This is a genomic window from Streptosporangium sp. NPDC006930 (assembly GCF_040635605.1).
In the GTDB taxonomy this organism is placed as follows: Bacteria; Actinomycetota; Actinomycetes; order Streptosporangiales; family Streptosporangiaceae; genus Streptosporangium.
The window spans coordinates 378,372-432,797 of record NZ_JBEYID010000001.1 but is presented as its reverse complement, the minus strand read 5'-3'; the positions used below and the strand labels follow the sequence as shown (position 1 = coordinate 432,797).

Here is a 54,426-nt window from a genome sequence, read left to right as displayed (position 1 = left end):
CCAGCCCGGCCTTGTCGTACCCCTGCGCGCGGAAGGCGTGCAGCGCGTGCGCGAGCAGCGCGCTCGCCACCCCCCGGCCCCGCCACTCGCGCAGGGTGCCGATGATCTGAATCCACGCCTCGCGGACCCCGGTCGCCTCGGTGTCGGCCTCGAAATAATGGGTGAGCAGCACACCCACGCTCTCCCCCGCCGCGTCCAGCGCGACGAAGGAGCTCTCCGGCCGGAACACCTTCACCCCGACCAGGGTGTTCCGCCAGGACTCCGCCGTGTGCTGGACACTCCCCCAGTGGTCGACGAACGAGCGGTTGCGCACCTGGAGGACCGCGTCCTCCAGGTCATCCCGGTAGGTGACGATCCGGAGCCCGTCCGGCGGCGAGACCTCCGGTAGCTCGGCCCCCAGGTCGCGGACCATCCCGTAGAACCACCGGGCCGGCTCCATCCCCGCCTTGGAGGCCAGCGCCCGCAGGCCCTCGTTGCGGCTGTCCACCTCGACATGGAGTTCGAGCGGCTGCCCGGGGAACCGCCGCTCGTGCAGCACCGGCGTGTTGCCGATCGCCCACTCCAGCAGGTGCCTGCCCAGCCCCCGGCGCCGATACTCCGGACGCACCCCGCCCCACATGCTCATCCGATGCACCGGCTGAGCCGTGGCCCGGCTCATGGTCATCCCGTACGCGACCAGCCGGCCGGACTCCCACGCCGCCAGCGTGCCCTCGACGGGATCGAGCAGCGGGTTGGCGAGCTCCTCGGCGAGGTCGTCCGCATCGACCCTCCCCCCGACCTGATCGACCTCGTCGATCGCCGCCAGCAACTCCGCCCACGCCTCAAGGTCGTCTTTGGTCAGCGGAACCCACTCGAAGGTCATGGCTACCGAGCGTAGAAGCAGGCCACTTTCTCCGGCCACCCGTTTTCCCGCCGCCTCCCCGCGGCCGAGTGGCACCCTCCCGTGCTCGGGATTCTCCGTACTCCGGGTGGATCGAGCATGGAGAACCTCCGCCCAGACGCCCGCGGTGACCCGTCTTCGAGCAACCGCGCCCACGGACAGCCGTCACCGGGGCCCGGCCGTATTCGAGCCGCCTCCGGGTAGGGTGCCGCTGTGGATCTGGACGTCATCCGGCGCGGCCTCGACGCGCTCCGCGAGTACGACACGGACCTCGACCTCTTCGGTGCCCGCGAGCACCGTTACCAGCTCAAGCCTCCGCTCGACCAGGCCACGCTGGAGTCTGTCGAGACGCGGATCGGGGTGCGCTTTCCCGCCGACTACCGCACGTTTCTGACCCGGCTCGGCAACGGCGGCGCCGGCCCGTACTACGGGGTGCACGGGGTGCGGCCGGACGACTCCTGGACGCGGCTCGGCCCGTTCCCTTTCACGGAGGAGTGGGAGCCGCCCACGGACGACGAGGGCTACGACGACGCCATGGAAGCCGCCTTCGAGGGACTGCTGCCGATCTCCGAGCACGGCTGCGGCTACCGCTCCCACCTCGTCGTCAACGGCCTCGCAGCGGGCCAGGTCTGGGGCGACTGGACATGCGTCGGCGAGGCGCTCGCCCCGCAGGCCGAGTCGTTCGGCGCGTGGTACCACGACTGGCTGGAGGCTTCGCTGCGCGAGGTGCTGAACGAGCGGATCGCGGCCACCGTGCGCGACGAAACCGGCTGGAGCGTGGACCGGCGGTTGCTCAGCCTTCTCCCGCCGCCGCTCGCCGACGGTGACGAGCGGCCGGAGGTGAAGGTCCCGCGGCTGGTCCGCCACGCCTACCTCGCCCTGTACGAACGCCGCGACGGCGACGCCCGCGACCTCCTCGCCCAGGCCCGCGCGGCCGGTGCCGAAGGAGACCACGAAGCGGTGCGCCTCGCACTCGCCGAGGCCGTACTCCTGCGCGAGGAAGGCAGGATCACCGACGCCCTGACCACCGTGGAACACGCGATCCCGCGAAACGGCTGGTGGTACGACAGGTCGTGGCTGCACCGCCTGCGCGTTGAGCTGCTTCTGACACAGAATCGGCTGGGCGACGCGCACACGGCGACCGAGGAGCACATCGCGCGCTGCCCCAACGACGACTTCGGCTACGTACGCCGCGCCCTCCTTCGGGTGCTGGCCGGTGACCCCTCGGCCGCCGAGGAGGTCCTGCGCGCCGACGCCCCGCTCGGGACAGGAGTCCGGTCGGCGGGCCACCCGCGTCCCGCCGACCGCACCCCCGTCGCCCTACGGCTCCGCGCCCGGCGCCTGGCCTGGGAGTGCCGCCGCTGGGAACACGCCACCGCCGCACCCCGCTTCGACGCGATCGCCACCGGCTGACCGGACTCCGACGGCAGTCCCCGGCCCTGCGATCCGTGGTGTCATCCTCGGCGGGTCATCCTCACCCTTCGAGGTAGATCTGCCCGAGGAAAGCCCCCCCGCTCGGCCCGCTTGGCCTCCGCGATCTGAAAAGCAACCGACTCCCCACGGAGCAGGAGATGTTCAGACTGGCGCAGCGGAACGAAGCCATCATGTAGTCGCCGTGTCCGCTCAAGAAGACCCTGGCCCTGACCCTGGAGCACAGCGGATACAAAAACCCCCAGCCAAGCGCTTGGTTCACATTCATTCGGCAGGTGCGTGGCCTTTTTTGAGAAGTAACCGGTGACCACGGTCAGAGATCAGGGTGATGGTTGGGGAAGACCGACACCCACGGTTGCGGGGGAAGATGGACGCCGGCTTTCTGGTGTGGCCTGTCGGCCGGAACAGGGCACTCGGACACGGACAATCTTGGTGGGCAGTGCGAACCCGACGGCCTTTCCGGGGTTCCGATGGCGCACATCCGGGTCAGATAGGCCTTCGTGCCCAGCCGCAAGAACGAACCCAAGGACTTCGCTGAGGAGATCTTCCAAACCCTGCTGAGCACCGATCATACCCAGCTGGGCGGGCCGATCTTACTGGTCTGGGATAGTTTGCCCGAGCACGTCAGTACCCCGATGCATGAACGGATCACCGCGCACGAGGACTGGCCGCGGGCCTCCTGGCTGCCACCGTACGCGCCCGATCTCAATCCGGCCGAGGGAATTTGGTCGGCACTACGCACCAAGCTGTTCAACTTCACCATCGGCGACATCGACCAGCGCCAGCCCGATCAGAAGTCGGCTCGAACCCATGCAGTACCGTTCCGCCCTGCTCAACGGGTTCATCGCCGCGACAGGTCTCACGCTCGACTCGCTGCAACCTCCGACTTTCACCCCAAGTAGACTTAAATCTCTCATTCTTGAGATTATAGGCAGACCGAAAATTCGAAGCGGATAGATTTATGTATAGGTTTCCTCACTCGCTTCTACGTCGTGAAGCCATGCCTTGTTCGTTTAGTATGGCCAGCCAGCGGAAGCGACAAAAAGGATGATCTATGTCGGCTGGCTGGTATCGCAGGCGAGGCGCACACGAGCCAAGTGTTGAGGATCACCTGAAAGCACTGCTTCCGTATCTGATCATCATTTTTGTGGGAGTTGCAATTGGCTGGCTCGCCGACTCCAAATACAGCGGGTGGAACTTTGATAATTGGGTCGACCTAGGGTACGGAACATTCGTGGCGCTCGGCCTGACATTCATAGGTAGAAGACAGCAGTCCATGCAAGAAGCTCTTGCCAATCTCCAGCTACGCGAGAAAATCGGCGTAGTTGAAGGTCACGCGCTACGTGCAGGATGGAACACGGAGCCATTATGGTGCATATATGTGGCGTCAGACGCCAGGGCTGCAATGCATCTGTTTCATCTAGCCAGCGATCGACAGCGTACCGACATGCTCAATGCCATTTCTTTGGCCTATGAAGCTATGACCTACTACAAGGCCTACCAAAGATTTTCCGGTGTCGACCATGACTGTGTCCTGGCCGGCACTGAAGCACTTCTGGAAGAAATGGACGGTCTAGTGAGCAGGAGGGCCACGGAGGGGCGCACGGCTTTCCGTAAGGTTTCCGAATTTCATACGCACCTTTTGACGAACTCTACAAGTTCAATCGGGCCGGAGAAGTTCTCTCACAACGAGACCGTCAAGGATGCCGGAGATTAGTCGTTGACACCAGAAGAGTTTGAGATTCTGTTCCGTCCGTCCATGCGCGTCCTCTTTGACTGGGGCAGGCTGAAGAATCTCCACCTCGGCATTCATGTTGAAGTAGTGCCGGATGCAGATAAAGCATCTGGCTGGTACGCACCCTGGTATACGGTCGAGGAGCAAGCCGAAGATTATGCGAGACGAGAGCCTCCCTTTCGCTTCGGTGACGCACTGAGGAAGCCTGAGACCGTGTCGAAAAGGCGGCTCTCCAAAGCTGCCGCTATTGCCGATGCTCACAGAAAACGACCTCAGGTGATGCTCGTAGCTGCCTATGATTTTGGTTCCGGGACAATCGTGCTTGATGGAAATCACCGTGTTCTGGCAGCCCTTTTGCACTTTCCCCAGAACCCGATCATGGCCGTAAAAATATCCGGAGGAATTGATCCTAAAATTCTTCCCGATCTGGCTAACGTCGACCTTCCTTAATCTTTAAACCGCGACGGCGACGCCCTCTGATCACCTCGTACGCCGTCGACTCACCACGTACTGAGGGTAAACGCCGGGGGTTACGGCGAGTCGAGCGTGAGACCTGTCGCGGCGATGAACCCGTTAAGTCGGAGTGTGACCCGTGCGGGCCCGGGTGCGGCCCTTGGGCGGTCTCGTCGGCGAATCCTGGAATTCAACTCGACCGCTTGGGGCGTCCCGGGCGGTGGCGACATACAGGCCACGTTCGGCCAGCTCCGCGGCAGCTCGGCCATGGCCGCGGTTGGCACCGGTGACGATAGCGACGCGTCGAGGTTCGGGCACGCTCACACTGTCAGAGTGGACAACCGCTGGTCGAGGTCACTTCGGCGGGTGTCCTTAGGGAGGCGGTCACGAACGGCGAGCAGCTTGCCGATGTTGCGTTGGGAAGGAGCCTGCTCGATCAGCGGTACCGCTTGGTGGAGCAGGTCGGCGGCCTGGTCGGCGTTGCCCAGGCCATTCTGGACCCGGGCACGCCTGATCAAGTAAGTGGCATAGTCTCTGCGCCGGGTCGGAGAGAATCCCGCTTGGGCCTTCTCCAGGTGGGAGTCAGCGAGTCGCAGGTTACCCAGGTCGAGGTGACACACGCTGACGTGGTCGTGGAAAGCCCCCTCATCGAACCACCCCACCCATGAGGGATCTTCGTCGCGCGTGCCGCGCTCGAACTGGGTGTCGGCGATTCCTATGAGGCGATGGGATTCGGTCGTGTCGCCCACGGTCGCATAAGCCGAGGCCAGACGTACGGCCAGCATGCTGGCGGTACGCGGCGTCACGTCCCCTGCGCTCGCGTAAGCGGTCCGGGCGATGGCCAGGAAATCGGCGAACTTCCCGAAGTCATAACACTGCAGCGCTATCGACTTGAGGATGTTCGCGCCCACCGCGCGATCGCCGGCCGCGTGCGCGGAATGGACGGCTGATACCCAGTAGCGCTGAGCCGCGGAGTGCAGGCCCGCGTCGAACGAGGCGAAACCGGCCAGGCGGCCGAGTTCGGCGGCCAGACCGTGAAGACGTTGGGCAACGGCCGGGGTGTAGGAGGACTTCTCCATCACCTCGACGACCATGCCGAGCTCGGCATCGAGGAGCTTGCGGGCGTGTTGGCCGCCGTAGTTGTCTCCCAGCAGGCGCAGGCGGGGCAGGCCCGCCTCGATCTGGGCCACGAATTCTCCGGTGATCCGGCCGCCGCGCAGCACGGACATGAGCTGGGTCGGTTCGACGTTGAGCCAGTCGGTCGCGAACGCCGTCAGGCTCATTCCGGTCAGTTGCATGAAGCCGCGTCGGTCCATCATCGCCTTCTCCAGCGCTTGGTTGAGAGCGAGCATGCTGCCCGCCTGGTCCCAGGAGAAGTCGACGCTGATGGGGTCGCCGACCGGCAACCAGTCGGGCCAGGGGTGCGTGATGAGCAGCTCCTCGCCGACACCGAGCTCGGCTGCCAGGGCGAGCTGCGTGTCACGATCGGGCGTAGTGCCCCAATGCTCCCAGCGCCACGCCTTCTCTCTTCTTCGCGCCATGTTGCCGACTCGCCTGGCAATTATGGTCACCAGATCCTGGTAGGTCCATCCGCGTTCGGCACGGATGTAACTCAAAGGATGAACGAAAACTCCGCCGGGCTGCGGGGGCACTCGTCCGGACATTCGCATCTCCTCCTTTCTTGGACTGTAAATCCGATTAATCCACCCGCACAGGCCGCGCCGGGCCTCCAATCGGCCGGACAACCTTGGACAACGAGAATCGCCTGTTCACGAGGTGGGTAACGAGGTTTTCTTGAGGCCATCGGGTCCGACCTGCCACCATCACGCTACTCTCCGCAATCGATCCATTACAAGCGGGCGAGCAGAAAAAGATATTCCGCGAACGCACCAATGAGAAGCGTCTCAACCCGCCTTAGCCGACCTACCGAAGCCGGTTCCCGTCCGCCGGTTAAACGTCTCCATTTCCCACCCGTTAGGAGCGACCATGCTCACACGTCCCAGGCCCCGGTAGGCACGACAAACTCCACAACCACTTCCGGAGGAAGGAAAGCGATGACCACACCACAGCGGCTGCTCGATCCCACGACATCGGTGGAGCAGGCCGGAGCGACCGTCGCGAGCGTCCGCGAGACGTTCCCGATGGTTCCGGGCGCAGGGGCAGATCCTCCCGAGCGGCGAGCAACCCTCCACAGCCGGGTCTCGGCCATGGATGCTGAGATTCGCCCGTGTTCCCGACCGCACACAGGCCACGCGGGTCTCCGAGACGTTCTACGACGACGAGCGACAGATCTCTCTTCAACTGGGTGGCGGCCTGCCGCCCTACATGGCCACGAACAAGCCGACCGTCGTCGACGGTGACCCGAGCAACCCGCCGAGCCTGGACGAAGGTCCGAAGGACTGATGCCGAACCCCATCCTGGTGCTGGCCGAACGGGGAGACTGGCCGACCGACCGCGTGGTGCACACCCTCACCGAGCGGGGTGCGGAGGTGTTCCGGATGGATACCGCGGAGTTCCCCCAGGACGTGGCGTTGGACGCGCGGATCGGCGCAACCCACTCCTGGGCGGGTTCGCTGGTCACCGCTCACCGTGATGCCGACCTCAGCCGCGTGCGCGCGGTTTATTACCGCACCCCCACGGCGTTCCGGTTCGACGCCGGGATGAGCGGGCCTGAGCGACGGTTCGCCGCCGCTCAGGCCCGCTCGGGCTTCGGCGGAGTTCTCACCGCTCTGGAGTGCCGACGGGTTTCCCATCCGGCCGCGATGTCCCGAGCGGAGTACAAACCCGTGCAACTCGCCATGGCCCGCCGAGCCGGCCTCCGCATACCGGAGACACTCATCACCAACCGACCTGACGTGGTACGTTCCTTCGCCGAGCACGTCGGCGGCCCGATCGTGACCAAGCCGGTCGCCTCGCCAATGCTGATCGAAGGCGACTGTCTCAAGACCGTCTACACCCGTCGCCTGACTCCCCCGATGCTGGAGGACCTGACGGGCATCAAGACCACCGCTCACCTGTTCCAGGCGTGGGTACCCAAATCCCATGAGGTACGACTGACCGTCGTCGGGGAGCGCCTGCTCGCCGCCGAGATCCACGCGGGCAGCGAAACCGCACATGAGGACTGGCGGGCCGACTACGGATCGCTTCGGTACAAGGTCACCGAAGTCCCGGCCGAGGTCCGCGCCGGTGTTCTCACGCTGATGAACCTGCTGGGGTTACGCTTCGGAGCGCTGGACTTCATCGTGGATCCGTACGGGCGGTACTGGTTCCTGGAGGTGAACCCGTGCGGCCAGTGGGATTGGATCCAGCACGCCACCGGCCTGCCGATCTCCGAAGCCATCGCCGACGAGCTCCAGGGAGTCTCCGCATGAACACTCAGCAGCCGCTCCCACCCGAGGTGCGACGCAGACTCGAGGCGATGGTCGCAGGGCTGAAGCAGAGCGGAGCATTGGTCTCCCCACGCTGGGTGGACGCGTTCACCCACGTTCCCCGGCACGTGTTCGTACCGCACCTGTTCACCCAGGAGATCGACGGACGGGGGATCACGGTGTGGTGCCCCCTGGACGGCGGCGACCGCGAGGCATGGCTGGATGCCGCCTACAGCGACACCACCCTGGTCACCGCCCTGGACGAGGACACCGTCGAGCCAACGGACAACGGCGGGATGACCGGGTTCGCCACCCCTTCCAGCACCGCGCCGTCCCTGATGGCGCGCATGCTCGAAGATCTCCGGGTGGAGGACGGGCAGCGGCTCCTGGAGGTGGGCACCGGCACCGGTTACAACGCCGCGCTGCTCAGCTACGTACTGGGCGACCAACGGGTGCACTCCGTTGACATCCACCCAGCCCTGGTCGAGGCCGCCCGAGAACGACTGGCGTCGGTCGGGTTCAAGCCCGCCCTCGTCTCCGGCGACGGACGCCACGGTTTCCCGGAGCACGCCCCGTACGACCGAATCATCGCGACCTGTTCGGTGACGGCCGTCCCGCGGGCCTGGCTGGAACAGACCCGTCCGGGCGGGGTGATCCTCACCGACGTCGCATCCGGCATCGAGGGCGGTCTCGTCCGTCTGAGCGTCGGCGAGGACCTGTGTGCCGAAGGCCGCTTCACCCCCACCACCGGCCGCTTCATGCCCTCCCGCCATGGCGAACGCACCTACGAGCAGCCGCGACGGCCCACGTACGCACCTGTCTCGGGGACCAGATACAGCATGGTGAACGCGGCGGTGTCCAGACCAACTACGCCTTCCGCCTACTCCTGGGAGGACTGCTTCCCGGCTTCGAACTGGTCCACCACCACAACGACGCCACCGGCGCACTCGCCCTCCAACTGCAGTGACCCGACGTATCTTGGGCCCGCGCCCCACTGTCCGAACACCTTGCAGAGGGCACCGTCACGTGGGGCGGCGCCCACGACATATGGCAGCGAGTGCAGGGGGTCTGACGATGGTGGACCGACCATGGCCAGCCGGACCACACCCGATTCGGAATCACCCCGACATTCACACCACCTGCATGTGGTGGCAGCCTCGCGACGAAGACGAGCGTGTTCCGATCGACACTCTGACCATCTGACAGCCACTTCGACCGAGCGCCGGGCCCTCGCAAGTGGGACTCGTCCTCACCGCGATCTACCACAAGGGATAGCGTTCGGTTCATGAGTGAGAGCCAGGCGGCCGTGTCACCAGCTGAGCAACCGGGATCTCTCTTCACCCTTGAGAGCACCAGGATCACGCTTCTGCGAGCATGCGCACGAGTCGGACTCGATCCATCGAACGCCCGGCTGATCCGACTCGGAGAGAACGCGGTCTACCGCCTGGCTTCACCCGTAATCGCACGCATCGGCCGAACGACAGCGTACGTAGATGACGCGCGAAAGGAAGTCGCGGTGGCCGGCTGGCTGGCCGTCGGAGATTTCCCCTCTGTCCGCGTGCTCCCTCTCGATCAGCCTCTTATCGTGGACGGGCGCGTCGTCACCTTCTGGGAGTCGATCTCTGAGACTGAGGACTATGCCTCACCTGCTGAGCTGGGCACCCTGCTCGCCAGGCTCCACACGATGAAGGCACCGACGGGACTTCGGCTCCCCTCGTTAGAACCCTTCGCACGGGCAGAACAACGAATCGCGGACAACAACTGGTTCAGCCCGGAAGACGCCTCGTTTCTGCACGAGCGACTGGCCCAGCTTCGTGAAGAGTACGCGGCGCTGAATTTCGAGCTTCCCCAAGGCGTGATTCATGGGGACGCGAACGTGGGCAACCTCATCCGCGACCGCACTGGCCGCCCGGTGCTGCTCGACCTGGACGGTTTCGCGCTGGGGCCTCGCGAGTGGGATCTCGTCCTCACCGCGATCTACTACGAGCGCTTCGGCTGGCACACCGCTCAGGAGTACGACGCCTACACCCAGGCCTACGGCTTCGACGTGATGCGCTGGCCCGGCTATCGGGTCCTGGGCGACATTCGGGAGTTCCTCATGGTCACCTGGCTCAGCCAGAAGGCAGATCAGGACGAACAGGCCGCCGCAGAGGTGCGCAAGCGGATCCGGACGTTGAGGACCGGTGCCGACCGAAGAGATTGGCAGCCCTGTTGAGCCGTCGTCATCTGCTGGCACAGAGAGAAATCCGCCGCCCGTCTCGTCCAAGTGGGGCTGGAAAGTTCAGGGACGTCGGAGTTCGCCGCGTGCGATGCCTTCGGTGAAGGCGTCGTACTCGGCGTCGGTGAACAGGTGCGGGGCCTTCTCCGGGTTCTTGGAGTCGCGCAGGGCCACGATGCCTCCGTCCAGGAAGGCGACCTGGACGCAGTTGGTGCCGCCGCTGCTGAGGCTGCTGGTCTGCCAGCGTGCGTTACGGAGCTGGGTCTCGATCCAGGCGGCGTTAAGGCTGTTCTTGTTCACGAGAGATCCTTAGCGATCGTGGTGAGCAGCGGTAGCGATGCCTTCGGCGACAGGGCATCGGACTTCAGTAGGTCACTGGCGGTGCGGTAGAGCTCGACGGTCTCGGGCTCGTTCAGGTGCAGGGAGGCACGCAGGGACTCGACACACACGAGGTCGCGGCCGGCGGGAAAGGACATGAGCATGAAAGGGCCGTCCATCCCCGCATGCGCTCCGGCGGAGAACGGCAGGACCTGGATCGTGATGGCGGGGTTGGTGCGAGCGAGGTGCATCAGGTGCTCGACCTGGGCTCGCATGCAGGATCGTCCGCCTACTTCCTGCCGCAGCAGCCCTTCGGGGAGTACCGTCCAGATCTTCAGTGGGGGTCGGCGCTCCAGCATGGTGCGCTGATGTTCCAGCCGTAGCGCTACGAAGTGGTCGATGTCTTCGGAGGTTTTCCAGACCCTGCTGCCTTCGGTCACCGCGCGGGCGTATTCCGGGGTCTGGAGCAGGCCGTGGACGGCGAGAGGGTTGAAGACGAACAGGCCGCTGGCGTTCTCCACCTGGGAGAGGTAGTCGCCAAGTGGGTCGTCGACCACGCCTCCGTAGCGCTGCCACCAGTCGGCTTCACCGGCCCGGCGTACGAGGTCGCGGAGTTCTTCCCGCAGGGCGAGGTCGGTGATGCCGAAGACCTCGAAGAAGTGGGGAAGCTGCTGGATCTTGAGCCCCTGTAGTCCGTTCTCGATCTTACTGACCGTTGAGAGGGACTGGTAGCCGAGGTGACCGGCCGCTTCCTCCTGGGTCCAGCCGAGGGCTTCACGGATGCGTCTGAGTTCCGCACCCAGGCGCCGACGTCGTGGGGTGGGTTCGACGGGCATGGCCACCTCCTTCCTCGTGGGGAGCGTAGTGCTCGAAACAGCTTGAGGAAACGCCATCCTCCTCAGAGGAAAGACTTTCTTCCAGGAATGACTTGCCTGGAGGGAGCTTCCACTGCATCATCAATGCGTGACAGCTGTGAGTGTTCGCACAGTCACAGAAAGACATGACCGCTGGCTCTGTCCGCACGCCTTCGTGGAGACATCCCGTATGCGCCACCGGTCCTGGAAGCACCGTCGATCTCAGGCTTTCCCACCGGGGCAAAACCAAGCGAACCCGCCGAGTACCTGTCGGCCTGCCCCCAGTCTCACCCGTTAGGAGCAACGATGCTCATCGAGCGCGTTCCGGACCCCGGCGAGTGCGGCAGACCTCACAACCGCTTCCGGATGACCGCCTGGTGCTTGCCCTCCGGCAACGCGCCCCGCCGCGCCCGGGAGCTGTTCCGCGACCAACTGGCCAAACAGCTCCCGGACCTCGACGTGCTCGACGACCTGGAGATCGTCGTCTCCGAACTCGTCACCAACGCCACCCGTTACGCCCCCGCCCCCTACGAACTACGCCTCCTGCACGACCACAACCTGCCCGTCCGCGCCGAAGTCGTCGACGCCGGAGCAGGAACCACCCTCATCGACCACCTCCTACGCCGCCCACCGACCATCCCCGAACACCTCGACGACCTCGAACCCGGCGGCCGAGGTCTGCGCATCGTCACCGAACTCACCCACGGCCACTGCGGCACCCAATGGACCCGGCTGTGCGGCACCGGCCAACTCGGCACCGCCGTCTGGTTCGACCTGCCCACCCGACCCCACCAACCCTGACTTCCAGACCTCCGGGCAGCCAGGATCGTCCCCCGATCCCCCTGACCCCGGAGCCGGCCCACGCCCACCACTCCCCCCTGCCGAGCGTGGGCCGTACCCAGAGGCCGGCGTCCACGGACCCGATCCCACCCCCGTCCGGGACGCCGGCCTTTCCACTCCCACCACGACGGAAAGCACCGGTTCTCATGGTCGTACCAGCAAACGACCCCGTCCGCTCCCGAGGCCGCCGCCGCCGCGGAGCGGACCCCGTATCCCACCTCCTCGATCCGGGACCTGCGGCGAGTAGGGACAATGCCACCGACCTGGCCCACGACCTGGAAGCTCGTCATCCCGGATGGGTCATACTCTGGCGCCGCTGGGCCCGCCGTTACTGGGCCTTCCCGACCTGGCTCCCCAATGCCCCCGGCCCCATCGAAGCCAGAAACGTCCAGGACCTACTGGCCCAGATGAATGACGTGCACGACCAAGGGAGCAAAGACCCCAGATAGAAAAGGCCGAAGGGACGGCACAACACTTTCCCGGGAGCACTGACGCCGACGTGGAAGCAGCCCCTCTCAGACCGATAAGTTGCGGAATGTTGCGCTATTTCGCGGAGGGCAACTCCTGGGCAACTGACGTGATGATGTGGCGCGCGACCTTCCCATGGACGGCGACGCTCGCGAGGTGACCGAACATGCGCAAGTACAACTTGACCTCGGAAGGGCGAGTCACTTCGATGTTCGCGGTCGGTGTCTCCAGGCACACCAGTTCGTCATCGAAGATCCAGAAGCCGGTGGAGGACACACAGGGCCGCTCGATCATCATGGGGATGATGCCGAGCGAGACCGTTGGCAACGACATGACGGTGAGCAGGCGGTCGAGTTGTCCGGCCTGCACTTCGGCCGTACCGAACCACGTCCGCAGGGACTGCTCCTCGATGAGCACGCTGAAGTGCTTGCCCGCCTGGTAGATGATCCGCTGACGCTCCATGCGGGCGGTCACGGAGGCTTCCAGGTCGTTCGGGGTTTCGAGAAACGAGATCCAGAACGAGAGCATCGCGGCTGCGTAGTCGGCCGTCTGAAACAGGCCGGGGATCACGTTGTGCTCATAGATCCGAAACAGCGAAGTCTGCTCGTACAGGGGAACATGCACCTGCATCAGGCGCTTCATCCCGGCATGCGTCTGACGCCGGAACTCCTGGTACATGGACTGGATCGACCGAAGGGTGGCGATCAGATCCGGGGTCTGGTCCTCGGTGTCGCAGATTCGACACCAGATCCGGAGCTCTTCCTCAGTGGGGGTCTTGCCGCCGTGCTCCAAGCGACTGACCTTGGTGTAGTGCCAGCCCGCTTCGGCCGCCAGGGCACGGCCAGTGAGGTTGGCGCTTGTACGAATCTCACGAAGGCGCCGCCCGAGAGCTTCGGCGGCCTGCCGGGCGGGGCTAAGTTGGCGTGTACTCACTGTGGGGGATCGCGAATTTCCAGACGGTCTCAAAAGCGCTCTTGCATAGTGCTATGTGGCCCGGATCGGTAGACGCCACCTTCGCTTCTCCCAGGCCGTTGCCAGCGTAGTGGAGGAACACCGTCAGGCGGTCGTCGAACAGGTAGAAGTCGTTGCCCGGTAGGGGGACCGACGAGACCAGACGTCGAGGAACCCAGCGGATGTCCTCGCCGGCTTCGACCATCGGATGAGCAATGCTGTACGACCAGCGCTGATAGTCACTTAAGGGCTCCGAGACGATACGTGCCCTTCGTATCGTCTTGCCGGTTTTCGCGTGTTCGCGCAGTGTGGAGCACCAGCCCTGCAGCCACTCCAGGTCATCGGGTTCTCCAGCCGCCCACTTGGCCATGTAGGGCAACTCCACCGCAGTGCCGTAGGCATCCCGCATCTCCAGGTGGACAGCGCTGTGCTCGAAGCCGACCAACAGCTCCTCGAACGCGTCGTCAGAGATATTCATGAGCCTGCCGGCGCGAAGAACTGAAGCATTCGATCGGGGATCTCACAGGCGACCTCCCCCTCGGGGATGTCCATCTGGGCGAGGGTTTCCGGGTCGGTGACAACCCAGCCCTGGACCACCCAGCTACCACGGTCGGTTCGGTAGACGGTTGGCGATCCGGTCGGGTTACTCTCGGGATCTTTACCTACGAACGTTAGACGCATGATCGGCTCCCCCACTCTCATAGTGCGGAATGTTGCGGACCTCTGAGGCGGTCGTGGCTCCCTCACGCAACATCTTCAACCTTCGTGGACCGGCTTGTCAGCCGATCCCTAACGTCGGAGCGAAACGATCCCATCACACGGAGGTGTGCTCATGGCACCCGACCTGTACGGAAGAACGGACCTGTCCACCGCAGAGTTCACCCGCATCCCTTGCGGCGGGTCGAACGACGACGACGGCGAGGGAGAGGCGTGCCCGGAGATGGCCGTCGTCGGTGACGGTGTCTTCGCCCTGCGCGACAGCAAGAACCCCGGAGCGGGGACTCTCTTGTTCGACGGTGCCGAGTTGGCTGCTTTGCGCGACGGAATCGGCAGCCTGATCTAGCACCACCACAATACGGCCTTGCCTGTGGTGCCACAGGCAAGGCCGTTAGTTGTATAGGGAGAGGACCAGTGCATCATTTTCACGGATATACATGGACAGGCCAGGCAGCGCCATACTTAAACGGCGAAGGCATCCGCAGACCGTTTCATCCGGAATTTCGATCTTCCCCCCTTCCGCCGATGAGATTGTGCGACTGGCTACTCAAACCGCGCAACCGCATCGTCATCTCGTTCGACCAGGCCAACGACGCCGCGACCTGGCTCGTTGACCAGTACGACATCGCTTGCCCCTCGTTCCATCTCCCCGATCAAGAGGCGAAGATCGGCCGAGCGCACCGACATCTGGGAGCGACGGAGGTACTCCCCGGTGGCACCGATATCCAGTGGGGATTCCATCTCAAAGGGGAGCGCTTTGTTTCGATAGGGGTTATCTGCTGCCCGAACAAGCACGCCCCCGACTACAAATGTCCGGCAGGTCAGTAGTAACTGACATTGGCGGGATCAACACGGGTTTAGCTTCCCGCCGCAGCCCGTGTCACGGAGACTATAGGCAAAGAAGAAACGGGAAGAGAAGGATTTCTTCTCGGTGGCCGAACGAGAGGCCGCAGATCACCGACAAGCATCGCCGCCGATCGATCGCCGACGTCACGTACATGGTCATTGGCTTTCAACGCAGCCTGGACCTCAACACACTGGGCATCACGGCACCTTCCTTACCCATGTCCGCCTACTGCGCGGTGACTTGAAAGCGGCGGTCGACACGGGCCAGGCCGCGCTCACCCGACTCGACGAGGTCCAGTCGATCCGCGCACTCACCTACCTACGCCGCCTGCGCCCAGCCTTCGCCCGTCGCAGCCGCTCCCCGGCAGTCGCTTCACTCCTCCCCCGCCTCGAAACCGCACTGGCCCAGACATGATTGCCACCCGTTTCCTCATCCGCCCCCGTCCTTACGACCACCCGGACGCCACCCGCCTGGTCCGCGCCCTCTTCGACGACCAGCAGGGGCGCTACGGCTACGCCGACCCCTTCGAAGCCGACCCCGCCTCCTACACCCCACCCCACGGCCTGTTCCTCGTCGGCTACCTCAACACCGTCCCGGTAACCTGCGGCGGCTACCGCACCTTCGACGAACACACCCGCACCATCGAGATCAAGAAGATGTACACCGTCCCACGCCTACGCGGCCTGGGCCTGGGCGAACGCATCCTGACCACCCTCGAAAACCACGCCGCACAGAGTGGGGCACAGCGCTCCATCCTGGAAACCGGCGTACGCAACACCGCAGCTCTCGCCCTCTACACCGGCATCGGCTACCAACCCGCCGCCCGCTACGTCAACGGCCGCGACCCGGCCATCAACCGGGCGTTCATCAAGGAACTCGCCAGTTCCACCCCCTCGGCCCAGCTTCCAGCGCGTTAAACGGTCGGCTGTTCCTTCATCCACTGCTGTGCAGGTCGGCCACTGGCGGGCGACACATTGCGTGACCTGCGTCTCCTGTCCGAGGCAACCAAGTCCTGCCAGTGACTCACAACTGATCCACAAGGTCGGCTGAGGATCATGGTTCGTGTCCGACGACAAAGGAGATTCACATGAACAAAAAGCGCACAGCCGCAATGATCATGGCCGCGTTCTTCGCAATCGGTGCCGCGCAGCTCATCGGCGCCGGTCCCGCAGCAGCTGCGACCCTTGACCACGGGAGTGTTTGGTCGATTTATCCCGACCTCGACCCCATCGACTGCGACACCCACCCGCACCACTGTCGCTGATCTGGCCGCTGGGGCTGTTTCATAGATTGATCTTCGTGTGACCTGCGGCTGAGATCCTCATCGTGCGGGTCGCGGGGATCTGACAGATGAGCAGTGGGCGGCGCTGAGGCCGCTGCTACCGGGTACGGTCGGGCGGGAACGTCCGACCGTATGGCCGAAGCGGCGACTCATCAATAGCGTGCGCTGGAGGATACGGACGGGTGCGCCGTAGCGGGACATGCCCGATGAGTACGGTCCATGGCAGACGGTCCACGGGTTGTTCCGGCGTTGGCGGTGTGCGGGCACCCGGGCGGCGATTCTCACAGCGTTGCAGGCTAGGGCTACAGACGGTCCACGTCCACAGAGACGGTGTCCTTCGCCTCCGAATAGGTCTGGAAGAGAAGGGCTGAGGGGCCGAGATCATTCCGGACAGCGGAAAAATTCATATGCTTGGCGCAGGATGGTCGGTAACCGGCCCCGTTGTTCCGGCTATGACGATTGCTGTCTTCCTACGGCTGTCCTGGGACGAAGCAGGCTCGCCGCGCGAATTCAACCTTTACCTGGTCGACGAGGACGGCGAATCGGTTACGACACCGTCCCCGGAAGGGGGCAGGCCGATTCAGTTCGGCGGAAGTGTCGGATTGGACAAGGCGGCGCAGGTGGAAGTCGATGAAATCCTACAGAAGACGGGCCTGCAGACCAGCTTCACAGTGAGCGTGCCGCCTCCCCCTTGAGTCCAGGTCAGCATTACAAATGGATCTTCACCGTGAACGATGAAGAGCTGTCCAGCATTCCTTTCAGCGTACGACCTCTTCCAGAGGACTGACATCGCCTCCCCCGTGGACCCCGATTTTGGCTCCACCACGCCCCCGCCCCATCGAAGCCGGAAACGTCCAGGACCTACTGGCCCAGATGAACGACGTGTACGACCAAGGGAGCAAAGGTCCCAGCCAGGAAGGGCCGAAGCGACGGCACCACGCTTTCCCCGGGAACGCTGGCGCTGACGTGGAAGTGGCCCCTCATCCAGGCCGATGAGCTTCTGGGATCCACTCCTCGGTGTCGCAAATCCGACACGAGATCCGGAGCTCTTCCTCGGTGGAGGTCTTGCCGCCGTGTTCCAAGCGGCTGACCTTGGTGTAATGCCAGCCCGCTTCGGCCGCCAGGGCACGGCCGGTGAGGTTGGCGCCCGTACGAATCTCACGAAGGCGCCATCCGAGAGCTTCGGCGGCCTGCCGGGCGGGGCTAAGTGAGCCCGTCCGGAAGTTCGTCGGGGGTCAGTGGTTGAGGTAGAGATCGCAGGCGCAGTCGAGGGCTTCTTGGGCGGTGCCGATGGGTAGCCCGGCCGGTACGCCCCTGCGACCCTGTTGAATTTCCAGGCGCATGACATGGCCGGAAGCCCCCCTGCGCTCGGGCTCCTGCACAGCTGTCGATGTACCGTCTAAAACGCATTGACCGGTAGCATGTAAACGTCTAAATTCATGTTCAACAGGATATTTCCGCGAGGCGACACGAAGAAGCTACCTTCATCATCCCGAACGATGGTGAACCAGTGAGGAGACCGCGTGCAAGAACGCTTCGGAAGCAAGTCGGCGATCGTCGCACTGACCGCTCTGACCCTGGCGGTGTTCATCTACGTGACCACCGAGTCGCTGCCCATCGGCCTGCTCCCCCTGATCGCCCAGGATCTCGGCACCAGCCCGTCAGCGGTCGGGCTCCTGGTCACCGGATACGGCCTGATCATCGTGCTGGTGTCCCTGCCGCTCACGCGACTGACTCGCCGGCTGCCCCGGCGGCGGCTGCTGTGCGTTTTGTTGGGCATCTTCGTCGTGGCGACCTGCCTGTCAGCCATGGCGGGGAACTACTGGCTGCTCATGGGCGCCCGGATGGTGACAGCGTTGAGCCAGGCACTGTTCTGGGCCATCGTGACGCCCGCCGCCGCCGGCCTCTTCCGGACCGAGGTGCGCGGCCGGGCCCTGTCCATCCTGTACGCCGGCGCCTCCAGCGCCGCGCTGACCGGCATCCCGGCCGGCACATGGCTCGGCCAGCAGACCAACTGGCGGGTGGCGTTCCTCGCGCTCAGCGGCCTGGCCCTGCTCGTCCTCGCCACGATCGCGGCCGTCCTGCCCGACACGCCCGCCGGGCAGGGCGCGGCGGACCGGGGCAGCGCGCCCGACCGCGGCCGGTACCTGTCGATCGTGGCCACCACGGCGGTCGCGGTCACCGGCGCGTTCACGGCGTTCACCTACATCAGCCCGTTCCTGAGCGACGTCAGTGGCTTCACCGAGTCATCGATCGGCCCGCTTCTGCTGGTACGCGGGATCGCGGGCCTGACCGGAGTGTTCATGGTGGGCTACCTCGTCGACCGCCATGGCTGGAGCACCATGACGGGGCTCATAGGCCTACAGACGTTGGCGCTCGCCGGGCAGTACGCGTTCGGCGCCTCCCCGGTCGGGGCCGTCATCGCGATATCCCTGTCCGGCTTCACTCTCGCAGGCCTGACCGCCGTACTGGGATCGCGGGTGCTCGTGTACGCGCCGGGCGAGTCGGTCATGGCGAGCGCCGCTACCTCCATGGCGTTCAATGTGGGCATTACCGCGGGCGCGTTCCTCGGCAGCGTGCTCCTGCCCGGTCCGGGCGTGCGCAGCACGGCACTGGCCGGGGCGCTGCTCAGCCTGGCGGCGTTCGCCATCGTTCTCGCCGAGCCGTTCCTGTCCAGCCGACGGAAGGGCGCACCGGCCATGGCCGCCGCCCCCCTGCCCGAGGGCGCCCGAGTCACGTGATCCAATACTCAACGCACCAAACCGTGCAACCTCCTTTTCTGTCTTGAGTGGTAGCATAAAGGGCATGACGCTCGACGTGGGACACCTTCCCCTGGTCGGCGGGCACCCCGCGCTCGATCTGGTCAACACGCTCGAACGAGGAGTACCGCTCGACGGCGGGCCGCCACACGACTATCTGTCCGACGCCCCCGCATTGCTGCGCTGGGCGGCCAGGGCAGGTTTGATCAGCGACGCGGAGCGCGATCGGGCCGACCAGGCGTGGCACGACGATCCCGCGTCGGCGCAGGCGGGGCTGGCCACCGTACGCGACATCCGGGAAGGGCTGCACCTCGTGGTGCTCGCAACGATCCGGCCCGCCGACGGCGGGTCGGTGGACAACGCGGGCGAGGGGGATCCGATCGCGGCCGGGGCCGCCCTGGTCGTGCTGCACGAGCGATGGGCCGGGGCAGCGGCCAGAGCCACGCTGGTGCTCGACAGAGGCGACCCGCCGCAGGTGCGGCTCACCTACGGCACGATACCCGCCATGCTGATACCCGACCGGGTCACCGAGGCCGCACTCGACGTCCTGCGGACGGCCGACCTGCCCCGGGTACGCCGCTGCCCCATACGCGACGGCGGCTGCGGATGGCTGTTCCTCGACCAGAGCCGCAACGGCTCCCGCCGCTGGTGCCGCATGGCCGACTGCGGCAACACGGCCAAGGCCCGGCGGCTCACCGAGCGCCGCCGCGCCGCCCGGGGCGGCACCCCGTAGGACTCGTACGCGATCAACGGTCGACGCCGCACCCAGACCGCGAGCAACACGCCGTTCGCGCCCGGCTGGAATGTTATCGGCGGCTTGGTGCGACCCTGCCCACCGATGATGGCGTCCCCGCCCTCGCCCTGCCGGGAAGAACCTCGGCTCAGCTCTGCTTGGCGATGTTCTGCCGGTGGTAGTCGAGGTGATCCTGGCTGATCTCGTGGTTCTGGACGACTCGGAGACGGCCGAGCGAGGCGCCGGACACCGTGTCCTTCGCCGTAAGGTCCGCCTGGATGGTGATCATCCCTCGGTCCAGCAGGACGTGGTGGTTGGGGCAGAGGCAGAGCAGGTTGCCGGGCTCGTCGGGGCCGTTGTGCGGCTTTCCGAGCGGGCGGATATGGGCACCCTCGGCGTAGAAGCCCCGGTGGAGGGCGAGCCGGTCGCCGCAGATCTGGCAGTGGAAGTCGTGCGCGCCCTTGATCTGCTCGGAGAGCAGGGAGTCGCGGATGATGCGCTCCACGATCATCTCGCGGCGGCTGGCCGGAGAGGACACCGCGTCGAGTCCGACCCGCGCGAGAAGCCTGTTGTGGTCGACGCCGTGGAAGTACGCGCTGAGCAGCCTCACGACGATCTGGGCACGAACGTCCTCCCGGTCGGTGACGATCTCGTACGCCCATGGCAGCAGGCCGCTGTCCGGCTCGTGCTCTTTCATCCACTGCTGCGCGTGCCGACCACTGGCAGCCGGTATGTCGGCGTGGCCCGGCAGGTCCCAGAGACCGTGGTGGTGAAGCCACAGCACGGGGAACTCCGGGTTGGGCCGGTCCTCTTCGAGACCGAACTCCTCGATGAGCCGCCCGAGTTCGCGGTAGGTGCTCTCCCACCGCCGCAGGCGTGGCTTGCCCTGGGCCGCGCGGCCGATCGCCCAGAGCAGGGTCAACGGCTGATGCCGTTTCCGCGCACCGGTCGCGGGAGAAACGGAGGGTTTGAGCGAGTCGACCTTCTGTAAGAGGTCTTCGACGGAGGGCACTTCGGCAGTCTGCCCCGGTTTCGTCACCTCAAAGCCCAGGCCGCCGAGCACCTTGGCAACGGTTGCGTTCCCACCGGAGAACTCCCCGGGATGCAGGGGCGTACCGCTGACTCCCCGGTACGCGACTCCGGCGATCGCCTTGGAGTCGTACCGCTTGCCGTCATACACGAGGAAGTAACCGAGGGCGGGCCGGTAGCCGTACTCCTTGAGAAAGGCGTCGCGGCCCAGCTTGTCGAATTCGTCGATGGCGTCGAGCACCATCTCCCGTCGAAGTTCGGAAAGCGCCACCCCACAAGCCTATGCGGACGTCGTCGGAACCGCTGCTGATTTCAGGCGAAACCGGACTTAAGGTCAGCCGCAGCGTTGACCGAAATCCTCTGCATCGACAGCGGTGACTTCCTGAAATTGACCGCACACCATGGGCGACAGAGTTCAGGCTTTACTTGTGACGGCTGAAGCAAAGGGCATGGATCACGGCGAGCGGACCCGTGCCAGGCGTACGGGACCGGTACGCATCTCCAGCAGGAACCAGGTGACCCTGCCTGCGGCGGTCCTGCGCACGCTCGGCCTTCATCCGGGAGACCTGGTGGACATCGCCGAAGAGGGTGGGCACATCGTCATCCGGCGACACCGCAGCCGCCTCGACGGGGTGACCGGTGTCATCCCGGGCTTCACCGAGTCCATGGATGTCGAGGCAAGCCGCGCGAGCTGGAGGTGACGGGTGCCGACAGGGCGTAGCGAGCGGTTGATCAGCGATGGGCCGTTGCGATGAGGCGTCGTAGTGAGGCGTGGGCGGGTGGGCCCCAGGTGGGCTTGCCGCCTGGGCGGCCGTGGACGCCGGCGTCTCCGATGAGGATGCCCGCCAGGGCGCGGCCCACCGCCCATCCGCGGGCGCGGCGCAGAGTCGCGGCGTCCGGGGTCGGCTGGTAGGCGGCGTGGAAGCGGTCGACCGCTTCGTCCGGCAGCAGGATCCAGGCGGCGGCGAGGTCACAGGCCGGGTCGCCCGCGCAGAGGTCACCGAAGTCGATCACGCCGCAGATGGTGCCGTCCTCGGTGAGGATGTTGGCCGGATGCAGGTCGCCGTGAAGCCATCGTGCCGGTCCGGCCCAGCCGGGCGCGGCGACGGCGTCTTCCCAGACCGCGCGGACGGCGTCCGGGTCGGGAATGAGCCCCAGCTCGGTGGCCGAGGCGAGCTGGGTGGAAACGCCCTCGGAGTGGTCGGCCAGCGGCCCTCCGCGGAACCGGCCGGCGGGCGCCTGTTCGGGGGCGGGTTGGTGAAGGGCGGTCAGGAAGGCGGCCAGGGCGGTGGCCGCCTCCGCGGCGCGTGCGACGGGAGCGCGGTCGGCCGGTGTGCCCGGCACCCAGGTGGTGACGATCCAGGGGCGCGGAAATCGTGCGGAGGGCTCGCCGAGGCGCTGCGGGACGGGAACCGGCAGCGGAAGGCGAGGGGCGAGAGCGGGCAGCCAGGTGTATTCCTTGCGCAGCAGCGCGTCCGCGGACCGCGTCGCCCAGGGCAACCGGACGGCAAGGTCGTCGCCGAGCCGCCAGAGCTGGTTGTCCCAGCCACGCGCGCCGAGCCGCACAGGGTGATCGGCCAGGTCGGGGTGCTGGTCGCGCAGCAGGTCCCGCACCAGTTCCGCGGTGATCTCGATCTCGGTGTGCGTCATGCGAGGCAACAGTAGCCGGACCCCGTTCGCAGGGTCAGGTCACTTCTGAGCTGCATGGAGGACAAGAAGAGCCGGTCAGAGGAACTCGAAGCTGTGTCTGCCCACATGCCCGTCCGGCAGCGAGCACGCGTCCTCGCTGATCGGCTCGGTGGCCAGACAGTTCGGAAGCACCTTGAGCTCCCCGTGGATGTCCTCGGTGCTCCAGGTCGCCCACCAGTCCGTGACCGACGAGCCCTGCGCCAGGGTGACGTGCCGGCCGCGATGTCCCGCCTCCAGAGAGCACCGCATGTAGGGCTCCACGATGAGTCCTGGGCACGGAAGGCTGGAGAGAAACTCCCCCTGGACCTGGGTCAACTCCACGATGGCCGTACAGAACGGCAAGGGCACCATGCGCTAACAGTAGGCACAGCTCAGCGGAGGTGTCCTCCCTTTTGGGCGATGACGCCGATGGCGTTGCCAAGACGGCCTTCACGCTGGTCATCGCCCGGACGGCGACTGATTGTCAGTGCTCTCTGGTTGGGTGAGCGGCACCGATACGAGAGGGGCGACAAGCGTGAAGACCGAGGAAGGTCTCTGGGGCCTGGTGGAGGCGGCCTGGGCGCCGCTGGGGGTGGAGGTCAATCAGGCGCGATGGGAGCTGACACATCGGACGCCTGCCCCCGATGAGGATCTTCACGGCAAGCCGCCGCTTGTCGTGGTCGAAGCCGCCCTGAAGGAGTTCCTGAGCAACCTCGGCTCTCTCAGCGAGGGGTTGTCGGCGGACGAGCTGACGGATCTCGATCGGGTGGTCGAGGCGAAGCTGTACGACATCGACCGCGCGGACATCCAGGCGGTCACCGACGGTTCCGATGACGGTTTCCTCTACGCGCGTGGCTTCATCGTCGCGATGGGCCGCGACTTCTACGCCGCGGTGGCCGAGGATCCGAAGAAGGCGGTGCTGGATGCCGACTGCGAGAGGATGTGTTACTTCTTCGCCCATCTGCACAACGAGCGCCATGGGACCTTCCCTGACACCGGATCGGGAATCTCCCGCGAGTCGTGTTCGAACCCGGCCGGCTGGCCTCGCTGACCGGGTTCGGCTCACCCCGCAGACCACTCCTTGCCAGGAGCCCTTTCGATCGAACTTCGGCCGGGTCCGATCAGGAGAGCCGCAGGTCGATCCAGGGGATGGTGTCTCCGGGCAGCAGGTATCGCTCGATCTCCACGAAGCCGTGTTCCAGCGCGAACCGCAGTCCGTCCTCGTTGGAGGACAGGACGACGGTCTCGATCACCTCGGCCCCCAGCTCACGGGCCCGATCGAGTCCACGCGCGTACAGTTCCTCGCCGAACCCCCGCCTGCGGTGAGCGGCGAGTACGCGGGCGATGACCGTGGCCGTCAGGGTCTCGCCCGTCGGCGGGCGCACCGTACTGCAGCCCACGAGCTCGTCATCGAGGTACGCGATCTCCAGATGGTGGCGCCGGGCGCGTTCCCGCACCTCCTCCAGGGAGAGAGGGTGGGTAGGAATGATCACGTTATGGACGTACTGCCAGCTCTTGAAGGCGGCGTCGCCGTCCGGCTGCTGAATGCGAAGATCGGACACCGCAGCAGGAGATCCCAGCGACGCCTCGGCCGTCAACTCCGTTGAGTGTGGCCGCATCGTGATCAGGAGGCCCTGCCACGTAGCACGGGGCGTGCGGCCCTCTGGGCGTCGTTTGTCGAGAAAGCCTGACACCCCGGCCGGGGTGTCAGGCTCGGTGACCGTCGGGCTCAGAGCTTGCGGATCGATACGGCGTTGTCGCCGACCCCGCCGCCTCGGACGTACACGCACAGGTAGGACTGCACGACGGCGGTGACCGTCCAGCCGGGCGGCGCCGACTGGACGCCGCAGATGATGAGTGTGCGGCCGGAGGGCAGCCCGTTGAGGTTGGTCAGGTTCTGCTGGTTGTTGAGTACGCCGTTGGGGGTTTTGCTGATTTCACAGCTGTTGGAGTAGGACAGCTCCGTGGCGTAGAACCCGGCCGGGGGCGGAGGCGTGATGCAGGTGGTCACCGTGCCGCCGGCGGGGGTGTCGCTGATGACCTTGACGGTTTTCGCGTTGTAGTAGATGGTGCCGGGCTGACCACACTGGTACCAGTCGAAGTAGGCCGTCGGCATCGAGCCTGTGGGGATGGGGGCGTTTGCGCAGACGTTCGAGCTGGGGCCGAGCATCTGTGTCGATGCTCCTGCCGAGGAGGGAGAGAGGCACATGACGGTGGCCACCGCGACGGCGATGGCGGTCAGCAGTCTTCTCATCGGCGCTCCTGACGAGTCGATGTCGGAGAACATTACAACTCATCATTACCAGAAACACGTCTTCAAGAAATGCGCATTGTTACTTAAATGCACAAATGGCATTCTTTGTCACATATATTGCTCATTTCATCAAAAAATGCGACACTTCCGTCGAAAATAGGGCATGCGTATCACCTGCTTAAGGGAGCAGCCTCAATGCTCACGCTCTGACGGCCGGCGGCGACGGGACGGCGCGGTTCCGAAACCCCGCCACCGGCGAGCGGCGAACCGCGTCGAGACTCCGCCGGCAGACTCGTTCCTATGAGAATCACGCTGGTCCAGGGGGACATCACCGCGCAGCGGGTCGACGCCGTCGTCAACGCCGCCAACTCCTCACTGCTGGGAGGTGGCGGGGTCGACGGGGCCATTCACCGGCGTGGCGGCCCCGCGATCCTCGCCGCCTGCCGCGAGTTGCGCGCCTCGCACTACGGCGAGGGACTGCCGACCGGCCAGGCCGTGGCCACCGTCGCGGGTGAGCTCCCGGCCCGCTGGGTCATCCACACCGTCGGTCCCGTCTTCTCCGCCACCGAGAACCGCTCGCACCTGCTCGCCTCCTGCTACCGCGAATCCCTGCGGGTCGCCGACGAGCTGGGTGCCACCAGTGTCGCCTTCCCCGCGATATCCACCGGCGTCTACCGCTGGCCCATCGACGACGCCGCCCGCATCGCGATCGGCACCGTACGTGCCGCACCGACCGGGGTCACCGACCTGCGGCTCGTACTGTTCACCTCCGACGCCTACGGCGTCTTCGAAAGGACACTTGAGAGCGAGGGCTCCTGAGGGGGCATGAGCGTCGAACGGTCCGGCTCGACCGATCGACCCGCATGCCGTACACCTCGACCGCCTCGCGCCCACCGGCTCAGACCGAGGTGTCCCGGTGGCGATACCGTACGAGAACGAAGACGCAGGCCAGCCCGATGGCCAGTTCCAACGCGGTCGCGAGCACCAGCCCGCTCGCCGGTATCCCGTCCAGGGTGATGCTCAGCAGGCGGGACAGGCCGTAGGAGAGGTAGATCCCGGCACCGGCGAGTGTGGCGGTGAAGGCCAGTCGTGCGACGAACGCGCCGAGCGCGATCAGTGCGCCGGCCGCGAGCAGCGCGCCGCCCGCGGCCCTGATCTCGCTGAGCAGGCCGGCGTCGCTCCCGAGTTCGATGCCGTTGGTGCCGTGGAAGGCCGCGGGCGCGAACAGGACGGCCGCGCCTATTCCGATCATCACCGCGCCGGACACGAGCAGGACGAGTCTCAGCGGCCTCGCGTGCCGCATCCTCGTCGCGCCCTCCGGCTGGTACGGCGGGCTCGTCATCTCCACGCCCCGGAGTCGGCGGCCGTACGGCAGAAGTCGGTAAAGGTGACGAGGGTACGGCGCATGGTCCGGATGCTCCCTTGGTTGCTGGTGAGTCCAGTCTTGTGCGACATACCTGGATCAACAATAGAAAAAGGTCCGCCTTATTTTGCCGTTCGTCCAGATTCGTGGACGGTCAATCAGGCATGATGAGGTCTGTGCCGAGCGTCCCCCGCCCGTTCCCCGCCCCCGCCGACCTGCTGGGCGAGAGCCTGCACCTGCTCCGGCTCACCGGCACCCTGTACTGCCGCGCCGAGCTCACCGCGCCGTGGGGGGTCGACGTGCCGACGCTCGACGGGTCGATGGCGTTGCTGGTCGTCACCGCGGGCCACTGTCTGCTGGAGGTCGACGGAGCCGAGCCGCGCCTGCTCCGGCAGGGCAGCCTCACCCTGATCCCGCACGGCACCCCGCACCGGTTGCGGAGCGATCCCGGAGCCGACGTCGAACCGCTCTTCGACATACCGGTCGAGCAGGTCAGCGAGTGCTACGAGATCATGCGCCACGGTGGTGGCGGGGACCTCACACACGCCACCTACGGCGTCGTACGCTTCGACCACGTGGCGGCCCAGCGTCTCGTCGCGCAGCTTCCCGAGGTGCTGCACATCGACGCCTGGGACGAGGACGCCGCCAACTGGCTCAACAGCACGCTCCAGCTCATCTCCCGCGAGGCTCTCACCCTGCGGCCGGGCGGGGAGACCGTCATCACCCGGCTCGCCGACATCCTCGTCGTCCAGGCGATCCGCTCCTGGCTCGACTCGGCGCCCGAGGCGAACCGGGGCTGGCTGGCCGCCCTGCGCGACGAGCAGGTGGGACAGGCGCTCGCGTTGCTCCACCGCGCGCCCGAACGGCAGTGGAGCGTCGCCTCGCTCGCACGGGAGGTCGGCATGTCGCGTTCGGCCTTCTCTGCGCGGTTCACCGACCTGGTCGGCGAGTCCGCCATGCGCTATCTCGCCCACTGGCGCATGCAACTGGCCCGCATGCACCTTCGGCGCACATCGGAGCCGCTCTCGGTGGTCGCCCGCCGCTTCGGCTACCAGTCCGAGGCGGCGTTCTGCCGGGCGTTCAAACGGGCCTTCGGTGTGCCACCGGGCAACGTCCGCCAGTCGGCGGACGAGGTGATCCTGACGGCGCGAGGGTGGGACGGCGCCTCGGCGCGTTGAGCCGCGTGGGTGGTGAAGGCGTTGGGAGTCCTAAGTCGGAAGCTCTGAGTCGGGAGTTCTAAGCTGTCCGATCGTGCGCTTCCTCCCGCTCCGTACCGGTTCTCCGCGACCTCTTCGACGCTTGCCCCTGTTGTCCGCCGTGTGTCTTGCCGTCCTGCCCGCCGGAGCCGCGCAGGCCGCCTCCCCTGAGCCCATACCGGTGACGAACGCCGCCTCCTCCCTGAAGCGTGCCGCCGCGCCCGGCTCCTCGTCTCCGAGGCAGGCCGCCGCACCCAAGCCCTCGTTGCTGAAGTCCGGCAGGTTGGCGGCCATCTCGTGCCCGGAGCCGCCGCTCATCGACAGGGGCATCCCGCGGCCGGGCGAGTATCTCACCGCGGTCACGAGATGTCTGAGAACCTCGTGGTCCGCGCACTTCGCCCGGGCCGGGCTGCGGTTCCGCACGCCCACGGTCCGCATCTACTCCGAGCCCGGGCGGCGCGTCTGCGGAATCCCCTGGCCCACGGGCGCGGACGCCTTCTACTGCACGGAGCGGGCCACGCTCGTGTTCCCGCTCACCGGCCTCTGGATCGAGGACAGGACCGACCTGTACCCCTTCAAGGTCGCGGCCCACGAGTACGGCCACCACCTGCAGAGCCTCACCGGCATCAGGAAGCATTTCGAAAGGCGCGTCCGCGCCGAGCGCACCCGTCATTTCGAGCTCCGCCGCCGCTACGAGCTCCAGGCCGACTGCCTGTCGGGGGTGTTCCTGGGCAGCGTACGAGACTCCCTGCCCCGTACCGAGCAGGACTGGAAGGCACTGTCGGAGACACTCCGCGCCAACGGCGACGAGGGCGAGTACCGCACCCACGGCAGCGGCGCCAACCGGGTCCGCTGGTTCGAACGCGGCTACCGGGCGGTCTCCCCCGCCGCCTGCGACACCTGGACCGCTGTGCCGTCCCGGGTGTCCTGACCCGCGAGCCTCGGCCGACGCGGCGCGGTGAGGGCTTCGGCTCCAGCCGGTTGCCCGTACCGGCCGGAGCCTCCGGGGTTCGGGCCGGCGCGGTGTCTGCCGACGGGGGCGACCGGCCGGTCGGCGTATCCGCCCTCGGGGCCGGAGCCGTTCCGGCCCAGGCGCTCCAGCAGCGGCGACACCAGTCGCACCACCTGCGGCGTGAACGCGAGCAGCACCGCCGTCACCACGCCTGCGGCGAGGATCACACCGGCGAGCACGTCGTGCGGGTAGTGGACCCCCACCATCACCCGGAGCAGCGCCGCCGCCGCGGCCAGCGGCAGGGTCACCGCGGCGAGGCGGGGACGGAGCAGGGCCAGTCCGACCGCGAGTCCGGCGGCGAGGGTGGCGTGATTGCTCGGAAACGACCAGTCCCCCACTTCGGGGCACTCCGCGATCGCCGCCGCGGCTCCCGGTACCACCCGGCAGGGGCGTTCCTCGACCACCATCAGCTTCACCGTCTCGCTGATCGCGTAGGCGGTGACGGTTCCCACGCCGATCATGACGGTTCCCGCGACGCCGCGTGCGTCCCCCCGGCGCAGGGCGGTCCACCACACTCCGACGAGGAGCAGGCCGAGGATGACGAGGGTGCCCTCGCTGGCGATCTCCATCGCCGTGCTCGCCCAGGTGGGCGCGTTCGCCATCGTCTCGGTCACCGATCGGTAGCCGGAGGCCGAGACGCCTTCGACGACCTTCGCCGGACCGCTCCCGTCCGTTCCCTCCGGCGAAAGCCAGGCGACGGCCCCGGCTCCCAGGGCCAGCGACGCGGTCGAGCCGAGCAGCCGGTTGCGGAGATTGTTCCCACCGTCAGTCTTCATAGCGGATGATCATAAGAAGGAACGCGGCATAACGCCTAAATGAACAACATTTAAAGTTGAGATGAAGGCCGGTGGTCACTCGCGGCCAGATGTCAGGAAAGCCCCCGCTCTCTGCGCGTTCCGCGATCGGCCGCCGTACGCCACCGACCCGTCCCGGCCTCGCCACGGCCTCACGCCGTCCCGCCACGGCCTCGCCTCCACCGGCGGGTCGAACCCGACCGAGACGCCGTAGCCGCGGCCGTCCGCCGGGTGACGGATCCCCGCTCCGCCGTACGACGGACGCGGCCGGCCCGTACCCCGCACGAAAATGGGGGGTGGGCGTCATGGGTAGCATGCTGTGCATGCCTGGCACGACAACCCGTCTCGCGAGGATCAGGCTGGTCATCGCGGACGACCAGGCCATGATCCGCACCGGGCTGCGGTTCGTCGTGGAGGCCGCGACGGACATCGAGGTCGTCGGGGAGGCGGGCGACGGAGTGGAAGCCCTCTCCGTGACCCGGCGGCTACGACCGGACGTGCTGCTGATGGACATCGCGATGCCCCGAATGGACGGCCTGAGCGCCGCCCGGCGACTGCTCGCGGACCCGCATCCGCCCAGGATCGTCATGCTGACCACCTTCGACACCGACGAGAACCTGTACGCCTCGCTCCGCGCCGGAGTGAACGGCTTCCTGCTCAAGTCCTCGCCCCCCGAGCAGCTCATCGAGGCGGTGCGGGTGGCGGCGGCCGGCGAGGCGCTCATCGACCCGGCGGCCGCCATGCGGGTCATCGCCTCGTTCGCCACGCACCACGAACCGGTCGCGCCGCCGGAGCTGGCCACGCTCACCCCGCGCGAACTGGAGGTACTGCGCCTGCTCTCCCGAGGACTGTCCAACCCTGAGATCGCACGGGAGTGCCAGGTCGGCGACGCGACCATCAGAACCCACGTCGCCCGGGTACTGCACAAACTCGGCCTGCGCGACCGGATCCAGGCGGTCGTGTTCGCCTACGAGGCCGGGATCGTGCGGCCAGGACAGCAGGACCGCTCGTGCTGAGGAGACTGCTCGGCGACTGGCGGCCGACCTGGCTGGATCTCCTTCTCTCCCTCGCCGTGGTGATCACCGGTCTCGTCGAGTCCTTCGGCCGTCAGGGCTCCCAGCCCGGCCAGATCAGCGATCCGGTGCCGCTGGCGGTGGGGGCGGTCGTCGCCGGGACACTGCTGCTGCTCCGGCGCAGGTTCCCCACGGCCCTGCTCATCGCGCTCGTCGCGATCGGTCTGGCCGTACGGGCGGTGGCGGGTGACGGCTACTACGCCGCCTGGCACTTCTACTCGACGCTCATCCTCGTGCACACCGTGGCGAGCGCCGCGGAGCTGCGGAGCCGCCGCGGGCTCGCGGGGCTGGCGTGCGTACTGGTGGCGTACGCCGGCCTGCAGACGTTCCAGCGCAACGACATCGCCGAGTTCATGATCAGCGCCGTCTTCATCGGGGTGGCGTACGGGAGCGGCATCCTGCTGCGTCGCCAGATCGACCGGACGTTGCGGCTGGCGGAACGCACCATCCGCCTTGAGGTGGAACGCGAGGAGCGGGCCCGGCAGGCGGTGGCGGAGGAACGGGCCCGGATCGCGAGGGAGCTCCACGACATCGTCTCGCACAACGTGAGCGTGATGACCCTGCACACGGGCGGGGTGCGGATGCGGCTCGGCGAGGAGCACCGGCGGGAGCGCGACATGCTGCTCGGGGTCGAGAAGGCGGGTCGCGAGGCGGTCGAGGAGCTCCGGCTCATGCTGGGAGTGCTCCGCGGGACCGGCGATCCGGACCCCGGCATCTCCCAGCCGAGCCTGGAGCGGCTCGACGAGCTGGTCACGCAGGTCAGGGCGGCCGGATTGGACGTCCGCCTCCGGGTCACCGGTGAGCCGCGCCCCCTGCCGCCGGGACTCGCGCTCTCCGCCTACCGGGTGATCCAGGAGGCTCTGACGAACGTGCTGAAGCACTCTCCCGGCGCCGCCGCCGAGGTCGTCGTCACCCACGGGCCGACCGGGCTGGATGTGGAGATCAGCGACGACGGCACGGGCGACGGCACTTCCCCGGCCGACGTACCCGGCTCGGACGGACGGCACTCGGACGGACAACGCTCGGACGGACGGCATTTGGAAGAGCGGCACTCGGAATGGCGGCCTTCAGAAGGGCGGCGCTCGGGTGGGCACGGGCTGATCGGTATGCGTGAGCGGACCGCGATGCACGACGGCGAGCTGTCCGCGGGTCCCCTGCCCGGCGGCGGTTACCGGGTGGTCGCCCGGTTCCCACTGGACACCTCGGTGGCGACCGGCTGAGCCGTTTCCTGCCGGGCCCACTCCGCGTCGCTCATCCGCAGCATCCGCAGCCCGATCGCGCCGGAACCGGCCAGGTAGAGCAGGCCCCCCACGACCGTGCCGATCGGGAAGACCGGGGCGCCGAGGATACCCGCGATGATCGCGAAAGGGGCCCACCACGGCCCGTGGCCGGCGTGGGCCAGGACCAGGCCGAGCAGGAACAACCCGAGCAGCCCGAGGAAGCCCGGGATCTGGAACCCGAAGACGGCCCCGGGGTCGGCGAACGCCTGTTCGGCGAGCTTCGCGCCCTCGGCGGGCGGCAGGGCGCGTTCGAGCCGGGAGTAGAAGAAGTCCCCGAGCATCAGCCCGGAGAAGTTCACCACGCCGAGCAGCGCGAGACCACCGGCGAGATGGCCGAAGACGACTCCCCGGTGCCGGATGAGGTGGATCATCCCGATAATTCCCGGGATCAGCAGCACCCAGCTCCAGTGCAGCAGCGAGGCACTGACCGAGACCTGCTCCGGATATCTGCCGTAGACGCCGGTGGTGTCACCCCCCTGCCGCAGGGCCGGGTCGACGATGACGCCCACGATGTAGAGGAGCGGCGCGACGATGAGACACACCCCTGCGGCCCATCTGCGGAAGCCGAGTGGATTGGAGAGCGATGGCATGAGATCTTCCCTTGCGTTCCGGCCCGCACCTGGACCGGCGGGCGAGGACGGGAACGCTAGGCAACGACGCGGCGCGTGTCGTCCTCCTCATGGTCTATCGCCGCTCCGCCGTCCGGCGGACCGCCGTAATCGATTTGACTCTCCAGTTACTGGAGGGTTGATGCTGCTGTGGTGAACGACCGCGACCAACTGCTCACCATCGGACAGCTCGCCGATCGCACGGGCCTGTCGGTGCGCACGATCCGCTTCTGGTCCGACATCGACGTCATCCCGCCGACGCGCCGGTCGGCGGGTGGTTTTCGTCTGTACGACATGGAGGCGGTGGCCCGGCTTGACCTGGTGCGAACGCTGCGCGAGTTGGGGCTGGACCTCGACACCGTTCAGAAGGTGCTGACCAGGCAGTGCACGGTGGCCGATGTCGCGCGGGCGCACATGCGGGCGGTGGACACCCAGATCCGCTCCCTGCGGTTGCGCCGGGCGGTGCTGCGGTCGATCGCCGAACAGGAGAGCACGACCGAGGAGATGATACGCATGCACAGGTTGATCCGCCTGTCCGCTCAGGAGCGGCAGCGAATGATCGATGACTTCGTCGACCGTACGTTCGACGGCATCGACCCGCAGGCGCCGGGGGCCCACATCGCGGCCTCGATGCGCCGGCTTCCCGCGGAGCTGCCGGACGATCCCACCCCGGAGCAGGCCGAGGCGTGGCTGGAGCTCGCCGAACTCCTGGGCGACGCCGGCTTCCAGGAGCGCGCACGGCAGATGGCGGTGGCCGGTGCCGCACCCGGCGCCACCTCCGGCGACGAAGGACCGCAGCCGTACGACCCCGCCCTCGTCCTTGAGCACGCGGGGAGAGCGGTGGCCGCCGGCATCGGTCCTGAATCTGCCGAGGGCAGGGCGATCCTGGGTCTGATCGTGGATCCGGGGCTGTCCGCCGCGGACCGCGCCCGGTTGGCCGACCAGGTGGAGACGTTCACCGACCGCCGGGTGGAGCGGTACTGGCAGCTCGTGGGTGTGCTGAACGGCAGGCCGCCGTTTCCGCCCAGGGTCCCCGACTTCGAATGGTTCATCGCCGCGTTGCGCGCGTCCTGATCCGCGACCGCCCTCGGAGACGGGCTCCGGGGGCGGCCGGCACCGTCCGGAGGTGAGAGTCCCCGGGTTCCGATCCCGGGCCGGTTCGCCTTCGTGGTCGTCAATACGGCTTCGCGGCGGACCGCCACGAGAGGAAGAACCTCGTCTTCATCGTTGACGACGTTTACCGCTCTCCCTTAACATCGTCTCTACCAAAGACGACGTTTTACGCATCCCGTGGACGTGGGGCTTCGCCTCGGGCGAGGCGGCGAGTGGTAGTAATGAGACCCGTAAAGGAGGCCGAACAGACAAGTTGGTGCGCCATGACCGAACACTTCCTCGGCGTTCTCGGCATCGGCGAGGCGCTGGGGGTGAGCCGACACGCGGTGCACAAATGGCGCTCCCGCTATCCGAGCGGTTCGAGCCACCCCTTTCCGGAGCCCGACGTCGAGGTCGACGGGGCTCCCGGCTGGCGGGCCGACCGGCTGGAGGAGATCACGCGGTGGCGTGACGGCCTGCCGGGCCGCGGCGCGGGCGGAGGCCGCCCCTCAGCGGCACGCCAGGAGTATCTGAGGGCGGCGACGGCACGCGGCCTGCATCGGGACGAGGCGATGCGCGCGCTCGTCACGTTCACCGAAGAGTTTCCCGAGATGACCGAGCCGGAGATCTGTGCCTGGCTCATCGAGAAATGGCGCCGGTAGCACTTTTCGGCGACACACCACAAACGAGACGAGAGGCGATGACGCATGCCCGAAATCGGTGGGAGCACCGCACCGGGATTCGAAGGGGTGCGCGAGGCGTTCGCGGCCAACCTGGCCGGTGGACAGGAGGTGGGCGCCGCGGTCGGCGTCTACCTGCACGGCAGGAAGGTCGTGGACCTGTGGGGCGGGATCGCCGATCCCGAGACCGGCCGCCCCTGGGAGCGCGACACCGTGCAGGTCGTGTTCTCCACCACCAAGGGCGTCACCGCCGCCTGCGCGCACCTGCTCGCCCAGCGGGGCGAACTGGACCTCGACGCACCCGTCGCCGCGTACTGGCCGGAGTTCGCGGCGAACGGCAAGGAGCGCGTCCCGGTCCGCTGGCTGCTCACCCACCAGGCGGGACTGCCCGTGATCGACCACCCGATCACCCCGGCCGAGGCGATCGCCTGGGATCCGATGGTGACCGCCCTGGCCGCCCAGCGTCCCTCCTGGGAGCCGGGCACCGCGCACGGCTACCACGCGCACACCTACGGCTGGCTGGTCGGAGAGGTCGTCCGCCGGGTGACCGGCCGCAGCCTCGGCACGTTCCTCGCCGAGGAGATCGCCGCACCGCTCGGCCTGGACCTGTGGATCGGGCTGCCGGAAACCGAGTCGCACCGGGTCAGCCGGATCGTCGCCGACCCGATCGATCTGGACGCGTTCACCCGGATCGACCTGGACGCCCTTCCCGTGCCCGCACGCGAGGTGATGGCGGCGTACGCGGACCCCACGTCGCTGACCAGGCGGGCGATGTCCGTCATCACGCCGCTGCCGGACCACGACGACCCCGCCGAGCAGGCCGCCGAGATGCCCTCGACCAACGGCATCTGCACGGCCCGCTCGCTCGCCCGTTTCTACGCCGCGCTCATCGGCGAGATCGACGGACATCGCGTCCTCACGCCCGACACCCTGGCCGCGGCGACCGCGGAACAGGTCGCCGGCATCGACCGGGTCCTGCGAGTGCCCGTCCGGATCGGCACCGGTTTCGGCCTGCCGACGCCGGACGCCTTCTGGTACAGCCCGACCGCCTTCGGGTTTCCCGGCTACGGGGGATCGCTCGGCTTCGCCGACCCGGCGAACGGCCTCGCCTTCGGTTACGTGATGAACCGTCTCCAGGAAGGCGTACCGGACCACAGAGCCGCCACCCTCCTCGGCGCGGTCCACGACGCACTCGAACTCCGGGCCCGGTAGGCCCCGCTAACCGTCCCGCGACGGCCCTCCGGCGGTGATCCGCAGGCGCCGAATCGGTTTCCTGGTCACGAAGCGGCTCGTCATGCCGTTCGGAGACCTCGCCCCGAAGCCCCAGGCGCCGATGAACAACAGCTCCCTTCGTACGGTTTCGGGGTTTGATACCGGTTCGCTCGGTGATCGCGGATCATCGCTAGATTGATCTCCGGTCAACCTCACCTCCCGACAGACCTGACACCAGGTCGTGCACCGGCATCAGCCGAAGGAAGGAAGATCCGCCATGCCCACCAGGACACTGCAGATTCCCACCCCGGACGGCCACGCCGACGCCGTGGCGGCCTTCCCCGACGGCGGCGAACGGCATCCGGGCGTGCTGATGTACACGGACATCTTCGGTGTGCGGCCCGTGCTGAGAGAGATGGCCCGCGAACTGGCCGAGCACGGGTACTACGTGCTCGTACCCAACCTCTACTACCGGCACGGGCCGGCACCGGTGGTCGAACTTCCGGAGCACATCACCAAGGAGGTCCGGCCCGCGCTCTTCGCCCAGCTGCTGCCCCTCGCCCAGGCGCACACCACCGAACGCGTCCTGGGCGACGCCGACGCCTACCTCGATTTCCTCACCACCCGGCCCGAGGTCGGCACCGGGCCGGTCGCCGTGGTCGGCTACTGCATGGGCGCCGTCCTGGCGATGCGCACCGCGGCGGCCCACCCCGGCCAGGTGGCCGCCTTCGCCGGATTCCACCCCAGCCCGCTGGTCACCGACGCGCCCGACAGCCCGCACCTCCTCGTTCCCGAACTCACCGCCCAGGTCCACCTCGGCCTCGCGGAAACCGACATGTCGCCCGAGGCCATCGGCGAGCTCAACCAGGCCATGGATGCCGCGGGGCTCACCTACACCACCGAGGTCTACCCCGGTGCCGTCCACGGCTTCACCATGTCCGACACCGATGCCTTCGACCCCGCCGCACTGCGGCGCCACTGGGACCGCCTGCTCCCCCTCCTCGGCCGCACCCTGGCCGACGGCTGAGACTCCGGCTCGGAGACCACACCTGACGTACGCCCGGAGTCCCTGGCCCGCACGCCGGCGGCCGGGACCCGGTGATCACGGTCATGAGGATTTCCTCAGGGGACGAGGATGATCTTGCCGCGGGTACGGCCGGACTCGGCGTCGCGGTGTACCGCGGCCAGGTCGGCGAGCGGGCGGGACTCGGAGATGTCGAGACGGACGACGCCCGCGTCGACAAGCTTGACCAGGGCGGCGAGGTCGCTCGTGTCGTTGCGGGCCACGAAGTGCTTCGCGGTCACCGGGGAGTCCGCGGGGAGCCTGAGCGGAACGGTCATGGACACGACGAGGCCGCCTGGCCGGACCAGCGGCACCAGTGGCCTCGCGCCGACCGCGACGATGTGGAGGGCCACGTCCACCGGTTCGTCCAGCGCTTCGGCGACGGGCGTGGCCGTGTAGTCGACGATCTGGTCCGCGCCGAGGCGGCGGACCGCCTCGGCGCTGCGTGGACCGGCCGTGGCGATGACGTACGCCCCGGTGTGCTTGGCGAGCTGGACCGCGAACCCTCCGACGCCGCCGCCCGCGCCGTTGACGAGCACCCGCTGCCCGGACGTGAGGTCCGCGTGCTCGAACACCGCCTGCCACGCGGTGAGACCCGCGATGGGGAGGGCGGCGGCGTGCGCGAGAGGGACACCGGCCGGCGGCTTGACCAGGGTGTCCGCGGCGGCGGTGACGTACTCGGCCGCGGCGCCTCCGCCGTCGAGCCGGCCGACGACCAGGTCGCCGACGGCGAGGGTGCGCACGCCGTCACCGACCTCGACGACCGTACCGGCGACGTCCCCGCCGAGCGTGTACGGCAGGTCGAGCGAGAAGACCGAGCGCAGGAGCCCTCGGCGCAGGCCGATGTCGGAGGGATTGAAGGAGGTCGCGGCGACGTCGATCAGCACCTCCCCCGGGCCGGGCACCGGCCTGGGGATGTCGTCGTGGCGGATGACGGAGGCGTCACCGTACTCGTGGATTCGCATGGCTTTCACGCGGTCGAAGCTACGGGCAGGCAGCGAGACGAACCATGCTTGTCGATCCCTTATTCATAATCGATCGTCTCCGCAGGGATATCCTCGCCGTATGGACGTGCTCAGCGACGTGATCGCGGTCATGCGGGCCGGACAGCCGCGCTCGGCGCGGGTGGCCTGGCACGCCCCGTGGGCGCAGCGGTTCGCCCCGATACCCGGGGCCATCGGTCTGCAGGTGATCCTTCAGGGACCGTGCTGGCTCATCGGGCCGGACGGCGACCCGGTGCAACTGGTCGCCGGGGATGTCGTGTTCCGGCCCCACGGGCGCGGGCACACGCTGGCCGACAGCCCGTCGACCTCGCCGGTCGCGCCCGACTGCGACCCGGGTGACCCCCGGTTCCTCCAGCGCTACGTCACCGACACCGTCGGCGCCCCCGAGGGCGCCGGCGCTCCGGCCGCCGTGACGCTCTGCGGCGGGTATCACCTCGACCCGGCCCGCACCCATCCGCTACTGAACGATCTTCCCGAACTCATCCACCTTCCCGCGCACCTCGGGCGACACCCCGAACTGCGCTCCACCGTCGACCTGCTCGCGCGCGAGGTGGAAGGCCCCCGCCTCGGTACGGACGCCATCGTGCCCGCGTTGCTCGACACGCTGCTGCTGCACATCCTGCGCGCCTGGCTCGACCGGCGGCCGGTCTCCGAGAGCACGGGCTGGGCTGCGGCGCTCAACGACCCGGCCACCACCGCCGCGCTGCAGGCCATGCACAGCGACCCTGCGCGACCGTGGACCGTCGCGACGCTCGCCGCCGAGGCGGGACTGTCCCGGGCGCCGTTCGCCCGCCGCTTCACCGCTTTGCTCGGCCGGCCGCCGCTGACCTACCTGACCTGGTGGCGGATGACCATCGCCGCCCGACTCCTGCGCGAATCCGACGCCCCGCTGCACTCCGTCGCGACCAGGGTCGGCTACACCTCGGAGTTCGCCTTCGCCAACGCGTTCAAACGCCGGTACGGCACCGCCCCCGGCAGATACCGCCGCAGTGGGTAGAACAACGTCATGGTGCCCCGAGACCACGAACTCCTGCAAGCCGCCCGACGCGTCGCCGTCGCGATGGGCTTCACCCCCGACGAGGTCATGCGACGCGTCGTTGAGCTGGGGCGCGGCGAGCGCCTCGGCTGTTCCAGCGGCGAACTCCTGCTGCTCGCCCTCGCCCAGCTCGCGCCCGAGCGGCCGATCTCTCAGAAAGCCGGGGGGCGCGCCTCGGCGGTCGAGACCGTCGAGGCACCACGCCTCGGCGTCGCCGCCGGCGGGTCCACCCCGACGTGGGAGGGAGACATCCGCTGATTTCCGCGCTCGGCCTCCCCGGAGGCCGACGGCGGCCCAGCGGAGATCATCCCTGAGCACGGGGCGCCCCCAGTCCGATCGCCTGAGACGGTTGCGATCGTCCCCCTCGGAAATACTGGAGCGATGTTCGAAGGCTTCGAGGAAAAATCGGTCCAGGTCGAGGAGGCGTCCATTCTCACCCGCTACGGCGGGGAGGGCCCGCCGGTGCTGTTGCTGCACGGTCACCCCCGGACCTCGGCGACCTGGCACCGCGTCGCGCCTCTACTCGTCGAGCGCGGTTTCACGGTTGTCTGTCCCGATCTGAGGGGATACGGTCGCTCGCGCGGTCCGGCCCCCACCCCCGACCACTCCGGGCACTCCAAGCGCACCGTCGCGAACGACATGGTGGCGGTGATGCGTTCTCTGGGACACGACCGGTTCGCTCTCGCCGGACACGACCGAGGGGGTGCCGTCGCGTTCCGCCTCGCCCTGAATCACCAGGACGCGGTGTCCCGGGTGGCGCTCCTGGACTGCCTGCCCATCAGCGAGCACCTGTCCCGTATCACCGTGAAGTTCGCGACGCAGTGGTGGCACTGGTTCTTCTTCGCGCAGCCGGGCACTCCGGAACGCGTCATCAACGCCGACCCCGACAGCTGGTACCACGGCGATCCGGAGAGCATGGGCCGGGAGAACTACGACGAGTTCCGTGAGGCCACCCGGAATCCCGACGTGGTGCGGGCCATGCTGGAGGACTACCGGGCCGGTCTCACCGTCGACCTGCGCGACGAGGAGGCCGACCGGGCCGCCGGCGTGCGGCTGCGGTGTCCCGCCCTGGCCCTGTGGTCGCTGCGCGACGACCTCGAAGACCTGTACGGCGATCCGCTGGAAATCTGGCGGGACTGGGCCGGCGACGTACGCGGCCATGGGATCGACTCCGGCCACCACATGGCGGAAGAGGCCCCGGACGCTCTCGCCGCCGCCCTCGGCGACTTCTTCCACGGCTGACCTCGAGGGACCGGTTTCCTGCGTGACCGTCCGGTGCGGGGTCGAGGGGTCATCGCCGTCAGGGCCCGGAGGTTCGCCCTGCTCTCGACGCGCACGCTCGAATCCTCGCTTTGATGGAATCGAAAATCTGTAGTGACCGAGGTAGACATCCGCGTCGAGTGAGGATAGAGTTCCTGACATCGCAAGGAACGGTTCCACGAGGGCAGAGCAGGACGTAGGCATCACGACGAACTGCCCGGACGAGCGTGGACATCGCAGGACGACGAAGAAAGACGGGCAGAGAAGGTCGGACGTGCCAGGACCGAGCAGTTGAAAGGGTCCCGGCCGTGGACACGCTGCCACCGCAGTGAAACGAGTACCAACGTCGGACGTGCCAGGACCGAGCAGTTGAAAGGGTCCCGGCCGTGGACGCGCAGCCGCCGCAGTGAAACGAGTACCAACGTCGGACGTGCTGGGACCGGCGGTAGATGAAGGGTTCCGGCCGTGGACGCGCAGCTGCGACAAGTGATGCATGAGCTCGAAGAGGACAGATAGCGAAAGGAGTGTTGAACGCCATCAGGATCGCCCGTTGCCGGTTGATGTTCGCCGCACGGGTACCGCAGTCCCACAGATTGGAAGGTGGTCTACGGTCACGCATACGCGATCCCCGCATCCCCGCCCCCTGCGGGCGGCCAATGCGGAAGAAACAGGTTGGCCCCAGGGCCGATAGATGGTGTTGAACCTCGTGGGTCCCGGCGCATCATGGCGCCGGGACCCCTGTTGGCGTTACAGGAAGGTTGTATGGATCAAACACCGATGGCGTCGGCCGTACGCGCGGAGCCCAGACTTCGCGACACCGCCGATAAGGCTGAAACGGCCGGTAAGGCCGACACCGCGGGCAGAGCCGACGAGCTCCCCGCCACACCGGGCGAGGTCTCCGCTCACCGGTTCGACGACGAGGACTACCCCGCCTACAGCATGGGCCGGGCCGCCGAGATGCTCGGCGTCACCCCGGCGTTCCTGCGCAGCCTGGGCACCGCCAGACTGATCGAGCCGCAGCGCTCCGAGGGCGGCCACCGCCGCTACTCCCGCTACCAGCTCCGCCTGGCCGGCCGCGCCCGCGAACTGGTCGACCAGGGCACCGCCCTGGAGGCCGCCTGCCGCATCATCATCCTGGAAGACCAACTCGCCGAGGCCCTGCGCATCAACACCGAACTCCGGCAGGCCCGTGACCGGCAACAGCCCGACAGCGCGGACCGCCGCTCGGCATGAGGCCGGCGATCCGCGGCACGGCAAGACGAGCCATGGGGCGACTCTCGGTCGCCCCGCCTCCGGCTAGAGGTCGATCTGGTAAAGGATGAAACCCCTGTTCACGGCGACCTTTTCGTAGAGCCGCCGGGCCTCGGTGTTGGTCTCCTTGGTCGACCAGTAGACCCGGCTGCAGTCGCGGGCGCTCGCCCACTCGGTCACCGCACCGATCAGCGCCCGCCCCGCCCCCTTGCCCCTGGCCTGCGGCGCGGTGAACAGGTCCTGGAGGTAGCACACGTCCAGCGCCGTGGTGCTCGAGTGGATGAGGAAGTGCGCGATGCCGACCAGCTCGTCGTCGAGCTTCGCGCCGAGGGCGTGCATACGAACGTCCTCCCGGAACTCGTCCCAGGCACGGTCGTACAGCTGGGGCGGGAGCGTGCGCTCGTAGAAGTCGTTGTAGCCACGGAAGAGGGTTTCCCAGCGGGGACGGTCAGCGGGGGTGAGCTTGCCGATCCTGAGCATGCGATGTCCTTCAGGCGAGGGTCGGGAGTTCAGACTCCGTATCCCCCGTGAGGACCGTCCCGAACGTTGACCGGCTGTCGCTTCCCGACAACCCGGGGAACCGTCCCGAACGTCGACCAGGTATACCTTCCCGACAGCACGGGGGAACCGTTCCGAACGTCGACCGGGTGTCGCTTCCCGACAACCGGCCACCGCTTCTCACTCCTCGCCCGACAACCTGCCACCGCGCTTTCCTCCCTACTCGGCCCCGTCCCCACCGAGATCCCACCGCACTTCCTCCCCCACCTGGCGGCGTGGTATCAATTAAATGACCATATACGGATATACGGTCAAACTTTCCCGAAATGACGGGGGCTATGAAACCGGAGACCAGAAGGGTGGGGCGACCTCCGCAGGACGCCTCCCAGCGGCTCGCGCGGGCGCACCGCATCCTGGACGCCACCGCCGACCTCGTCCTGCGCTGGGGGTACGACAAGACCACCGTCGAGGACATCGCCCGACGGGCCGCGGTCGCCAAGGGCACGATCTACCTGCACTGGAAGACGCGCGAGGAGTTGTTCGTCGCGCTGCTGCGCCGCGAGCGGGTCGAGATGATCACCGAGGTGCGACGGCGCGTCGGAGACGGCCCGGCCACCCTCCGCGACCTGCTCAGGCTGCTCGCCCTGGAACTCCTCGGCAGGCCCCTGATGCGCGCGAGCATCCTGGGTGACTCGGAGGTGCTGGGCAGGCTCACCCGCCAGAAGTGGGACGGCACGGCCGAGGCGGAACTGGGCGGCGGTTTTCAGACCTACCTCGGCACGCTGCTGAAACACGGCGCGCTGCGGAGCGACCTGTCGCCCGCCGAACACGTGACCACGTTCGTCTCCGTCCTGTACGGATTCCTGACCGTCTCGCCGATGATGCCCGCCGGGTACAGGCCGTCCGACGAGCGGCTGGCGGAGCTGGTCGCCGATGCCGGCGGCAACGCGATGGAGGCCACCGGCCCCGCCACCGTCTCCGCCACCGTCTCCGGCACCGTCTCCGGCACCGATCCCGCCTCCGCCGCCGTCACCCGAGCGGTGACACGGGCCACCCTGGAGTACGTCGACGCCGCCCTGGAGGCCGCGCAGCGGAAACTTCGCGTCTCCCTCGGCTTCGAGGAGACCGACCGGTTCGAGGAGCACGAGGAGAACAAGGAGAACGCGCGGTGAAGACCCTCCCCCTTGACGGCGAAGCGGCCGATCTCGCACTGGCGGGCGGCAAGGGAGCCTCGCTGGCCCGGATGGCCCGCGCGGGCCTCCCGGTCCCCGACGGCTTCCACGTCACCACGGACGCCTACCGCGACTTCGTCTCCCGCGACGGACTGAACGACCAGATCATGGAGGCCGTCTCGGGCATGTCCGCCGAACAGGCGTCGCGGCGGATCGCGGCCTTGTTCTCCGAGCGGGAGATCCCGGCGGAGACCGCCGCCGAGATCCGCGCGGCCTACGCGAGGCTCGGCGAGGACGTGCCGGTCGCCGTACGCTCGTCGGCCACCGCTGAGGACCTGCCCGACATGTCGTTCGCCGGACAGCAGGACACCTACCTCAACATCCGGGGTGACGGCCTGCTGGACGCGGTCCGACGCTGCTGGGCCTCGCTGTGGACGGCGCGCGCCATCGCCTACCGGGCCTCGAACGGCGTACCCCAGGACGACGTGGCGCTGGCGGTGGTGGTCCAGGAACTGGTGGCCGCCGACGCGGCGGGCATCCTGTTCACCGCGAACCCGGTCACCGGCGCGCGGGACCAGGTCGTGATCAACGCCTCGTGGGGACTGGGCGAGGCCGTCGTCGGGGGGCAGGTGACACCCGACACCGTCGTCGTCTCCAAGGACGGCGGCGAGATCGTCGAAGAGCGCGTCGGCGACAAGACCGTGATGACGGTCCGCACCCCCGGCGGCACCCGTGAGGAGGCCGTACCCGAGAACCTGCGCCACCGGCCCGTGCTCACCCCCGCCGAGGTCACCCGGCTCGCGCGGCTCGCGACGCGGATCGAGGAGTTGTACGGGACGCCCATGGACGTGGAGTGGGTCAGGCGCGAGGGGGTGTTCCTCGTCGTGCAGGCCCGCCCGATCACCCGGCTCAGGCAGCCCGTCGAGGAGTGGAACGACAGCCTGACCGGCGACTACCTGTGGACCGGCGCCAACCTCGGCGAAGCCATCCCCGACGTGATGACGCCGTGCACCTGGTCACTCGTCCAGATCTTCATAGGGGAGGCGATGTCGACGTCGAAGGTGCCCGGCTTCGGCCTGGTCGGCAACATCGGCGGACGCTTCTACATGAACCTGAGCGTCGCGTTCTCGGTGGCGCAAGCCCTGGGCATGCGGAGAAGGCTCGGCGCGATCGAGCAGGTCTTCGGCAGGCTCCCGCGCGACCTGGACGTACCGTTGCTGCCCGCCTCGCGCCTGCGGATCATCAGAGGCGTGCTGCCGCTCGCCTTCACCCTGCGCAGGCGGGTCGCGGTCAACACCAGGAAGATGCCAGGTTTCCTCGCCACGGCGCGACAGCGCTGCGAGGCGCTGCGCGAGCGGATCGCCGCCACCGCGACAACCTGCGAGCTGGCCGGGCTGTGGGAGGGGGAACTGCTTCCGTACTTCGTCGAGGCCTGCCAGATCCTGGAGGCCTCCGGACGGCAGGGCGGCGCCGCCCTGGTCATGACCCGCGACAGGCTGCGCACGCTGGTGGGTGAGATCGACGCCGAGGCCATGCTCACCGGCGCCAACGCCGACGGGGAGCTCGCCAGCCTCGGGACGATCGTCGGCCTGGAGAGGCTGGCCGCGCGGGAGATCGACAGGGAGACCTTCGCCCGCCTCTACGGGCACCGTGGCGCGCACGAGTTCGAGGTCTCCATCCCCCGGCCCGGCGAGGATCCGCGATGGATCGACGCGCAGCTCGCGGCCATCTCCGAGAGCAACGGGCACGCCGGTACGCTGCTCGACCACCAGCGGGAGGCGCGTGAGGCGGCCTGGAGGCGCTTCGGGGAGCGCCACCCCCGCGAGGTCGCGAAAACGCGCCTGCGGGTGGCGCGGTGGAACGCGATCGTCCGTGACCGGGAATCGGCCCGCTCGGAGGTGATCCGCGCCTTCTGGGCGTTGCGTACCTTCGTCCTGCGGGCCGGTGAGCTCACCGGCCGCGGTGACGACCTGTTCTTCCTGTCGATCCAGGAGATCCTCGCCGTCCTGCGCGGCGACGACACTCCGACCGCGAAGGTGGCGGTCCGGCGGGCGACGTACGAACGGTACGCGGCCCTGCCCGCCTACCCCACGCTGATCATCGGCCGTTTCGATCCGGAACGCTGGGCCGCCGATCCCGACCGGCGCGGCGACATCTTCGACGCCAGGGGCGGCGGCGCCCCGGTGAGCGACACCGTGACCGGCTTTCCCGGGGCGCCGGGCGTCGTCGAGGGCGTGGCCCGCGTCATCGCCGGTCCCGAGGACGGTGACAGGCTCGCACCCGGCGAGATCCTCGTGACGACGCTGACCAACATCGGCTGGACCCCGATGTTCCCCCGCGCCGCCGCCGTGGTGACCGACATGGGCGCTCCGTTGTCACACGCCTCGATCGTCGCCCGTGAGCTCGGCATCCCGGCCGTGGTCGGCACCGGCAACGCGACCATGCGCCTGCGCGACGGCGACCGGATCAGGGTCGACGGCGAGCGCGGCACCGTCGAACTCCTGGAGCGGTGATCCCCCGGAAACCGAACCCCCCTGCCCCCTCAGCACCGCCCGGCTTGACCACTTCGGCGCCCCGGCCTGTCGACCTTAGCGCCGCCCGACTTGGCCTCTCAGCACCCCTGACTTGACCTCTCAGCACCGCCCGGCCTGATCACTTCGGGGCCGGCTCCGGCGCGGGATCCGGCCGCCAGGGGCCGCCGTGGTCGAGCAGGCGTTCCAGCCTCTCCGCGTACGGCCGCCAGTCCAGCCCTCTGCCCGCGGCCCAGGTGTCGTCGTGGCAGGTCCGCAGGTGGCGCGGATCGGCGTCGCCGAGCACGGTCACCACGTCACCTCCGACACCCTGGGCGCGCATACGCGTGACCATCTCCAGCGCGCCCCACAGGTTCGTTCCGGTGGCGGCACCGACCGGGGATCCGATGTCCCTGCGAACGCGGCGGGCCGCGGCCACACTCGCGGCGTCCGGTACGGGAATGACCAGGTCGACGAGGTCGGGGACGAACCCCGGCTCCAGGCGCGGCCGGCCGATCCCCTCGATCCGGGAGGGCATGCCCGTGCCGTAGTCGGCGGCGCCGCTCGCCCAGCCGGGGAAGTAGGCGGAGTTCTCGGGATCGACCACGGCCAGCCGTCCCGGCAGGTCATGGGTGCGCAGGTGGCGGCCGACGGCCGCGGACGTGGCGCCGGTGCCGGCGCCGACCACGACCCAGCGCGGGCACTCCTCCACCTGCCCGAACAGCTCTTCGGCCAGGCTCCCTCCGCGCCAGTCGACGTCCGCCGCCGAGGTGTAGTGGTCCAGGTAGTGGCCGTCCACCCGCTCGGCCAGCTTCGCGGCCTCCGCGTAGATCGCGAGGGGCGGATCGACGTGCAGGCATCTCCCGCCCAGCCGTTCGACCCCCTCCCCGGACGACCTCTTCGGCATGACGGCGACATACGGCAGGCCGAGCAGCCGGGCGAAGTACGCCTGCGCGACGGCCATCGCGCCCCCGGTGGCCTCCACCACGGTGGTGCCCTCCACGATCAGGCCCGCGGTGATCGCCCGCGCGAAGAGTGCCCGCGCCAGCCGGTGCTTGAGATTGCCCGTCGGCTGCGCGGACTCGTCCTTCAGCCACAACCGCACCTCCCATCCGGCGGGCAGCGGGAACCGGTGCAGCGGTGTGGGAGGGGTCCGCTCCCTCTCGCCGTCCAGCTTCGCGATCGCCTCCACCGCCCACGTACCACCACTCATGACGGCAATCTAGTGCGATTCACCCGTCTGACGGTGACCGAAGATCCGCGGGGATCGGCCGGGTCAGCGGCCGAATGCGCGGCGCTCCGGCGGGGCGAGGGTGAAGGACCCGGTGAACCAGGCGGCGAGCAGCGCGCGGTCGATCAGTGTCAGGTCGGTGCCCGCCGCGTACTCCCTGGCGGGAGCCGTGAACGTCGCGGAGGTGACGAGCACGCCGCGGTGACCGGGGTAGGCGTGGAGCGCGCCGAGGAGGTCGCGGATCTGGGGTGAGCCGACCGAGGTGCCCCAGCGCTTGCACTGGATGACGAAGCGGTCGCCGCCGGGCGCGGTCGCGACGACGTCGACGCCGCCGTCACCGCTGCCGCCGATCCTGCGCACCCCGCGAAAACCCTCTCGCCGCAACAGAGCCTCGACGAGGGCCTCGAACCGGTCGCCGGTCATGCGGTCGACGCTTTCGAGGCGCGCGTTGACCTCCAGCCATTCCCGCTCCCGGGCCTCGATCACCCGATGACGCAGCAGGAGTGCCCCGGCCAGAGCCGCGATCAGCGCGATCGTACCGCCGATCACCAGCGGCCAGTTGGCGATGACGACGTCGACGAGCCACATCCCGACCACGACGAGGGCGATGGCCGCGACCGCCCACAGGAACGGGCCTCCGTCGTCCTTGCCTCGGCGCGATCTTCGCCCGCCGGGTGCCCGCCGTCGCACCGCCTTGGCGGGTGTCCGTCGCCGTGCCATCGCGCACCTCCGGGGGACGAGGTTGGAACGTTGCCGCTGACCCTGCCGACTCTGACAACGGGCACCGACATTTTTCAGGGTGACGTGCCTGAGGCGGCATGCCTCAGGGGGAACGTGCTTCGGGGTAGCCGGTGGGCGTGGAATCACGTCGGCCGTGCCGGATGCGCCCCACCCGTGGCGATGCCGCGTATCCCTCCCGTTCGGACTCGGGGTCTGGAAGGGCGTGAAGTGTCCGGGAACCTCACGGGTGCCGGGTAGGAGCGGGCGCATCCTCGTGGAGTGTCCCGCTCACGCCCCCGACAGCGGCGAGGCGCTCCGCGATGTCGGTGACGAGTGCCGCCTCCTCGTCCCCCGGACGGAGGTGATCCCCTGGAAGGGTACGCAGCTCGAATCCGGACGCCGCGACGCGGCTCCAGGCGCGCATCTCCCCGTGGCTCACGCACGGGTCGCCCGTCCCCAGGTAGCCGGTGATCGGAACGGTGACCGGCGGGGTGGACGCGGGCCGGTAGGCGTGCAGGAGGTCGTGGTCGGCCCGCAGCGCGATCATCGCCAGGTCCATCAGCTCCGGAAAGCGCAGGAGCGTCGGGTCCGCGGCGGCGGCCCACTCGGTGAGCTGACGGTCACCCACGGGGATCCTTCGCGCGTCGTCCGCGCACAGGTGCGGCGCCGCGTGCGCCGACACCAGCAGCGCCACCGGGGAGATCCGGTACTGTCCGGCGAGCCTGACCGCGACCTCGTACGCGACCACGGCGCCCATACCGTGCCCGAACAGGGCGAGCGGCCGGTCCGAGAGAGGGAGCAGTGCCCGGCATACCTGGTCGGCGAGAGGTTCCATGTGGTCGATCGGCCGCTCGTTGGCGCGGTTCTGCCTGCCGGGGTAACACACGGCGGAGAGCTCGATGTCGGCGGGCAGCCGGTCCTGCCACCCCTGGTAGGAGGTCGGGGCACCTCCGGCGTGGGGAAAACAGACGAGGCGCAGGCGAGGCTCGGCGAGCGGGCACTGCCTGCGCAACCACAGGCGGGAGTCCACCGAGTGCGTCATTTCGGGAACTTCCCACTCAGGGGCGCCTAGTTCGGGGGCATCCGAACCAGGGACGTCGAGATCGGGGCCGGGGACATCGGATCTCGACGTCCCAGAACCAGGGACATCGAGATCGGGCCCGAGGGCAACGGAACCCGAGACTCCGGAACCTGGAATATCGAGATCAGGAGCGCTGGGATCGGGCACTCCCGGACCTGGGAGACCTGGCCTTCGAGGACCGGGATCCGGGCCCCCTGGACCGGGGCCGGGAAGTCCCGGGCCGGGACCGGGGATTCCGGGGCCGGGACCTCCAGGACCAGGACCTCCGGGACCGGGGATTCCAGGACCGGGGACGGCCGGGTCGGGAAGGCCGGGACCGGGAGTGCCCGGCCTCGGGAAACCGCGTCTCGCCCTGCCGTCAACCGGTTCGAACCCGTGCATGCTTCCCCTTAGCGGTTATGGACGGCCGCTCGGCGGCTGCGGAACTGTTCGGTCAGCACCGCCACGTGCTCGCGCCGGTAGCCCTGCTCCATCGCCCTCAGCACGCGCTCGCGCATCACGCCGAGGTAGGACCGGTCGATCCCCGCCCGTTCCGCGATGCCCGCCAGGTTGTTGAGGACGTCCAGGTGCGAGGTGAGCGGAGCCTGCTCGAAGGTGTAGTCGCGGCGCGCGATGAGGCCGAGTCCGACGCAGATCGTGTTCCGGAAGGCGGGGTCGTAGAGCGGCACGGACTCCGCGAATTCGTGGAGGGGGACGCCGATGCTCTCCGCGATGGCCGAGCATTCGAGGAAGCCGCTGACGAACGCGTAGTGGAAGGCGCTGGAGACGACGTGGTAGGCCTTGGCGTAGGCGGGGTCGGCGCCCAGGCGCACCTGCTTGCCGGACAGCGCCTCGGTCACCCCCGCCAGCTCCTTGAAGTCCTCGGCCGCCCCGCTGTAGACGGTGAAGCAGTCTTCGGTGCCGATGGCGTCCGGGTAGTTGAGGATCGCGGCCTCCAGATATCTGCCTCCGGCGGCCTCCACCCGCTCGCGCAGGGGGGCGACGTCGTCGGGGACGCCTGCGGCGCTCTGGACGACGAGCCTGCCGGAGAGGTCGGCCCCGGCATCGTCGAGGACCGCGTGGGTGATCTCGTAGTTGAGAAGGCACAGCAGCACGATCGGGGAGGTCTCGATCGCCTCGGCCGCCGTCGCGTGAAGATGGACGTCCCTTCCCGCGAGTCTCGCCGAGCGTTCCGGCGTGCGGTTCCAGACCGAGACCACCAGGCCGGAGTCGACGCAGGCCCGTACGATCGCGGAGCCGGTCACTCCGGTCCCGACGACCGTCACATCCGTCATGGCGCCACTCCATCCTGGTGAAGGTCATGCCGACCCCACCGACCTCGACGATGTCCGCCCACTCGGCGAAGGTGTCGAACCGCCGCGCGGTGCCGGACGTAAAGCGAATTACGCCATTAGTCGCAAATCACCGGTCACATAAATTCGTCGGCCGAGCGAAACATTAGCAGCGGACGCCGGAACAGTCGATGACCTCGAATATCTGGTTCCCACCATGCAAGGTCAACATTTCCACGGATATCAACCTTGACATCCCACCCTTTCACCATAAAACCATCCTCCAGCAAAGGACATCAAAAACCACCCCCTCTCGGCCCCCTATTTTCAGGGTCCACGGGCATTCTGGCCACGCAAATCATATGTTTCAAAACAGAGAATCAACAAATATCGACATTCCTCCCAGATGAGAATTTATGCTCATCTGGGAGGTCGGTGACCCATGACCGGCAGGTGTCATGCGCCCCGTCCGGCCAGATCACCCGGTCCCGCCGCCGCCTCGAACACGGTCGCCCCTTCGCGGCCGTCTGGCGCCTGCTCGACCTTCTCGCTTCCGGAGGCACCTCCTTCTCGCAGCCAGGCCCCTCCTCGTCCGCGGCCAAGTGACAAGTAACTTTCTGTAGTTGCTCTTTGGTCGACGCCCACCTGCGAATCTGACGTTCTGACCTGCGATAACCGCCGTTATCAGGAGCCAGAGTCTCGAATGGCCGACGCATGACGCAGGATTCACCCGCCGACGTCGCCGGCCCGGTGGCGGCCGAGTACCGCGGCGATCGGCAGGGAGACGGCCAGGCCACTGAGCAAAAACGCGGCCAGTGCCCCCAGCACGGCCGGTGAATCGTCGAAGGCGAGACCGACGGCGGCCAGGGCCGGACCGACGTTGCGTACCGCTGTGACGCCTCCCATGGTGCTGCGGCGCTGCGGCGTGCCGGTGGCCAGCAGCGCGCCCGTGGCGAAGGCCGTGACGGCCAGGACGAATCCCGCCAGCAGGGTGCGTGAACCGGTCAGCGCGGCGATGTCTCGCCAGTTGCCCAGCAGCATGCCCGCCAGCACGATCAGGAACGACACGTTCGACACCGCCACCGCGGCCGGATGCCACGAGCGCGCCATGGCCGGCGTGTAGTGGCGCGTGATCAGCCCGACAGCGAACGGGATGAGCTGCAGGACGGCCACGGTCCGCACCAGGGCGGCGACGTCCAGGGAGACGCCCCCGCCGACGTTCGCCGCAGTGAGGACGGCGTTGACCGTCGGACCGAAGGTGAGGCTGCCGACGGCGGCCAGCAGCACCTGCATCGCCGCGCCCGCGACCACGTCTCCCTTTTGAATCATGCCCAGCTTCGCCCCGAACGGCCCGCCCGGGGAGGAGGCGATCAGTACCGTCGCGACGAAAGCCGCCGTGGGCAGGCTGAACAGGGTGGCGACACCCCAGCCCAGCAACGGGACGGCGATCAGGTTGGCCGTCAGTGCGAGTACCAGCAGCAGCGGGGCGGTCAGGATCGCGCGTAGCGCCGGCAGAGTGGTTCCCAGGCCTGCGGCGAACATAGTGGCCGCGATGAAGATCACGGTGATCGCGGTGAGCAGCAGATGCAACGTGTCCATGATGCTCCCGCCTCGATGGCTTTTGCGGATGACCTGCCCGAAGCGGTGCCGTCCGTCTGTTCGGCTGGTTCTTTGATCAGTCTTCGAGGTCGCCGAGCCAGCGCAGGGCGCTCAGCGAGGGCAGAAAGCAGTACTCGCCGCCACGCGTGACGACGAACCGTGGCAGATCCTGCAAACGTCGCCGCAGCGGCTTGCGGGGGATGGTGAAGTCGCCGGAGCCGATGACGGGGTCACGTGCGTCGCCCGCGCCGAAGAAGACGCCGTCGTTCATCCATTCGGACTGGACGAACTCGAACTGCCGTCCCAGGTGCGCGCCGATGAAGGCGAACATCAGGCCGCGGTCGGTCCCGTCGTCCTCTAGGACGCCATCGGGCAGCGGCGGACCGTAGACGGTGCCGCGCCGGATCATCCGGTGCAGCCGCGGCACGCCCGCCACCACCGCGTCGCGAGGGTTGCCCCGGCGGATGTGACTGCCGCCGGGGGTGATAAAGCCCGCCGGGTCGTCCTGCCGATAGAGGAAACTGTTGCGGTAGGGGTCGGCGTCGAGGGTGGGATCGTCGCGCTCCGGGCTGAGCGCCAGGGGCGCTCCGCTGCGCCAGCGACCCATGATCTTCGCCGCCAGCAGTTCCTCGTCCGCCGGATCGGCGGCGTTGTCCCGCAGGTAGCGGCGGAAGACGCCGACGCGCTGGTGGAGTTTACGGAAGGCCGCGTAGCTGCCGTTGCGTCCCAGCACCTCGGGCCGGAGGGTCTGGACGCCGCCCAGCTCGTCGGGGTAGCCGAGTATGAACTCTCCCGCCTTGAGCGGGACCTCCAGCGTATTGGAGCCCGGAATGCCGCTGCCCTCGACGGCCGGGTGGCTGATGCCGTCGCGGTAGCCGAACGGTTCGGTCTCGGTGGGCAGCGCGTGGCAGTCCTGGCACCAGATCGCGGTGATGCCGGGCAGCGCGTGGTAGGCGGGGCGGGCCCGGTCGATCGCCTCCTGCAGGCGGGCGCTGTCGGGGGCGAGGGCCACCAGCACCACGTGGACGTCGGGCGTGCCCAGTGGCTTCTCCCAGTTCTCCGGAGCGCTGTCGCCGATGTCGCCCAGCGCTTCGGCGCGGGCGGCCATGCCCTGGCGGAACTCCCAGGCGAAGGTCTCCAGCGACTGCCGCGGCACGCCCAGTGCCGCCAGGCCGTGATAGGTGAGCGCGACGCTGACCCAGGTCTCGCCCAGGGGGCTGACGGTGTCGGCGGCCGAGGTGACCACCGCGGCAAGGCGCCGTATCAGCTCCCGCCCGTGCGCGCGCTCGTCGATGCGGAACAGGACGTAGGTCGCGGCGTACGGGCTCGGCCGGGGGCTGAGCACCCCACGTTGGATGTCGTGCAGGTCGAGTTCGGGTGCGATGTGGGTCTGTGCGGTCACGGCCGCCACCTGCCTTCCCGGGCGTTACCTCGCCGCGACGATGTTCTTCCAGAAGGTGCGCAGGCTCTCATCGCCGCCGAACAGCGAGCTGAAGATCGTGGAGTCGGCCAGCAGCACGTCGCCGGCCCGCTGTCCGTCGGGAGGCATCCACAGGAACATGTTGAACTCGGTGTTGCCGGCTTCGGTGAACGGGTGCGGCGGCCTGGAGAGGTCGATCGGCTGCCTGCCCAGCACGTGAACGACGTCCGGCGCATCGGTCGTCACGGCGTAGTGCGGCAGGTGCATGTGGAAGTTGAAGGTGCTCACCCCCTCCAGCCACCCCTTGGTGTCAAGGTCCCGGTTGATCGACAGCGGTGCGATCTTCTTGTTTTCCTGTACGGCGGGCCGCAGCCCGTAGCGGTTTTCCACCGGCACGCCCAATCCGGCCATCAGGCCGCGGACGTAGCAGGCGAAACGCTGCTGCCGGGGCACCAGCGCATCACCGTGATGGTGGTATTCGGCGTCGCGCACGGCCAGATCGTCGGAGGCTCCAACGTCGTGGTGCGGCCCCAGCACCAGGCAGGTTCCCTCCCGGGACAGGAACTCCCGCAGCGCCTCGACCTCCCCGGGCTCGGTGTCCTGCCCGGTGACCATGTGGTCCAGACCGAAGACGAACAAGGTGTCGGTGTCGGCCAGTACCCGCTCGTCCAGCACGGTACGGAAACCGGCCTGGTCGATGCGCTGGTACACCGGCACGGGGTGGCCGGTGCTCTCCTCAACGAACTGCTGGAAGGGGGCCCAACCCCAGAAGAACAGCTCCAGCGCTCCGGCGATGTCCTGCTGGAAACATCGCGGATCAGACCAGCGGGGGTCCTCATACGTCGGCCAGTTCACCCGCCGCACCTCGGTCATCGTGGAGAACCGGTTGTCGAGCTCGGCCGTGTTCCTGCCCGCCTCGGCCGGATAGCTCCACGACACGTAGATGCTCACCCGCTGCCCGCCGGGGGTGTAGGGGCGCGATGCGTGGTTCTGGTTGTAGACGCGGGCGGTTCTGGGCTGGCTCATCTGGCCTCCGATCGGCAGCGGGACACACCGGGCACCGGCCCGGCCTCCCCGGTTCTCACTGCATCTGGTCGAGCATCTCCGACAGGGCGCCCTTGATCCGCAATGCCTTCTTGATCTCGTCGGCGGTGACGTAGGGGTACTCCCCGTACTCGATGAAGCTGGGACAGTGGTGCTCGCGGACGAACCTGACGAACGCCTCCGGGTTGGTCTTCCAGTCCTCAGGGAAGCCCACGAGGTTCTCGAAGGTCGTGCTGACCCCCGACTGGCTGAACAGCGCGACGGCGTCCTCGGTGTACTTGTCGAAATCGGTGTCGAAGATCCCCTGATACATGAAGCGCCTGTCGTCGTCGAACAGCACCCAGCGCAGATAGTGCAGCTTCAGCGGTGCCAACAGATGCGGATCGGCCTCCAGCGCCTTGGCCAGCGTGTAACCGTGGTTCCTGATCGCCTCAGCCCGCCCCGGCTTGACGTCGGCGATGATCGTGAACCCGTAACACGCCGGGGTGCGTGGGAAGACGGGACCGTACTTGCCCTGTTCGAGGTGGTCGGTCTCCTTGGGGATGACCATCGCCTTGGGCGTGATGTCCATGCCTGCTCCTCCGTCACCAGCCAGGGGGGAGCAGGCCGAAAGCCGCCTGACCTGCAGAATTATCTCATACCGTCGGGTCTTCGGCCCGGCAAGCGCGGCCGGATCGGCTCACAGCGGCCATCCGTTGCGGGCAGCAGGGGCTCGATCCGTTGCCAGGCCTTGTCGGTCAGCTCACCTCGTCGCACCACGAACGATCATCTAACCGCATCCACCCTGATCATTTATCAGACATCACCTAGGGGCCTCTCACGCGCCTGTGCTGGAAAACCCGGTCCCCGGCACAGGCCCTACGGAGATCAGACGGCCTGCGAGGTGGCGGCCTCGGGGCGCAGGTCGGCGAGGCTCAGCTGGTGCGCGGGCTCCTCCGGCAGGACGATCCGGCGGGTGGGGACGAGATCCGGTCCGACGTGGAGCAGTTCGCCGGGCTCCATCGGGCTCCATCCGGGATGGTCGTCCATGTGCTCGCTGGCGACCACGTAGGCGGGGGCGTCGACGAGGTCGCGGGAGCGGACGCGGATACGGCCGTCGGTGCCGCTCTGGTCGAGGTGCCGGCCACTGTGGCACCCGCCCGCGGCGCGCT

General features: G+C 67.9%; 60 protein-coding genes and 2 pseudogenes (2 of these 62 running past the window's edge). 35 read left to right on the top strand and 27 right to left on the bottom strand.

All coding sequences use genetic code 11. The features are described from left to right. Positions 1–862, bottom strand: the 5' portion of a protein-coding gene (locus tag ABZ664_RS02075; protein ID WP_362501737.1) for a GNAT family N-acetyltransferase. The gene continues 113 nt to the left of window position 1, outside the view; only the first 862 of its 975 coding nucleotides appear in the window; its start codon is at positions 860–862; its stop codon lies off the left edge, out of view. 231 nt (positions 863–1,093) lie between these two features. On the opposite strand from ABZ664_RS02075, the gene ABZ664_RS02070 reads away from it, so the two are divergent. From ABZ664_RS02070 to ABZ664_RS02055, 4 genes are all read left to right on the top strand, one after another. Further along, positions 1,094–2,293 (top strand): SMI1/KNR4 family protein, encoded by a 1,200-nt coding sequence (locus ABZ664_RS02070; protein ID WP_362501735.1) that lies wholly within the window; start codon positions 1,094–1,096, stop codon positions 2,291–2,293. 518 nt (positions 2,294–2,811) lie between these two features. Beyond that, entirely contained in the window at positions 2,812–3,213 is a 402-nt protein-coding gene (locus tag ABZ664_RS02065) for a transposase (protein WP_362501733.1), read from the top strand. A 152-nt stretch (positions 3,214–3,365) separates the two neighbouring features. Then, positions 3,366–4,028: a hypothetical protein gene (locus ABZ664_RS02060; RefSeq protein ID WP_362501731.1), complete on the top strand. Its 663-nt coding sequence runs from the start codon at positions 3,366–3,368 to the stop codon at positions 4,026–4,028. Between the two features lie 3 nt (positions 4,029–4,031). Continuing rightward, positions 4,032–4,496, top strand: coding sequence for a hypothetical protein (locus tag ABZ664_RS02055; RefSeq protein ID WP_362501729.1), 465 nt, complete (start codon positions 4,032–4,034; stop codon positions 4,494–4,496). Positions 4,497–4,819: 323 nt separating this feature from the next. Here the strand turns inward: ABZ664_RS02055 and ABZ664_RS02050 are convergent, their stop codons facing one another. Beyond that, positions 4,820–6,115 carry a hypothetical protein gene (locus tag ABZ664_RS02050; protein WP_362501727.1) on the bottom strand — a complete coding sequence of 432 codons (1,296 nt, stop codon included), beginning with the start codon at positions 6,113–6,115 and terminating at the stop codon, positions 4,820–4,822. A gap of 595 nt (positions 6,116–6,710) precedes the next feature. On the opposite strand from ABZ664_RS02050, the gene ABZ664_RS02045 reads away from it, so the two are divergent. From ABZ664_RS02045 to ABZ664_RS02030, 4 genes are read left to right on the top strand one after another with little or no spacing between them, the layout of a single operon-like run. Beyond that, on the top strand, positions 6,711–6,902 hold the full coding sequence (locus ABZ664_RS02045) for a hypothetical protein (RefSeq protein WP_362501725.1): 192 nt from the start codon (positions 6,711–6,713) through the stop codon (positions 6,900–6,902). Then, a complete protein-coding gene (tgmB, locus tag ABZ664_RS02040) occupies positions 6,902–7,870 on the top strand; it encodes an ATP-grasp ribosomal peptide maturase (protein ID WP_362501723.1) in 969 nt (322 codons plus the stop codon). Before ABZ664_RS02045 ends, tgmB begins: the two co-directional genes overlap by 1 nt. Then, positions 7,867–9,156, top strand: coding sequence for a methyltransferase domain-containing protein (locus ABZ664_RS02035; protein WP_362501721.1), 1,290 nt, complete (start codon positions 7,867–7,869; stop codon positions 9,154–9,156). Before tgmB ends, ABZ664_RS02035 begins: the two co-directional genes overlap by 4 nt. After that, positions 9,153–10,082: an aminoglycoside phosphotransferase family protein gene (locus ABZ664_RS02030; RefSeq protein WP_362501719.1), complete on the top strand. Its 930-nt coding sequence runs from the start codon at positions 9,153–9,155 to the stop codon at positions 10,080–10,082. Before ABZ664_RS02035 ends, ABZ664_RS02030 begins: the two co-directional genes overlap by 4 nt. A 66-nt stretch (positions 10,083–10,148) precedes the next feature. Here the strand turns inward: ABZ664_RS02030 and ABZ664_RS02025 are convergent, their stop codons facing one another. Next, positions 10,149–10,385, bottom strand: a complete 237-nt coding sequence (locus tag ABZ664_RS02025; RefSeq protein WP_362501717.1) for a DUF397 domain-containing protein — start codon at positions 10,383–10,385, stop codon at positions 10,149–10,151. Continuing rightward, complete coding sequence (locus tag ABZ664_RS02020; protein ID WP_362501715.1) at positions 10,382–11,239, bottom strand: helix-turn-helix transcriptional regulator; 858 nt, start codon at positions 11,237–11,239, stop codon at positions 10,382–10,384. Before ABZ664_RS02020 ends, ABZ664_RS02025 begins: the two co-directional genes overlap by 4 nt. A 324-nt stretch (positions 11,240–11,563) precedes the next feature. Between ABZ664_RS02020 and ABZ664_RS02015 the strand changes: the two genes are divergently transcribed. After that, on the top strand, positions 11,564–12,058 hold the full coding sequence (locus ABZ664_RS02015) for an ATP-binding protein (protein WP_362501713.1): 495 nt from the start codon (positions 11,564–11,566) through the stop codon (positions 12,056–12,058). A 582-nt stretch (positions 12,059–12,640) separates the two neighbouring features. Here the strand turns inward: ABZ664_RS02015 and ABZ664_RS02010 are convergent. Genes ABZ664_RS02010 through ABZ664_RS02000 form a run of 3 tightly spaced genes read right to left on the bottom strand, consistent with a single transcriptional unit; the run spans position 12,641 to position 14,197 of the window. Further along, entirely contained in the window at positions 12,641–13,498 is an 858-nt protein-coding gene (locus ABZ664_RS02010) for a helix-turn-helix transcriptional regulator (protein ID WP_362501711.1), read from the bottom strand. Continuing rightward, on the bottom strand, positions 13,479–13,994 hold the full coding sequence (locus tag ABZ664_RS02005) for a DUF6879 family protein (protein WP_362501709.1): 516 nt from the start codon (positions 13,992–13,994) through the stop codon (positions 13,479–13,481). The genes ABZ664_RS02010 and ABZ664_RS02005 overlap by 20 nt, the downstream gene beginning before the upstream one ends. After that, a complete protein-coding gene (locus ABZ664_RS02000; protein WP_362501707.1) occupies positions 13,991–14,197 on the bottom strand; it encodes a hypothetical protein in 207 nt (68 codons plus the stop codon). The genes ABZ664_RS02005 and ABZ664_RS02000 overlap by 4 nt, the downstream gene beginning before the upstream one ends. A 151-nt stretch (positions 14,198–14,348) precedes the next feature. Here ABZ664_RS02000 and ABZ664_RS01995 point away from each other — a divergent pair, with 151 nt between their 5' ends. The 6 genes and pseudogenes from ABZ664_RS01995 (at position 14,349) to ABZ664_RS01970 (ending at position 17,057) form a co-directional block, all read left to right on the top strand. Next, entirely contained in the window at positions 14,349–14,579 is a 231-nt protein-coding gene (locus ABZ664_RS01995) for a DUF397 domain-containing protein (protein ID WP_362501705.1), read from the top strand. 68 nt (positions 14,580–14,647) lie between these two features. Further along, positions 14,648–15,061: a hypothetical protein gene (locus ABZ664_RS01990; protein ID WP_362501703.1), complete on the top strand. Its 414-nt coding sequence runs from the start codon at positions 14,648–14,650 to the stop codon at positions 15,059–15,061. Between the two features lie 429 nt (positions 15,062–15,490). Then, positions 15,491–15,997 (top strand): GNAT family N-acetyltransferase, encoded by a 507-nt coding sequence (locus ABZ664_RS01985; protein WP_362501701.1) that lies wholly within the window; start codon positions 15,491–15,493, stop codon positions 15,995–15,997. Positions 15,998–16,167: 170 nt separating this feature from the next. Next, positions 16,168–16,344, top strand: a complete 177-nt coding sequence (locus ABZ664_RS01980) for a hypothetical protein (protein WP_362501699.1) — start codon at positions 16,168–16,170, stop codon at positions 16,342–16,344. A gap of 79 nt (positions 16,345–16,423) precedes the next feature. Further along, positions 16,424–16,618, top strand: a pseudogene (locus ABZ664_RS01975) (transposase); the annotation flags it as partial. Between the two features lie 196 nt (positions 16,619–16,814). Continuing rightward, positions 16,815–17,057, top strand: a complete 243-nt coding sequence (locus ABZ664_RS01970; RefSeq protein WP_362501697.1) for a hypothetical protein — start codon at positions 16,815–16,817, stop codon at positions 17,055–17,057. Between the two features lie 285 nt (positions 17,058–17,342). On the opposite strand, the pseudogene ABZ664_RS01965 reads toward ABZ664_RS01970, so the two are convergent. After that, positions 17,343–17,531: pseudogene (locus ABZ664_RS01965) on the bottom strand (helix-turn-helix transcriptional regulator); the annotation flags it as partial. Between the two features lie 354 nt (positions 17,532–17,885). Here ABZ664_RS01965 and ABZ664_RS01960 point away from each other — a divergent pair. Together ABZ664_RS01960 and ABZ664_RS01955 are read left to right on the top strand one after the other, a co-directional pair. Next, the gene (locus ABZ664_RS01960) at positions 17,886–19,103 is read left to right on the top strand and encodes an MFS transporter (protein WP_362501695.1); all 1,218 of its coding nucleotides are present in this window, start codon (positions 17,886–17,888) and stop codon (positions 19,101–19,103) included. A gap of 64 nt (positions 19,104–19,167) precedes the next feature. Then, a complete protein-coding gene (locus ABZ664_RS01955) occupies positions 19,168–19,854 on the top strand; it encodes a CGNR zinc finger domain-containing protein (RefSeq protein WP_362501693.1) in 687 nt (228 codons plus the stop codon). A gap of 148 nt (positions 19,855–20,002) precedes the next feature. On the opposite strand, the gene ABZ664_RS01950 is transcribed toward ABZ664_RS01955, so the two are convergent. Next, entirely contained in the window at positions 20,003–21,154 is a 1,152-nt protein-coding gene (locus ABZ664_RS01950; protein ID WP_362501691.1) for an HNH endonuclease, read from the bottom strand. Between the two features lie 157 nt (positions 21,155–21,311). Here ABZ664_RS01950 and ABZ664_RS01945 point away from each other — a divergent pair, with 157 nt between their 5' ends. Beyond that, positions 21,312–21,584 carry an AbrB/MazE/SpoVT family DNA-binding domain-containing protein gene (locus tag ABZ664_RS01945; RefSeq protein ID WP_362501689.1) on the top strand — a complete coding sequence of 91 codons (273 nt, stop codon included), beginning with the start codon at positions 21,312–21,314 and terminating at the stop codon, positions 21,582–21,584. A 31-nt stretch (positions 21,585–21,615) separates the two neighbouring features. On the opposite strand, the gene ABZ664_RS01940 is transcribed toward ABZ664_RS01945, so the two are convergent. Both ABZ664_RS01940 and ABZ664_RS01935 read right to left on the bottom strand, forming a co-directional pair. Continuing rightward, positions 21,616–22,533 (bottom strand): aminoglycoside phosphotransferase family protein, encoded by a 918-nt coding sequence (locus tag ABZ664_RS01940; protein WP_362501687.1) that lies wholly within the window; start codon positions 22,531–22,533, stop codon positions 21,616–21,618. 75 nt (positions 22,534–22,608) lie between these two features. Beyond that, on the bottom strand, positions 22,609–22,923 hold the full coding sequence (locus tag ABZ664_RS01935; protein ID WP_362501685.1) for a hypothetical protein: 315 nt from the start codon (positions 22,921–22,923) through the stop codon (positions 22,609–22,611). Between the two features lie 163 nt (positions 22,924–23,086). Here ABZ664_RS01935 and ABZ664_RS01930 point away from each other — a divergent pair, with 163 nt between their 5' ends. Continuing rightward, positions 23,087–23,602: a DUF4240 domain-containing protein gene (locus tag ABZ664_RS01930; protein ID WP_362501683.1), complete on the top strand. Its 516-nt coding sequence runs from the start codon at positions 23,087–23,089 to the stop codon at positions 23,600–23,602. Between the two features lie 70 nt (positions 23,603–23,672). Here ABZ664_RS01930 and ABZ664_RS01925 read toward each other — a convergent pair whose 3' ends face one another. Together ABZ664_RS01925 and ABZ664_RS01920 are read right to left on the bottom strand one after the other, a co-directional pair. Then, positions 23,673–24,113, bottom strand: coding sequence for a GNAT family N-acetyltransferase (locus tag ABZ664_RS01925; RefSeq protein ID WP_362501681.1), 441 nt, complete (start codon positions 24,111–24,113; stop codon positions 23,673–23,675). A 167-nt stretch (positions 24,114–24,280) separates the two neighbouring features. Then, the gene (locus tag ABZ664_RS01920; protein ID WP_362501679.1) at positions 24,281–24,805 is read right to left on the bottom strand and encodes a hypothetical protein; all 525 of its coding nucleotides are present in this window, start codon (positions 24,803–24,805) and stop codon (positions 24,281–24,283) included. Between the two features lie 300 nt (positions 24,806–25,105). On the opposite strand from ABZ664_RS01920, the gene ABZ664_RS01915 reads away from it, so the two are divergent. Continuing rightward, entirely contained in the window at positions 25,106–25,624 is a 519-nt protein-coding gene (locus ABZ664_RS01915) for an O-acetyl-ADP-ribose deacetylase (protein ID WP_362501677.1), read from the top strand. 79 nt (positions 25,625–25,703) lie between these two features. Here the strand turns inward: ABZ664_RS01915 and ABZ664_RS01910 are convergent, their stop codons facing one another. Then, complete coding sequence (locus ABZ664_RS01910) at positions 25,704–26,147, bottom strand: DUF4345 domain-containing protein (RefSeq protein ID WP_362501675.1); 444 nt, start codon at positions 26,145–26,147, stop codon at positions 25,704–25,706. Between the two features lie 197 nt (positions 26,148–26,344). Between ABZ664_RS01910 and ABZ664_RS01905 the strand changes: the two genes are divergently transcribed. Then, complete coding sequence (locus tag ABZ664_RS01905) at positions 26,345–27,346, top strand: AraC family transcriptional regulator (protein ID WP_362501673.1); 1,002 nt, start codon at positions 26,345–26,347, stop codon at positions 27,344–27,346. Between the two features lie 121 nt (positions 27,347–27,467). Continuing rightward, positions 27,468–28,295 carry a neutral zinc metallopeptidase gene (locus tag ABZ664_RS01900; RefSeq protein ID WP_362501671.1) on the top strand — a complete coding sequence of 276 codons (828 nt, stop codon included), beginning with the start codon at positions 27,468–27,470 and terminating at the stop codon, positions 28,293–28,295. Here ABZ664_RS01900 and ABZ664_RS01895 read toward each other — a convergent pair. After that, on the bottom strand, positions 28,232–29,152 hold the full coding sequence (locus tag ABZ664_RS01895; protein ID WP_362501669.1) for a phosphatase PAP2 family protein: 921 nt from the start codon (positions 29,150–29,152) through the stop codon (positions 28,232–28,234). The two genes, ABZ664_RS01900 and ABZ664_RS01895, sit on opposite strands and share 64 nt — an antisense overlap. Before the next feature lie 341 nt (positions 29,153–29,493). On the opposite strand from ABZ664_RS01895, the gene ABZ664_RS01890 reads away from it, so the two are divergent. Both ABZ664_RS01890 and ABZ664_RS01885 read left to right on the top strand, forming a co-directional pair. Beyond that, positions 29,494–30,186, top strand: coding sequence for a response regulator transcription factor (locus ABZ664_RS01890; protein WP_362501667.1), 693 nt, complete (start codon positions 29,494–29,496; stop codon positions 30,184–30,186). Beyond that, positions 30,180–31,463: a histidine kinase gene (locus ABZ664_RS01885; protein ID WP_362501665.1), complete on the top strand. Its 1,284-nt coding sequence runs from the start codon at positions 30,180–30,182 to the stop codon at positions 31,461–31,463. Before ABZ664_RS01890 ends, ABZ664_RS01885 begins: the two co-directional genes overlap by 7 nt. On the opposite strand, the gene ABZ664_RS01880 is transcribed toward ABZ664_RS01885, so the two are convergent. Further along, positions 31,412–32,113, bottom strand: a complete 702-nt coding sequence (locus tag ABZ664_RS01880; RefSeq protein ID WP_362501663.1) for a hypothetical protein — start codon at positions 32,111–32,113, stop codon at positions 31,412–31,414. The genes ABZ664_RS01885 and ABZ664_RS01880 overlap by 52 nt on opposite strands. Positions 32,114–32,284: 171 nt before the next feature. Between ABZ664_RS01880 and ABZ664_RS01875 the strand changes: the two genes are divergently transcribed. From ABZ664_RS01875 to ABZ664_RS01860, 4 genes are all read left to right on the top strand, one after another. Further along, on the top strand, positions 32,285–33,205 hold the full coding sequence (locus tag ABZ664_RS01875; protein ID WP_362501661.1) for a MerR family transcriptional regulator: 921 nt from the start codon (positions 32,285–32,287) through the stop codon (positions 33,203–33,205). 302 nt (positions 33,206–33,507) lie between these two features. Continuing rightward, a complete protein-coding gene (locus ABZ664_RS01870) occupies positions 33,508–33,885 on the top strand; it encodes a hypothetical protein (protein WP_362501659.1) in 378 nt (125 codons plus the stop codon). Positions 33,886–33,930: 45 nt separating this feature from the next. Beyond that, positions 33,931–35,115, top strand: a complete 1,185-nt coding sequence (locus ABZ664_RS01865; RefSeq protein ID WP_362501657.1) for a serine hydrolase domain-containing protein — start codon at positions 33,931–33,933, stop codon at positions 35,113–35,115. 277 nt (positions 35,116–35,392) lie between these two features. After that, positions 35,393–36,142: a dienelactone hydrolase family protein gene (locus ABZ664_RS01860; protein WP_362501655.1), complete on the top strand. Its 750-nt coding sequence runs from the start codon at positions 35,393–35,395 to the stop codon at positions 36,140–36,142. Between the two features lie 95 nt (positions 36,143–36,237). On the opposite strand, the gene ABZ664_RS01855 is transcribed toward ABZ664_RS01860, so the two are convergent. Beyond that, entirely contained in the window at positions 36,238–37,143 is a 906-nt protein-coding gene (locus ABZ664_RS01855) for an NADP-dependent oxidoreductase (RefSeq protein ID WP_362502232.1), read from the bottom strand. Between the two features lie 100 nt (positions 37,144–37,243). Here ABZ664_RS01855 and ABZ664_RS01850 point away from each other — a divergent pair, with 100 nt between their 5' ends. From ABZ664_RS01850 to ABZ664_RS01835, 4 genes are all read left to right on the top strand, one after another. Further along, the gene (locus tag ABZ664_RS01850; RefSeq protein ID WP_362501653.1) at positions 37,244–38,179 is read left to right on the top strand and encodes an AraC family transcriptional regulator; all 936 of its coding nucleotides are present in this window, start codon (positions 37,244–37,246) and stop codon (positions 38,177–38,179) included. Between the two features lie 9 nt (positions 38,180–38,188). Continuing rightward, positions 38,189–38,476: a hypothetical protein gene (locus ABZ664_RS01845; RefSeq protein ID WP_362501651.1), complete on the top strand. Its 288-nt coding sequence runs from the start codon at positions 38,189–38,191 to the stop codon at positions 38,474–38,476. A 123-nt stretch (positions 38,477–38,599) separates the two neighbouring features. Then, positions 38,600–39,460, top strand: coding sequence for an alpha/beta hydrolase (locus ABZ664_RS01840; RefSeq protein ID WP_362501649.1), 861 nt, complete (start codon positions 38,600–38,602; stop codon positions 39,458–39,460). A 957-nt stretch (positions 39,461–40,417) separates the two neighbouring features. Continuing rightward, the gene (locus ABZ664_RS01835; protein WP_362502229.1) at positions 40,418–40,711 is read left to right on the top strand and encodes a MerR family transcriptional regulator; all 294 of its coding nucleotides are present in this window, start codon (positions 40,418–40,420) and stop codon (positions 40,709–40,711) included. A 63-nt stretch (positions 40,712–40,774) separates the two neighbouring features. Here the strand turns inward: ABZ664_RS01835 and ABZ664_RS01830 are convergent, their stop codons facing one another. Next, a complete protein-coding gene (locus tag ABZ664_RS01830) occupies positions 40,775–41,209 on the bottom strand; it encodes a GNAT family N-acetyltransferase (RefSeq protein ID WP_362501647.1) in 435 nt (144 codons plus the stop codon). Between the two features lie 356 nt (positions 41,210–41,565). On the opposite strand from ABZ664_RS01830, the gene ABZ664_RS01825 reads away from it, so the two are divergent. Together ABZ664_RS01825 and ABZ664_RS01820 are read left to right on the top strand one after the other, a co-directional pair. Further along, entirely contained in the window at positions 41,566–42,399 is an 834-nt protein-coding gene (locus ABZ664_RS01825; RefSeq protein ID WP_362501645.1) for a helix-turn-helix domain-containing protein, read from the top strand. After that, positions 42,396–44,912: a PEP/pyruvate-binding domain-containing protein gene (locus ABZ664_RS01820; protein WP_362501643.1), complete on the top strand. Its 2,517-nt coding sequence runs from the start codon at positions 42,396–42,398 to the stop codon at positions 44,910–44,912. The genes ABZ664_RS01825 and ABZ664_RS01820 overlap by 4 nt, the downstream gene beginning before the upstream one ends. 139 nt (positions 44,913–45,051) lie before the next feature. Here the strand turns inward: ABZ664_RS01820 and ABZ664_RS01815 are convergent, their stop codons facing one another. From ABZ664_RS01815 to ABZ664_RS01800, 4 genes are all read right to left on the bottom strand, one after another. Next, on the bottom strand, positions 45,052–46,122 hold the full coding sequence (locus ABZ664_RS01815) for a pyridoxal-phosphate dependent enzyme (protein ID WP_362501641.1): 1,071 nt from the start codon (positions 46,120–46,122) through the stop codon (positions 45,052–45,054). Between the two features lie 63 nt (positions 46,123–46,185). Then, the gene (locus ABZ664_RS01810; protein WP_362501639.1) at positions 46,186–46,860 is read right to left on the bottom strand and encodes a restriction endonuclease; all 675 of its coding nucleotides are present in this window, start codon (positions 46,858–46,860) and stop codon (positions 46,186–46,188) included. Between the two features lie 241 nt (positions 46,861–47,101). Next, the gene (locus ABZ664_RS01805; protein WP_362501637.1) at positions 47,102–47,902 is read right to left on the bottom strand and encodes a thioesterase domain-containing protein; all 801 of its coding nucleotides are present in this window, start codon (positions 47,900–47,902) and stop codon (positions 47,102–47,104) included. A 428-nt stretch (positions 47,903–48,330) separates the two neighbouring features. After that, positions 48,331–49,215, bottom strand: coding sequence for an NAD(P)-binding domain-containing protein (locus tag ABZ664_RS01800; protein ID WP_362501635.1), 885 nt, complete (start codon positions 49,213–49,215; stop codon positions 48,331–48,333). 432 nt (positions 49,216–49,647) lie between these two features. On the opposite strand from ABZ664_RS01800, the gene ABZ664_RS01795 reads away from it, so the two are divergent. Then, positions 49,648–49,818, top strand: coding sequence for a hypothetical protein (locus ABZ664_RS01795; RefSeq protein ID WP_362501633.1), 171 nt, complete (start codon positions 49,648–49,650; stop codon positions 49,816–49,818). A gap of 120 nt (positions 49,819–49,938) precedes the next feature. On the opposite strand, the gene ABZ664_RS01790 is transcribed toward ABZ664_RS01795, so the two are convergent. The 5 genes from ABZ664_RS01790 to ABZ664_RS01770 all read right to left on the bottom strand — a co-directional run. Next, positions 49,939–50,811, bottom strand: coding sequence for a bile acid:sodium symporter (locus tag ABZ664_RS01790; protein WP_362501631.1), 873 nt, complete (start codon positions 50,809–50,811; stop codon positions 49,939–49,941). A gap of 76 nt (positions 50,812–50,887) precedes the next feature. After that, entirely contained in the window at positions 50,888–52,213 is a 1,326-nt protein-coding gene (locus tag ABZ664_RS01785; RefSeq protein WP_362501629.1) for a Dyp-type peroxidase, read from the bottom strand. Between the two features lie 24 nt (positions 52,214–52,237). Further along, positions 52,238–53,257: a hypothetical protein gene (locus ABZ664_RS01780; protein WP_362501627.1), complete on the bottom strand. Its 1,020-nt coding sequence runs from the start codon at positions 53,255–53,257 to the stop codon at positions 52,238–52,240. A gap of 55 nt (positions 53,258–53,312) precedes the next feature. Next, entirely contained in the window at positions 53,313–53,846 is a 534-nt protein-coding gene (locus ABZ664_RS01775; RefSeq protein ID WP_362501625.1) for a hypothetical protein, read from the bottom strand. Positions 53,847–54,142: 296 nt separating this feature from the next. Continuing rightward, positions 54,143–54,426 carry the end of a class II glutamine amidotransferase gene (locus ABZ664_RS01770; protein ID WP_362501623.1) on the bottom strand. Its footprint extends 583 nt past the window's final position, so only the last 284 of its 867 coding nucleotides appear in the window; the start codon falls outside the window, past its right edge; its stop codon occupies positions 54,143–54,145.

What these genes read in the sequence shown, in the direction of transcription:
- ABZ664_RS01845 (WP_362501651.1), top strand. Translation starts at nt 38,189, where the DNA reads ATGGTGCCCCGAGACCACGAACTCCTGCAAGCCGCCCGACGCGTCGCC.
- ABZ664_RS01915 (WP_362501677.1), top strand. Translation starts at nt 25,106, where the DNA reads ATGAGAATCACGCTGGTCCAGGGGGACATCACCGCGCAGCGGGTCGAC.
- ABZ664_RS02045 (WP_362501725.1), top strand. Translation starts at nt 6,711, where the DNA reads ATGCTGAGATTCGCCCGTGTTCCCGACCGCACACAGGCCACGCGGGTC.
- ABZ664_RS02030 (WP_362501719.1), top strand. Translation starts at nt 9,153, where the DNA reads ATGAGTGAGAGCCAGGCGGCCGTGTCACCAGCTGAGCAACCGGGATCT.
- ABZ664_RS01980 (WP_362501699.1), top strand. Translation starts at nt 16,168, where the DNA reads ATGAACAAAAAGCGCACAGCCGCAATGATCATGGCCGCGTTCTTCGCA.
- ABZ664_RS02020 (WP_362501715.1), bottom strand. Translation starts at nt 11,239, where the DNA reads ATGCCCGTCGAACCCACCCCACGACGTCGGCGCCTGGGTGCGGAACTC.
- ABZ664_RS01800 (WP_362501635.1), bottom strand. Translation starts at nt 49,215, where the DNA reads ATGACGGATGTGACGGTCGTCGGGACCGGAGTGACCGGCTCCGCGATC.
- ABZ664_RS01995 (WP_362501705.1), top strand. Translation starts at nt 14,349, where the DNA reads ATGGCACCCGACCTGTACGGAAGAACGGACCTGTCCACCGCAGAGTTC.
- ABZ664_RS01805 (WP_362501637.1), bottom strand. Translation starts at nt 47,902, where the DNA reads ATGACGCACTCGGTGGACTCCCGCCTGTGGTTGCGCAGGCAGTGCCCG.
- ABZ664_RS01790 (WP_362501631.1), bottom strand. Translation starts at nt 50,811, where the DNA reads ATGGACACGTTGCATCTGCTGCTCACCGCGATCACCGTGATCTTCATC.
- ABZ664_RS01825 (WP_362501645.1), top strand. Translation starts at nt 41,566, where the DNA reads ATGAAACCGGAGACCAGAAGGGTGGGGCGACCTCCGCAGGACGCCTCC.
- ABZ664_RS01880 (WP_362501663.1), bottom strand. Translation starts at nt 32,113, where the DNA reads ATGCCATCGCTCTCCAATCCACTCGGCTTCCGCAGATGGGCCGCAGGG.
- ABZ664_RS02015 (WP_362501713.1), top strand. Translation starts at nt 11,564, where the DNA reads ATGCTCATCGAGCGCGTTCCGGACCCCGGCGAGTGCGGCAGACCTCAC.
- ABZ664_RS01840 (WP_362501649.1), top strand. Translation starts at nt 38,600, where the DNA reads ATGTTCGAAGGCTTCGAGGAAAAATCGGTCCAGGTCGAGGAGGCGTCC.
- ABZ664_RS01865 (WP_362501657.1), top strand. Translation starts at nt 33,931, where the DNA reads ATGCCCGAAATCGGTGGGAGCACCGCACCGGGATTCGAAGGGGTGCGC.
- ABZ664_RS01890 (WP_362501667.1), top strand. Translation starts at nt 29,494, where the DNA reads ATGCCTGGCACGACAACCCGTCTCGCGAGGATCAGGCTGGTCATCGCG.
- ABZ664_RS02005 (WP_362501709.1), bottom strand. Translation starts at nt 13,994, where the DNA reads ATGAATATCTCTGACGACGCGTTCGAGGAGCTGTTGGTCGGCTTCGAG.
- ABZ664_RS02060 (WP_362501731.1), top strand. Translation starts at nt 3,366, where the DNA reads ATGTCGGCTGGCTGGTATCGCAGGCGAGGCGCACACGAGCCAAGTGTT.
- ABZ664_RS01895 (WP_362501669.1), bottom strand. Translation starts at nt 29,152, where the DNA reads ATGAAGACTGACGGTGGGAACAATCTCCGCAACCGGCTGCTCGGCTCG.
- ABZ664_RS01815 (WP_362501641.1), bottom strand. Translation starts at nt 46,122, where the DNA reads ATGAGTGGTGGTACGTGGGCGGTGGAGGCGATCGCGAAGCTGGACGGC.
- ABZ664_RS01870 (WP_362501659.1), top strand. Translation starts at nt 33,508, where the DNA reads ATGACCGAACACTTCCTCGGCGTTCTCGGCATCGGCGAGGCGCTGGGG.
- ABZ664_RS01955 (WP_362501693.1), top strand. Translation starts at nt 19,168, where the DNA reads ATGACGCTCGACGTGGGACACCTTCCCCTGGTCGGCGGGCACCCCGCG.
- ABZ664_RS01940 (WP_362501687.1), bottom strand. Translation starts at nt 22,533, where the DNA reads ATGACGCACACCGAGATCGAGATCACCGCGGAACTGGTGCGGGACCTG.
- ABZ664_RS01855 (WP_362502232.1), bottom strand. Translation starts at nt 37,143, where the DNA reads ATGCGAATCCACGAGTACGGTGACGCCTCCGTCATCCGCCACGACGAC.
- ABZ664_RS02035 (WP_362501721.1), top strand. Translation starts at nt 7,867, where the DNA reads ATGAACACTCAGCAGCCGCTCCCACCCGAGGTGCGACGCAGACTCGAG.
- ABZ664_RS01860 (WP_362501655.1), top strand. Translation starts at nt 35,393, where the DNA reads ATGCCCACCAGGACACTGCAGATTCCCACCCCGGACGGCCACGCCGAC.
- ABZ664_RS01910 (WP_362501675.1), bottom strand. Translation starts at nt 26,147, where the DNA reads ATGACGAGCCCGCCGTACCAGCCGGAGGGCGCGACGAGGATGCGGCAC.
- ABZ664_RS01920 (WP_362501679.1), bottom strand. Translation starts at nt 24,805, where the DNA reads ATGAGAAGACTGCTGACCGCCATCGCCGTCGCGGTGGCCACCGTCATG.
- ABZ664_RS02000 (WP_362501707.1), bottom strand. Translation starts at nt 14,197, where the DNA reads ATGCGTCTAACGTTCGTAGGTAAAGATCCCGAGAGTAACCCGACCGGA.
- ABZ664_RS01985 (WP_362501701.1), top strand. Translation starts at nt 15,491, where the DNA reads ATGATTGCCACCCGTTTCCTCATCCGCCCCCGTCCTTACGACCACCCG.
- ABZ664_RS01775 (WP_362501625.1), bottom strand. Translation starts at nt 53,846, where the DNA reads ATGGACATCACGCCCAAGGCGATGGTCATCCCCAAGGAGACCGACCAC.
- ABZ664_RS01830 (WP_362501647.1), bottom strand. Translation starts at nt 41,209, where the DNA reads ATGCTCAGGATCGGCAAGCTCACCCCCGCTGACCGTCCCCGCTGGGAA.
- tgmB (WP_362501723.1), top strand. Translation starts at nt 6,902, where the DNA reads ATGCCGAACCCCATCCTGGTGCTGGCCGAACGGGGAGACTGGCCGACC.
- ABZ664_RS01780 (WP_362501627.1), bottom strand. Translation starts at nt 53,257, where the DNA reads ATGAGCCAGCCCAGAACCGCCCGCGTCTACAACCAGAACCACGCATCG.
- ABZ664_RS01850 (WP_362501653.1), top strand. Translation starts at nt 37,244, where the DNA reads ATGGACGTGCTCAGCGACGTGATCGCGGTCATGCGGGCCGGACAGCCG.
- ABZ664_RS01970 (WP_362501697.1), top strand. Translation starts at nt 16,815, where the DNA reads ATGACGATTGCTGTCTTCCTACGGCTGTCCTGGGACGAAGCAGGCTCG.
- ABZ664_RS01835 (WP_362502229.1), top strand. Translation starts at nt 40,418, where the DNA reads ATGGGCCGGGCCGCCGAGATGCTCGGCGTCACCCCGGCGTTCCTGCGC.
- ABZ664_RS01810 (WP_362501639.1), bottom strand. Translation starts at nt 46,860, where the DNA reads ATGGCACGGCGACGGACACCCGCCAAGGCGGTGCGACGGCGGGCACCC.
- ABZ664_RS01935 (WP_362501685.1), bottom strand. Translation starts at nt 22,923, where the DNA reads ATGGTGCCCTTGCCGTTCTGTACGGCCATCGTGGAGTTGACCCAGGTC.